This window comes from Pseudovibrio sp. Ad37 (assembly GCF_001623075.1).
Classification (GTDB): Bacteria; Pseudomonadota; Alphaproteobacteria; order Rhizobiales; family Stappiaceae; genus Pseudovibrio.
In genome coordinates this window covers 1-57671 of record NZ_LMCF01000013.1, presented here as the reverse complement: position 1 = coordinate 57671, position 57671 = coordinate 1, and the positions used below count along the sequence as shown (strand labels likewise).

49 protein-coding genes (1 of these 49 running past the window's edge) are annotated in these 57671 nt (G+C 51.2%); 30 read left to right on the top strand and 19 right to left on the bottom strand.

Translation table 11 applies throughout. The features are described from left to right. A protein-coding gene (locus PsAD37_RS03890; RefSeq protein ID WP_063295022.1) for an ABC transporter ATP-binding protein crosses the window boundary here: on the top strand, positions 1 to 226 show its final stretch. It extends 530 nt beyond the left edge of the window; the window shows 226 of its 756 coding nt (coding positions 531-756); its start codon lies beyond the left edge, outside the window; it ends in the stop codon at positions 224 to 226. After that, positions 223 to 1002, top strand: coding sequence for an ABC transporter ATP-binding protein (locus PsAD37_RS03885; RefSeq protein ID WP_063295021.1), 780 nt, complete (start codon positions 223 to 225; stop codon positions 1000 to 1002). The genes PsAD37_RS03890 and PsAD37_RS03885 overlap by 4 nt, the downstream gene beginning before the upstream one ends. A 200-nt stretch (positions 1003 to 1202) precedes the next feature. Here PsAD37_RS03885 and PsAD37_RS03880 read toward each other — a convergent pair whose 3' ends face one another. After that, a complete protein-coding gene (locus PsAD37_RS03880; protein WP_208991674.1) occupies positions 1203 to 2198 on the bottom strand; it encodes a hypothetical protein in 996 nt (331 codons plus the stop codon). A 292-nt stretch (positions 2199 to 2490) separates the two neighbouring features. Here PsAD37_RS03880 and PsAD37_RS03870 point away from each other — a divergent pair, with 292 nt between their 5' ends. After that, positions 2491 to 3741 (top strand): cyclic nucleotide-binding domain-containing protein, encoded by a 1251-nt coding sequence (locus PsAD37_RS03870; RefSeq protein ID WP_063295019.1) that lies wholly within the window; start codon positions 2491 to 2493, stop codon positions 3739 to 3741. Positions 3742 to 3793: 52 nt separating this feature from the next. On the opposite strand, the gene PsAD37_RS03865 is transcribed toward PsAD37_RS03870, so the two are convergent. From PsAD37_RS03865 to PsAD37_RS03855, 3 genes are all read right to left on the bottom strand, one after another. Continuing rightward, positions 3794 to 6979, bottom strand: a complete 3186-nt coding sequence (locus PsAD37_RS03865; RefSeq protein ID WP_063295018.1) for an efflux RND transporter permease subunit — start codon at positions 6977 to 6979, stop codon at positions 3794 to 3796. Positions 6980 to 6982: 3 nt separating this feature from the next. Continuing rightward, positions 6983 to 8137 carry an efflux RND transporter periplasmic adaptor subunit gene (locus PsAD37_RS03860; RefSeq protein ID WP_208991673.1) on the bottom strand — a complete coding sequence of 385 codons (1155 nt, stop codon included), beginning with the start codon at positions 8135 to 8137 and terminating at the stop codon, positions 6983 to 6985. Positions 8138 to 8356: 219 nt separating this feature from the next. After that, on the bottom strand, positions 8357 to 9277 hold the full coding sequence (locus tag PsAD37_RS03855; RefSeq protein ID WP_063295017.1) for an SDR family NAD(P)-dependent oxidoreductase: 921 nt from the start codon (positions 9275 to 9277) through the stop codon (positions 8357 to 8359). A 207-nt stretch (positions 9278 to 9484) separates the two neighbouring features. Between PsAD37_RS03855 and PsAD37_RS03850 the strand changes: the two genes are divergently transcribed. From PsAD37_RS03850 to PsAD37_RS03835, 4 genes are all read left to right on the top strand, one after another. Then, positions 9485 to 10270, top strand: a complete 786-nt coding sequence (locus PsAD37_RS03850; RefSeq protein ID WP_063295016.1) for a potassium channel family protein — start codon at positions 9485 to 9487, stop codon at positions 10268 to 10270. Between the two features lie 160 nt (positions 10271 to 10430). After that, the gene (locus tag PsAD37_RS03845; protein WP_208991672.1) at positions 10431 to 11261 is read left to right on the top strand and encodes a PHB depolymerase family esterase; all 831 of its coding nucleotides are present in this window, start codon (positions 10431 to 10433) and stop codon (positions 11259 to 11261) included. A 197-nt stretch (positions 11262 to 11458) separates the two neighbouring features. Next, positions 11459 to 12742, top strand: a complete 1284-nt coding sequence (locus PsAD37_RS03840; RefSeq protein ID WP_063295014.1) for a CaiB/BaiF CoA-transferase family protein — start codon at positions 11459 to 11461, stop codon at positions 12740 to 12742. Between the two features lie 2 nt (positions 12743 to 12744). Then, positions 12745 to 14382, top strand: coding sequence for a thiamine pyrophosphate-binding protein (locus PsAD37_RS03835; RefSeq protein WP_063295013.1), 1638 nt, complete (start codon positions 12745 to 12747; stop codon positions 14380 to 14382). A 70-nt stretch (positions 14383 to 14452) separates the two neighbouring features. Here the strand turns inward: PsAD37_RS03835 and PsAD37_RS03830 are convergent, their stop codons facing one another. Together PsAD37_RS03830 and PsAD37_RS03825 are read right to left on the bottom strand one after the other, a co-directional pair. Next, entirely contained in the window at positions 14453 to 14977 is a 525-nt protein-coding gene (locus tag PsAD37_RS03830) for a DUF302 domain-containing protein (protein ID WP_063295012.1), read from the bottom strand. Positions 14978 to 15090: 113 nt separating this feature from the next. Continuing rightward, on the bottom strand, positions 15091 to 16296 hold the full coding sequence (locus PsAD37_RS03825; RefSeq protein ID WP_063295011.1) for a YeeE/YedE family protein: 1206 nt from the start codon (positions 16294 to 16296) through the stop codon (positions 15091 to 15093). Positions 16297 to 16762: 466 nt separating this feature from the next. On the opposite strand from PsAD37_RS03825, the gene PsAD37_RS03820 reads away from it, so the two are divergent. Further along, positions 16763 to 18148, top strand: a complete 1386-nt coding sequence (locus tag PsAD37_RS03820) for a tetratricopeptide repeat protein (protein WP_063295010.1) — start codon at positions 16763 to 16765, stop codon at positions 18146 to 18148. A gap of 157 nt (positions 18149 to 18305) precedes the next feature. Next, the gene (locus tag PsAD37_RS03815; RefSeq protein WP_244271714.1) at positions 18306 to 19400 is read left to right on the top strand and encodes an OpgC family protein; all 1095 of its coding nucleotides are present in this window, start codon (positions 18306 to 18308) and stop codon (positions 19398 to 19400) included. Between the two features lie 110 nt (positions 19401 to 19510). Here PsAD37_RS03815 and mdoH read toward each other — a convergent pair whose 3' ends face one another. Beyond that, complete coding sequence (mdoH, locus tag PsAD37_RS03810) at positions 19511 to 21385, bottom strand: glucans biosynthesis glucosyltransferase MdoH (protein WP_063295009.1); 1875 nt, start codon at positions 21383 to 21385, stop codon at positions 19511 to 19513. A gap of 114 nt (positions 21386 to 21499) precedes the next feature. On the opposite strand from mdoH, the gene PsAD37_RS03805 reads away from it, so the two are divergent. From PsAD37_RS03805 to PsAD37_RS03790, 4 genes are read left to right on the top strand one after another with little or no spacing between them, the layout of a single operon-like run. Next, a complete protein-coding gene (locus PsAD37_RS03805; protein ID WP_063295008.1) occupies positions 21500 to 22477 on the top strand; it encodes a zinc-binding alcohol dehydrogenase in 978 nt (325 codons plus the stop codon). Between the two features lie 18 nt (positions 22478 to 22495). Next, positions 22496 to 22915, top strand: coding sequence for a 6-carboxytetrahydropterin synthase (locus PsAD37_RS03800; RefSeq protein WP_057461690.1), 420 nt, complete (start codon positions 22496 to 22498; stop codon positions 22913 to 22915). Continuing rightward, entirely contained in the window at positions 22908 to 24017 is a 1110-nt protein-coding gene (locus tag PsAD37_RS03795) for a glycosyltransferase family 4 protein (protein ID WP_063295007.1), read from the top strand. Before PsAD37_RS03800 ends, PsAD37_RS03795 begins: the two co-directional genes overlap by 8 nt. Further along, a complete protein-coding gene (locus PsAD37_RS03790; protein WP_063295006.1) occupies positions 24014 to 24835 on the top strand; it encodes a hypothetical protein in 822 nt (273 codons plus the stop codon). The genes PsAD37_RS03795 and PsAD37_RS03790 overlap by 4 nt, the downstream gene beginning before the upstream one ends. A gap of 33 nt (positions 24836 to 24868) precedes the next feature. Here PsAD37_RS03790 and PsAD37_RS03785 read toward each other — a convergent pair whose 3' ends face one another. Both PsAD37_RS03785 and PsAD37_RS03780 read right to left on the bottom strand, forming a co-directional pair. Beyond that, complete coding sequence (locus PsAD37_RS03785) at positions 24869 to 25438, bottom strand: NUDIX domain-containing protein (RefSeq protein ID WP_063295005.1); 570 nt, start codon at positions 25436 to 25438, stop codon at positions 24869 to 24871. 84 nt (positions 25439 to 25522) lie between these two features. Continuing rightward, positions 25523 to 26350 carry a RibD family protein gene (locus tag PsAD37_RS03780; protein ID WP_063295004.1) on the bottom strand — a complete coding sequence of 276 codons (828 nt, stop codon included), beginning with the start codon at positions 26348 to 26350 and terminating at the stop codon, positions 25523 to 25525. 137 nt (positions 26351 to 26487) lie between these two features. Here PsAD37_RS03780 and PsAD37_RS03775 point away from each other — a divergent pair, with 137 nt between their 5' ends. Next, the gene (locus PsAD37_RS03775) at positions 26488 to 27045 is read left to right on the top strand and encodes a cytochrome b (RefSeq protein WP_063295003.1); all 558 of its coding nucleotides are present in this window, start codon (positions 26488 to 26490) and stop codon (positions 27043 to 27045) included. Here PsAD37_RS03775 and PsAD37_RS03770 read toward each other — a convergent pair. Together PsAD37_RS03770 and PsAD37_RS03765 are read right to left on the bottom strand one after the other, a co-directional pair. Further along, a complete protein-coding gene (locus PsAD37_RS03770) occupies positions 27035 to 27811 on the bottom strand; it encodes a precorrin-6A/cobalt-precorrin-6A reductase (protein WP_063295002.1) in 777 nt (258 codons plus the stop codon). The two genes, PsAD37_RS03775 and PsAD37_RS03770, sit on opposite strands and share 11 nt — an antisense overlap. Continuing rightward, entirely contained in the window at positions 27811 to 28929 is a 1119-nt protein-coding gene (locus PsAD37_RS03765; protein ID WP_063295001.1) for a cobalt-precorrin-5B (C(1))-methyltransferase, read from the bottom strand. The genes PsAD37_RS03770 and PsAD37_RS03765 overlap by 1 nt, the downstream gene beginning before the upstream one ends. 89 nt (positions 28930 to 29018) lie before the next feature. Here PsAD37_RS03765 and cobA point away from each other — a divergent pair, with 89 nt between their 5' ends. Both cobA and PsAD37_RS03755 read left to right on the top strand, forming a co-directional pair. Continuing rightward, positions 29019 to 29876: a uroporphyrinogen-III C-methyltransferase gene (gene cobA / locus PsAD37_RS03760; RefSeq protein WP_063295000.1), complete on the top strand. Its 858-nt coding sequence runs from the start codon at positions 29019 to 29021 to the stop codon at positions 29874 to 29876. Beyond that, positions 29873 to 31231: a cobyrinate a,c-diamide synthase gene (locus tag PsAD37_RS03755; RefSeq protein WP_063294999.1), complete on the top strand. Its 1359-nt coding sequence runs from the start codon at positions 29873 to 29875 to the stop codon at positions 31229 to 31231. The genes cobA and PsAD37_RS03755 overlap by 4 nt, the downstream gene beginning before the upstream one ends. 9 nt (positions 31232 to 31240) lie before the next feature. Here the strand turns inward: PsAD37_RS03755 and cobM are convergent, their stop codons facing one another. The 7 genes from cobM to PsAD37_RS03720 are packed head-to-tail and all read right to left on the bottom strand — an operon-like array spanning position 31241 to position 37846. Continuing rightward, positions 31241 to 32020 carry a precorrin-4 C(11)-methyltransferase gene (cobM, locus tag PsAD37_RS03750; protein ID WP_063294998.1) on the bottom strand — a complete coding sequence of 260 codons (780 nt, stop codon included), beginning with the start codon at positions 32018 to 32020 and terminating at the stop codon, positions 31241 to 31243. Further along, positions 32017 to 33870, bottom strand: a complete 1854-nt coding sequence (gene cobJ / locus PsAD37_RS03745) for a precorrin-3B C(17)-methyltransferase (protein WP_063294997.1) — start codon at positions 33868 to 33870, stop codon at positions 32017 to 32019. Before cobJ ends, cobM begins: the two co-directional genes overlap by 4 nt. Beyond that, the gene (cobI, locus tag PsAD37_RS03740) at positions 33843 to 34583 is read right to left on the bottom strand and encodes a precorrin-2 C(20)-methyltransferase (RefSeq protein WP_063294996.1); all 741 of its coding nucleotides are present in this window, start codon (positions 34581 to 34583) and stop codon (positions 33843 to 33845) included. The genes cobJ and cobI overlap by 28 nt, the downstream gene beginning before the upstream one ends. Continuing rightward, entirely contained in the window at positions 34562 to 35788 is a 1227-nt protein-coding gene (locus PsAD37_RS03735; RefSeq protein WP_063294995.1) for a bifunctional cobalt-precorrin-7 (C(5))-methyltransferase/cobalt-precorrin-6B (C(15))-methyltransferase, read from the bottom strand. The genes cobI and PsAD37_RS03735 overlap by 22 nt, the downstream gene beginning before the upstream one ends. Beyond that, complete coding sequence (locus PsAD37_RS03730) at positions 35785 to 36471, bottom strand: precorrin-8X methylmutase (RefSeq protein WP_063294994.1); 687 nt, start codon at positions 36469 to 36471, stop codon at positions 35785 to 35787. The genes PsAD37_RS03735 and PsAD37_RS03730 overlap by 4 nt, the downstream gene beginning before the upstream one ends. A gap of 2 nt (positions 36472 to 36473) precedes the next feature. Next, positions 36474 to 37583 (bottom strand): sirohydrochlorin chelatase, encoded by a 1110-nt coding sequence (locus tag PsAD37_RS03725; protein ID WP_063294993.1) that lies wholly within the window; start codon positions 37581 to 37583, stop codon positions 36474 to 36476. After that, positions 37583 to 37846: a DUF6732 family protein gene (locus PsAD37_RS03720; protein WP_063286606.1), complete on the bottom strand. Its 264-nt coding sequence runs from the start codon at positions 37844 to 37846 to the stop codon at positions 37583 to 37585. The genes PsAD37_RS03725 and PsAD37_RS03720 overlap by 1 nt, the downstream gene beginning before the upstream one ends. Positions 37847 to 38282: 436 nt before the next feature. Between PsAD37_RS03720 and PsAD37_RS03715 the strand changes: the two genes are divergently transcribed. Then, the gene (locus PsAD37_RS03715; protein ID WP_057461659.1) at positions 38283 to 38816 is read left to right on the top strand and encodes a glycine cleavage system protein R; all 534 of its coding nucleotides are present in this window, start codon (positions 38283 to 38285) and stop codon (positions 38814 to 38816) included. A 119-nt stretch (positions 38817 to 38935) separates the two neighbouring features. After that, entirely contained in the window at positions 38936 to 40261 is a 1326-nt protein-coding gene (gene guaD / locus PsAD37_RS03710) for a guanine deaminase (protein WP_063294992.1), read from the top strand. 26 nt (positions 40262 to 40287) lie between these two features. On the opposite strand, the gene PsAD37_RS03705 is transcribed toward guaD, so the two are convergent. Further along, a complete protein-coding gene (locus tag PsAD37_RS03705; protein ID WP_208991671.1) occupies positions 40288 to 41142 on the bottom strand; it encodes an MFS transporter in 855 nt (284 codons plus the stop codon). Positions 41143 to 41576: 434 nt separating this feature from the next. Here PsAD37_RS03705 and PsAD37_RS03700 point away from each other — a divergent pair, with 434 nt between their 5' ends. The 12 genes from PsAD37_RS03700 to PsAD37_RS03640 all read left to right on the top strand — a co-directional run bounded on the left by PsAD37_RS03700 (position 41577) and on the right by PsAD37_RS03640 (position 57314). After that, the gene (locus PsAD37_RS03700) at positions 41577 to 42824 is read left to right on the top strand and encodes a site-specific integrase (protein ID WP_063294991.1); all 1248 of its coding nucleotides are present in this window, start codon (positions 41577 to 41579) and stop codon (positions 42822 to 42824) included. A gap of 96 nt (positions 42825 to 42920) precedes the next feature. Further along, positions 42921 to 46313 carry a type I restriction-modification system endonuclease gene (hsdR, locus tag PsAD37_RS03695; protein ID WP_208991670.1) on the top strand — a complete coding sequence of 1131 codons (3393 nt, stop codon included), beginning with the start codon at positions 42921 to 42923 and terminating at the stop codon, positions 46311 to 46313. Between the two features lie 49 nt (positions 46314 to 46362). Continuing rightward, positions 46363 to 48006 carry an N-6 DNA methylase gene (locus tag PsAD37_RS03690; RefSeq protein WP_063294990.1) on the top strand — a complete coding sequence of 548 codons (1644 nt, stop codon included), beginning with the start codon at positions 46363 to 46365 and terminating at the stop codon, positions 48004 to 48006. Further along, complete coding sequence (locus tag PsAD37_RS03685) at positions 48003 to 49541, top strand: restriction endonuclease subunit S (RefSeq protein ID WP_063294989.1); 1539 nt, start codon at positions 48003 to 48005, stop codon at positions 49539 to 49541. The genes PsAD37_RS03690 and PsAD37_RS03685 overlap by 4 nt, the downstream gene beginning before the upstream one ends. Positions 49542 to 49547: 6 nt before the next feature. Further along, a complete protein-coding gene (locus PsAD37_RS03680; protein WP_063294988.1) occupies positions 49548 to 51254 on the top strand; it encodes an AAA family ATPase in 1707 nt (568 codons plus the stop codon). Then, positions 51254 to 52069, top strand: coding sequence for a hypothetical protein (locus tag PsAD37_RS28280; protein ID WP_063294987.1), 816 nt, complete (start codon positions 51254 to 51256; stop codon positions 52067 to 52069). Before PsAD37_RS03680 ends, PsAD37_RS28280 begins: the two co-directional genes overlap by 1 nt. A 6-nt stretch (positions 52070 to 52075) precedes the next feature. Further along, positions 52076 to 52999, top strand: a complete 924-nt coding sequence (locus tag PsAD37_RS03670; protein ID WP_063294986.1) for a restriction endonuclease — start codon at positions 52076 to 52078, stop codon at positions 52997 to 52999. Between the two features lie 45 nt (positions 53000 to 53044). Further along, positions 53045 to 53857, top strand: a complete 813-nt coding sequence (locus PsAD37_RS03665; protein ID WP_063294985.1) for a hypothetical protein — start codon at positions 53045 to 53047, stop codon at positions 53855 to 53857. 74 nt (positions 53858 to 53931) lie between these two features. Next, complete coding sequence (locus PsAD37_RS03660) at positions 53932 to 54165, top strand: helix-turn-helix domain-containing protein (protein ID WP_208991669.1); 234 nt, start codon at positions 53932 to 53934, stop codon at positions 54163 to 54165. Beyond that, positions 54162 to 54479: a hypothetical protein gene (locus tag PsAD37_RS03655; protein WP_063294984.1), complete on the top strand. Its 318-nt coding sequence runs from the start codon at positions 54162 to 54164 to the stop codon at positions 54477 to 54479. The genes PsAD37_RS03660 and PsAD37_RS03655 overlap by 4 nt, the downstream gene beginning before the upstream one ends. Before the next feature lie 70 nt (positions 54480 to 54549). Then, positions 54550 to 56586, top strand: coding sequence for a DUF6371 domain-containing protein (locus PsAD37_RS03650; RefSeq protein ID WP_208991668.1), 2037 nt, complete (start codon positions 54550 to 54552; stop codon positions 56584 to 56586). A 464-nt stretch (positions 56587 to 57050) separates the two neighbouring features. Beyond that, positions 57051 to 57314, top strand: coding sequence for a hypothetical protein (locus PsAD37_RS03640; RefSeq protein WP_063294981.1), 264 nt, complete (start codon positions 57051 to 57053; stop codon positions 57312 to 57314). Positions 57315 to 57671: the final 357 nt, after the last annotated feature.

The window sequence follows — 57671 nt, the reverse complement described above, 5'->3', positions numbered from 1 at the left end:
GGGCATGTCTCGTGCTGACACCAACAACACCATTGATCTGCTGAAGCGTATTGGTGAGCGCGGCATCACCAAGATTGTTATCGAGCATGACATGCATGTGGTGTTCTCTCTTGCCAGCAAGATCAGCGTTTTGGCGCAGGGTACTGTGATTGCTGAAGGGCAGCCGGAAGACATCAAGGGCGATCCACGCGTTCAGGAAGCTTATCTGGGAGGGGCGCACGTATGACCATTCTCGAAGATCAATTCAAAGGCGCGACTGCGCCGGGTGTTACGCCTGTGCGCTCCAAGGGTGGTGCTCCGGCTTACTTTTCAGCTTGGGACCTGCACGCCTACTATGGTGAAAGTTATATTGTTCAGGGTGTTAGCTTTGATATTCGCGAAGGTGAGATCCTTGCGTTGCTGGGACGAAATGGGGCTGGGAAGACGTCCACCCTTCGCGCTATTGCCCGCGCCAGTGACCCGCAGCTGACACATGGTGAGATCTGGCTGGACCATAAGCCTATTCATGCGATGCCAAACTATTTGGCAGCCCAGAACGGGATCCAACTGGTGCAGGAAGATCGCCGGATCATTCCGGGGCTAACCGTGGAGGAAAACCTTCAACTGGCGCAGATTTCGGAACCGCATGGGTGGTCGATTGAGCGTCTCTACGATCACTTCCCACGTCTTGCCGAGCGTGCCAAGCAGGAGGCGGTGACCATGTCTGGTGGTGAACAGCAGATGCTGGCTGTGGCCCGTGCGTTGGCTCGCGACGTGAAGCTGCTGTTGCTGGATGAGCCGTATGAAGGCCTCGCGCCGGTGATCGTTCAGGAGATTGAGCGCATTCTTGAGAACGTGAAAGAACTGGGCATCACGACGATTATCGTGGAGCAGAACGCTGTGGCTGCCCTGCACCTTGCGGATCGTGCGGTTATTCTGGACATGGGCGAAGTGGTGTTTGATGGCACCGCGCAAGAGGTGCTGGACAACGAAGAGCTACGGCAAACCTATCTAGCTATCTGACGATTTTGTTGGAGCGTCAGCTCCGCAAAAGCAGGTTGCGTTATTTCTGAGTCTGCAACTTGCTTTATTTTGCAGGGTGTTTCCGGGCATTTTTCAGCATGCTTGGAGATCCCGATCAAGTTCCCCCAAGGGCTATTGTCCCTTTACCTGAACCAGAGGATTCGTTCCTCTGGTCTTTTTCTTTTTGGGCGCATCTTTTCTCACAGGGTATCCAGGAATTGCTGATAGCTCAGTGGAGCTTGGCGTACAGGTTCATGCCCCTGAAAACGATCTTGCCAGAAACTCAGGTAGAGACTGGAGAAGTCAAAGGTTCCTGCCAGAATTTGTTGTTTCTCCTCAAGCAGACGTTCACTGGTCAGCTCAACCCAATCATCCAGAACCACGACTGGCAAGTTTTTGAACAGCGGGTTCAGGCTGGAGGATTTGACGATGGGAATCGCTCCAAGAAACAAGGCTTCCCATGTGCGGTGGCAGTCCATTCCGTCCCCAAAAGGACTGATCGTGAAGAGGAATTGCGCGTTCTTACGCCATGACTGTTCGCGAGGAAGGTGCTCATTTTCGAAATAGGCGGTGGAATCATCAACCACATCAATCACCTCTGCCCTGTCTCCACGATGGGCTGCATGGTGCCAGTTGCAATAGCCTCGGACTTCTCGAGCCTCCAACGGTGCGGCATCGGTAGCTACGACTCGCAGGCACTCTTCCTGCTCAAGCGGTGTCTGGAAGTCCCCCCAAGCGTGAGAATTGCGGGCTGTCATGGTGTGGTAATCCAAACCGATGGGCAGGTTGAAGACTTTTTCGTGCTCGATTGCCAAGTTCTGCGCATACCACGCAACCAGCAGCGGATGGGAGAGCAGGTTCTTCAGATCGAGTGAGGACAGCGTGTTTGGCAGGGTCGTATCCGGTCCAACGGGCAGATCACTGTCACCGCTGAGCAGGACGAATGGCTGGCGAATGTGCAGCAGTTTGGTTTGGACGAAATGCGGCAGGGCATCAGTGGTGATGTAAAGCGTAGCACCTTCATGGTGATGCTCCAGCAAGTCATCATCGAGATCAGGGACTGAGGACTTCAGCTTCTGGTTCCGGCTTTGGCAAGCTTTGGCGAGGCCTCTGCTGGAGATAAACTTGCAGTGATTTTCCTCTCTGTCTCGCGGCATCCACTGATAGGATTTGTATTGCAGCAATGAAAAGACCAACCAACCCTCCTGCGCTTTCCGATATCTAAGCGTGCACTGTTGTTTAGCGCCACTCTGAAATCTTTCCCACCATTTCCAGAGAACTCCCTAACCCCTTAGAGCTTGGTGCGTATTCTTGCACAGATACCGCGGCCAGTTTTGGGGAATACGTTATAGAGTTGAATGGAATTTGAGAGATCCCATTGGTGCAGGATTACCATGATTTGCCAAAGTGCATGCAGGATGGCACGGGCAGGGTAAAATCCGCGACAAGGCTGATCAGCCGAGGATGTTACTGAAAGAAGGCCCATAGATGCGCTTCCTGTCCCAGCGCGATGAGGAACAGTCTCCTAAAAAAACCAAATCACGGCTTGAGGTGAGCTACGGCAATATCCCACGCCATCGCACGCAATTGCATCAGCGGCTTCTCGATCTTGGTTTGCCAACCCAGCCTGTTATTCGTGAGGTGCTGGATTGTGCGCAGTATTACTCCCTCAAAGCCCACGAGGATTTGCTGGTGCAAGGGCAAAGCGCAGATCGGTTTTTCATCATTCTTGAAGGGGATCTGGAAGTCATCAAAGAAGATCAGGACGGGGCAGATACTGTTCTTGGTCACCTGAAAGCGGGTGATGTGGCGGGAGAACTGGCCTATATTCGTGCCCATGTCGGACCGCAAAGTTACATCGCAAGTGTTCGGGCCAAACGGGATACGGTTGTCGCCTCGCTAAGCTGGAACAGATACGGCACTCTGCCGACCTCGACTGAAACCAACTCCATGCTGTTTCGCTATTTTGCCCGGCAGGCGGCGCATCAACTGGAACAAAGCAGTTCCCGAGTACTGGAAGAGATCAAGATCCGGTCACGACGTTTGCAGGCCTATGCGGTTTTGCTGGTGGCGAACATGATCGCCATGTCGTCATTTGCGTTGTTCATCAGCCTCTACAAAAATACGTTTGATGATTACGGCTACGGCTTTATTGCGATGACGGTTTACAGCTTGAGCCTGAACTTCATTCTTGCGGCAATTCTGTTTTACATCATGAAAAACCTTTATTTGCCGCCACGCATCTTCGGGCTTGAATTCAGCCATCTCCCGAGCCAGTTCGGTTATGGGGTGGTGATGACTGTTCCGATCATTCTCGTGATGGCAGTGACCCGGTACATTGTGCATCCTTCAGAAGAGTCGTTTTCCTTCTACTTTCTCACGCATCAGGTACAAGGACCGTTTATGGGATGGCCTGAGGTTGCCTTTGCGGTTTTCTATGCGCTGGTGATGTGCCCTATTCAGCAGTTCATTGTTCGGTGTGGCATGCAGGTTCCGGTGACTGCGGCCTTGGGGCCGCATAAGCTCTCCTCTGTGTTCTGGGGCAATTTTGCAGCTTCTGTTGCCTTTTCTATCATCCACCTGCCCTATTCCAAACTGGCGGTTTTACTGACGTTTATGGTGAGTTTTTATTGGGGGGTGATGTTCCAGCATCGCCGGTCATGGGTGGCGGTTTCCACCAGCCACGCGATTGCCGGGCTTGCGGCATTTTACTGGTTCGCCTTGCTGCGTGTTGCATAACAAAAAAGGCGCCAGAGGCGCCTTTTTCATTGTCATCAGGATCATTTTCAGATCAATTTTCAGATGGTTTGTCTTCCTTGGCATCAATGGCCAGTTCACCACCAGATCCTCTTGCCGCACGGCCTTCCTCGATGGTCCAACCAGCCTTTTCGCGCATCCATTGGAAGCTGACGTAAAGGGTCGGGATGAGGAAGATACCAATGGTAGCTGAGAACAGCATGCCTGCCAGCACCGGCACACCCACCGCAACCATAGCTCCAGCACCAGGGCCGGATGCGATGACCAACGGTACAAGACCGGCGGAGAAGGCAAGTGATGTCATCATCACCGGGCGGAAGCGCAAACGAGCACCTTCAATTGCGGACTCGTAGATCCCCATGCCATCAATGCGTTTTTCGAGTGAAAACTCGTTCATCAGGATCGCATTTTTACCCGCCAGCGCAATCAGAATGACCATACCAATCTGCGCATACAGATCGAACGCCAGACCGAAGATCCAGAGGCTCAACAAGGCACCTGCCAAGGCAGGAGCGACCGAAAGCAGAACGGGAATGGGTGTGTTCCAACTTTCATAAAGCGCCACAAGGAACAGATAGGCAAACAGGAAGGCTAGCCCCAGTACCAGTGCAGTTTGCCCCGCAGCTTCTTTCTGTTCCAGTGCCAGCCCCGTCCATTCATAGGCGTAGCCTTTTGGCAGTGCTTTGGCCGCTACCCCATCCATCGCCGTCAAAGCTTCACCCAAGCCTGCACCCGGGGCTGCATTGCCGTTGAACGCGACTGCGCGGTAGTTGTTGTAGCGCGTGATGGTGTTTGCCCCACGCGACAGCTCAGTCTGCACGACGGAGGACAGTTCAACCATCTCACCTGTGTCTGAACGGACAAAGATGGAGCCGATGTCTTCAACACCAGAGCGATACTTCTGCTCTGCCTGCAGGCGAACGGTCCATGTGCGACCGTAGAGGTTGAAGTCGTTGATGTAATAACCGCCCAGCGTGGCTTGCAATGCGTTGTAAACACTTGCCACATTCAGGCCAAGCACCTGAGCACGCTCACGATCCAGCTTCACATTCAATTGTGGGGTGTTTGCATTGAAGGTGGTGAAGAAGGAAGCGATATCAGGCGCTTCATTGGCTGCTACAATCAAGGAGCGGGAAATTTGCGCAAGAACCGTTGGATCCTGACCTTCCAGTGCCTCCATGATGAACTCAAAGCCACCTACCGTGCCGAGACCATCGATTGCAGCTGGGTTGACCGGGAAGAAGGTTGCTTCCGGAATGCCTGCCAAAGCTCCGTATGTTCTATAAACGAAGGCGAAAGAAGACAGTTCACGTGATGGACGTTCCTCATAATCCTTGAGTTTGACGAAGAAAACGCCTGCGTTTGGTGATGAGCCGCCACCTGCCAACAGGTCGAGCCCGATGATCATTGTGTTGGAGTTGACTGCCGGGTCTTTGCGGATGATATCGTCGGCTTTGCGCATGACCGCTTCAGTTCGGTTGCGAGACGCACCCGGAGGCAAATTGACCAGCACCATGGCGTAGCCTTTGTCTTCATCCGGGACAAAGCCATCTGGGGTGTTGGAAACAACCAGGAAACCAAAGAGCGCGAAACCCACCACTACAGGCAGCGAAAGCAGCGACATTTTTGCGATGCGCTTAATTAGACCAGCATAACCATGGCCGACGTCATCAATCTTTTTGGAAACCTTGGCCATGACGCCTGTCAGGTCTTCTGATTTCATCAAGATAGCGCAAAGAGCAGGAGACAGTGACAACGCGTTGATTGTGGAGATCACCATTGCCGCGGAAATGGAGACCGCGAACTCTCTAAAGAGCACACCGGATGAGCCTGGCAGGAAGGCCACAGGTACGAACACAGAGAGCAGCACCAGCGTGGTTGCCAGCACAGGGGCAGCGATTTCTCCAACTGCTTTTGACGTTGCCTGAGCAGGTGTGAGATCGGGGTGCTCATGCATAATGCGTTCAACGTTCTCAACCACGATGATCGCATCATCCACTACAATGCCGATGGCAAGCACCAAGGCCAGCAGTGAGATGGTGTTGGCCGTGTACCCCATCATGAAGGCCACCGCGACAGCGCCAATGATGGATACCGGAACAGCAATCAGCGGAATGAGGGTTGCGCGGAATTTGCCAAGGAAGACGTAGACCACAATGGTCACAAGCACGAAAGCTTCCAGCAGTGTGTGGATCACCTTCGAAATCATCTCATTCACGAAGAGTGAGGTATCGAAGATGGAGATGTATGTGAGGTCTTCCGGGAAGCGCTCCGCCAGATACGCGATACGCTCGTTGACCGCTTCTGACACAGCCACAGCGTTTGCGCCCGGGGACAGGTAAATCCCCACCATCGCTGTTGGTTGCTGGTTGTATTCTGCTAATATGTCATAGGAGGCGCTGCTGAGTTCTACGCGGGCGACATTTCTCAGGTGAACAACAGACCCATCAGGATTTGCACGCAGAACGATGTTCTGGAACTCTTCAACCGTGTTCAAACGGCCTTTCGCCGTGACGGTGAGCTGGAGCTGCTGATCAGCGGCCAGAGGAGCTGCACCGATACGACCGACAGCAGCTTGTTTGTTTTGTGATTGGACCGCAGAGATTACGTCTTCTGCTGTCAGGTTGAGGGCTCTGAGTTTGACCGGATCCAGCCAGATGCGCATGGAGTAATCCTGCGCGCCAAACACGCTGGCGTCACCCACACCTGGAATACGCTTCAGTTCGTCTACGATGTTGATGGTGACGTAGTTGGAAATGAAGAGGCCATCATGTGTCTCATCTGGCGAATAGAAGGAAATCGCTTGCAGGAGGTCACCGGCCTTTTTGGTGACGTTGACACCCTGATCCCGGACTTCCTGCGGAAGCTTGCTTTCAATGGTGCTTATTCGGTTCTGAACGTTCACCGCATTGATATCGGGGTCTGTTGTCAGATCGAAGTAGACTGTAAGCGAGTAGGTGCCATCACTGGAAGACGACGACTTCATATAGCGCATGCCGTCTACGCCGTTGACTGCCCCTTCAACAAGCTGGCCAACACTCTCTTCCACCGTCAGCGCATCCGCACCGATGTAAGTGGCGTTGACCTGCACGGTTGGGGGAGCAATGGTCGGGTATTGTGATACCGGAATTGAGTAAATCGAGATCGCACCGACCACGACTATGAGAATCGAAATCACCATCGCCAGCCGAGGCCGGCGAATAAACATGTCATAGATCATGGTTTATTGACCTGCCAGCTGTGCGTTGACTTTAATTCCGGGACGAACTTTCTGGATGCCGGATGTGATCACCAGATCACCTTTTTCAAGGCCACTTCCAACAATAACAAGGCCGTTGATCTGGTCGACAACGGCGATGCGCTGTTGCTCAACCACGTCTTCGTCATTCACCTTCAGCACATACGGGCCTTCCTGATCCAGCAGCAGTGCGGATTGAGAGACAACCAGAACTGGGGTGGCATCTTTGGCGTTGGCAACGACATCAACCAGCTGGTGGTCAAACAGCAAGTGATCAGGATTTTCAAAGATTGCATAAGCGGTGACGGTGTCTGTGCCCGGGTTGGCTTCTGCTTCAAGGAAGTCCAGCTTTCCGTTGTGCTGGTAGAACTTGCCATCTGACAGGCGGATTCGGATGAGTATGTTATTGGTGACGAAGTTGTTGGCGCGCTGAGATTGCAAGATCAGTGCTTGTGGAACCGGGAACGCCACGCGAATGGGGTTCAATGACGTGATGGTTGCCAGAGTTCCGCTGTTGGCATTGACGTAGGCACCTTCTTTAAAGGCAGCAGTTCCGATCTGACCATCCAGTGGAGCGCGGATTTCGGTATAGCTCAGATCCAACTCGGAGAGCTTCAGGTCTGCCTGACGCAGAGCCAGTGCGGCATTGGCCTCTTTCAGGTTCGCGCGGGCTGTGTCGAGTTCGGAAACTGAAATTGTATCCCGGTTGACGAGCTGCTCCTTGCGGTCAAAGTCAACTTTTGCCAAATCGACCTTTGCCTGAGCACTTTCCAGATTGGCTTGTGATTGCTCTACTGAGAACTCATAGGGCTCCTGCTGGATCACAAAGAGCAGGTCGCCTTGTTGAACTGTCTGGCCTTCTTTGAATTCCAGTGGCTCAAGAAAGCCACCGACACGGGCAATGAGCGCGACCTGACTGATTGCCTCGGTACGACCAGAGAAAACACGTTCTTCTTCAATAACTTCTTCGCGTGCAGGCTCAACAATAACACCTGGAGGGGGGGGAGTTTCCTGAGCGAAGACTGCCGAGGACATAATAAATGTGCCAAGAGACGCTCCCAGAAATGCGAGGGCGGCTTTGCGCGTTGATGAAAGCAGATTTCCATTCCGGCCGGCAGGGAATTCCATTTTGTTGTTCATTTTTTACTCTTACACATTGAGAATTGCTGGCAGCACTTGCCTAACATTACCCTAGGGAAGTAACTCAATCCTTGATAGCTTTGGGCACAGCTCGATCCTTCGCTGCCAAGGTCCCCTGGCAACGTGCAAATCAAGTCAGACTGAGAAGTGCATTTGTCCTCCCACTTTCGCGAGGGAAAGCCCGTGACTGGTGTCACAAAAAGCGGTTTCTGGAAATTTTTACCCCTTGTTTGCCTGTGCCAGGTGCACAAGCTGAGAGGTTTCTGTCCAGAATTGCTGGCGGATTTCTTTGCTCAGGATTTGCTTGTCCGGCGGGATTTTTGTTCCGCATTCATAGAACCCTCCGGTCTTGCCTGCAAAATCCGGAGAGAGCAGCATGTGCATAGCTGGTAAGGCCGCATAGGGGGCGGACTTGCCAACCAGCGAGCTTTTCATGCCAAGACAGAACCGTCTCATGGCGCTGTACCCCTGCATTTGTTTGGTCAGCACAAGGCCGGGACCTAACGCGTTGATGCAGATGTCTGTGTTCTTCAACTGTTCAGCCAGTTCCATCAAGAAGAGCAGATTACAGTTGGTGTGTGCTGTTCTGCGATCCCAGCTGTCGAGTGTGCAATCAGGATCATTGAGCGCACTCGTGTCTGGTCGTTCGAACTTCGTGGCCGGACTGGCGAAAGAGACAATCCTTGGCGCATGTTGCTGCTTGAGGAGAGGTGTGAGTTTGTTCAGCAGCTGAAACCTGCTGAGGTAGATGACCGCAAACCCGGCCTCAATCCCCTCTCCTGTGATACCGCGAAACCCCGGCGTTTCGGCAGCGCAGAGGACGATACGGCTGAGGTCCGGCAGCTTTTGCGAGATCTCGTCGGCGAGACGATCCACCTCTGAGATGAGGGAGAGGTCTGCGACAAAGCCACGGTGGGAGCGATGGGGGCCGGCGTCGCCAACATCCTTGAGGACGGCGCTCACTTTCTCCTTAGAACGCCCCACAATGACGAGGGTTTGGCCAGCATCAGCCAGACGGATCGCAAGCGCTCTGCCGATGCCATCCGTCGCGCCCGTTACCAGACAGGTGTTGTTGGTTGCCCGCCATTCCTCCAAATACCCGGGAGGTGGTGGCACCGGAATGGCCTTGGCTTTCTTCATGCCAGAAGTAGAGCAGAAACCCTTTAATCAGTTGCAGAATTTTTCGATAAACTCACTGAGGGAAAGCGTAAGTTTTTTTGCGGGGTCAAGATAGCGCCGCTCACACGAAAGTTTATGCGTGACGAGCTTGAGTGACTTTGCAGAAGTGCCCACATTTGCTAGTAGATTTTATCTGGGCGCGCTATCGGTATTGAGGGATCTAATTTAATGCAGGAAGCAATAACCGATTTCAGGGGCGCTTTGCGACGTCTGTATTTCGGGCAGACCACTGCTGGACGTTCTTGGCGTATCGGCTTGCTGATGTTTGATGTGGTCACGATCCTCTACTTCGTGCTTTCTGCAACGCTTCCCCAGCTGGAAGGCTATCCGCGGCTGGACTGGGCCATCGGGTTCATTCTGCTGATTGATTACGGGTTCCGTCTCACGATTACGCTTCGGCCCTTCAAAGCTGCGTTCGATAGCACGGCCATTGCAGATCTTATTGTGATCCTGTCTTTGTTTGCTGAAGCTCTTATCGAGAACCTTGGCTTCTTGCGCGTGATCCGCATGTTGCGGTTGCTGCGCTCCTACCATGTGGTGAAGGATTTACGAGAGACGTTCTCGTGGTTCAAAGAGCATGAAGAGATCATCAACTCAGCGATGAACCTGCTGGTCTTCGTGTTTATGGTGAGTGCGATTGTTTATGTGATTGAGGCGCACCTGAACCCGGACATCAACTCCTACATGGATGCGCTGTACTTTACCGTCACAACGCTGACGACGACTGGTTATGGCGACATCACCATGACGGATACGATGGGTCGCGGGATTACAATCGTCATCATGGTGTTTGGCGTGGCGCTGTTTTTGCGGCTGATCCAGACCATTTTCCGTCCGTCTAAAGTAAAATATGCCTGTCCTGATTGTGGCCTTAATCGTCACGATAATGACGCCGTTCACTGCAAGCATTGCGGCAATACTTTGCACATTCCCACGGAAGGGGAATGGCAGTAGGCCCTCTCGCGGTAAGCTGTAAATGACGGCATCAATTTTGAGAGTTAGACCGCCCTTGATGGGTATGTTAGCATAAACAAAATTAGTCTCGGTAATTCCTGGATTTATCCATGAATTTCAATAGGTTTAATCCGAGAGAGCAGCAAGAAGTGGAATGGGCATGAGCCTTCTTACAAGTGCGATTACGTTTGCTATCGTGGTTATTTCAGGGTTGGTTCCCCATGCAACAATGGCAGATGAAGCGACCTGTGGTGTGACTGCTCCCTGTGAAGTTGAGAGCGGTGAATACTATATTGCACTTCCGGATTCTCCTGCTAATAATGAACAGATTGGTGCCATAATCTACCTACACGGGTGGAAGGGCGAAGCTGATCGCGCCATCCAGAATAAAGCTCTTCGCAGTCTTGCAAACGAGCTTGGAGTTGCCCTTATTGTCCCGCAGGGCATCGGCGGTTCCTGGTCCTTTCCCGGCTCTCCAAGTCAGGATCGTGACGAGTTTAAATTTTTTGATGAGATGCTGAGTGATGTCTCCGATCGTTTCCCAATCGACCGCAAAAAAATTCTACTCTCAGGCTTTTCAATGGGGGGGTCCATGGTTTGGAATCTGGCCTGTTACAAGGGCGAGAACTATGCCGGTTTCGCACCGATTGCCGGTGCCTTTTGGGATCCGATCCCAGCAACCTGTCCTTCTCCGCTGACCTACTTTTATCACACCCACGGCGTTGAAGATAAAACCGTTCCGATGGTGGGCCGCGCTATTGGCGCGAACTGGCATCAGGCCGATGTGTTTGACAGTCTGGATGTCTGGAAGCGGCAAGCTGGTCTTTATGACACTAAGCCGACATCCATCAGCGCTGGTGAGTTGCAGTGTGATGTGTGGTCTGCCAAAGGCGAGAAGCTGGAGCTTTGCCTGCATGATGGAGGCCACTCCATGAAGGCCAACTGGATCCGGCGTGCATGGCTTGATCTTGCCAACACAAAGCACTGGTAAAACCCACAGGTTTATCACGGTAGAAACTTCAAATTTCACGGGTCATCACGATACTGTGTGATTTTTCAGATTGTTGTGGTGGGCCTTTTCTGAGTGCTCTAACGTCTCTCCAAAATCTGCTGGATTGCTGTACATGACATGGTCAGTCACCCTCCATTTGCGGTCAATCTTGCCTCAAAACCAATGGATTAGACGGTTTGAATTCTCTAGTAGACGGTGAACAGCACCAGTCCTCTACCACTAAAGGACCTTTGGATGGCCTTGTGGTGCTTGACCTTTCGCGCATTCTGGCAGGCCCAACCTGCACCCAGCTGCTGGGTGATATGGGCGCTGAAATCATCAAGATTGAACACCCAACACGCGGGGATGACACCCGCAAATGGGGGCCTCCCTTCCTGAAAGGCAAAGGCGGCGCGGATACTGGCGAAAGCGCGTATTATCTCAGTTCCAACCGCAACAAACATTCTCTCGGCATCGACATGCGTTCTGAAGAAGGCGTGGAGATGCTCAAAGAACTGGCGGCTACCGCTGACATCGTTATCGAGAATTTCAAGGTTGGTGACCTTGCCCGCAAGGGCCTCGGTTATGACGACCTGCGTGCGAAGAATGATCGGCTGATCTACTGCTCCATTACCGGTTTTGGCCAAACTGGCCCTTACTCACATCGGGCTGGCTATGATGCGCTGATTCAGGCCATGGGCGGGATCATGAGCATCACGGGGCATCCTGAGGAGGAAGGCGGCAGCCCAACCAAGATCGGTGTCGGCATTGCTGATGTGATGTGCGGGATGTATGCCTGCAACGCCATTTTGGCAGCTCTGCACCACCGCGAGAAAAGCGGTGAAGGTCAGCACATCGACATCTCCTTACTGGACTGTCAGGTGGCATGGCTGATCAACCAAGGCCTTTCCTATCTAACCGACGGTAACATCCCAAAACGGCTTGGCAATGCGCACCCAACCATCGTGCCTTATGAGACCTTCCCGGCCTCTGACAAGGACTTCATGGTGGCTGTTGGCAACGATGCGCAGTACCAGCGTTTCTGTGAGATTCTGGGGTGTCCTGAATTGAGCACTGATCCTCGCTTTGCAACCAACGCTGACCGCGTGCGCAATCGTGCTGAACTGGTGCCATTGCTGCGTCAGTTCACAATCAAACAGGGTGCGCAGCATTGGACGGATGAGCTTGAGGCTGTTGGTGTTCCCTGTGGTCCGGTGAATGATCTGGCTGGCGTGTTCAGCGATCCGCAGATTCTACATCGTGGTATGAAGATTTCTCTGCCACACAAGCAGTCTGATGATGGTCAAGTGAGCCTGATTGGCAACCCGATCAACTACAGCAAGACGCCAGTTACATACAGGAAAGCTCCGCCGACCCTTGGCGAAGACAGCATTGAAGTGCTGACCAAGTACCTGCAAAAAACCAAAGAAGAAATTGACGATCTCGCTGCTCGCGGTGTCGTGTCACTGGGAGATTCATAAATATGCGCGGCGCTGATCTTATTGCTCAAAAACTGCATCAGGCTGGCAGTCAGTATGCCTTCGGGATTCCGGGTGGCGAAGTGCTGGCCCTTATGGATGCCCTGAACCTTGCTGGTTTTAAATTCAATCTGGTGAAGCACGAGAACGCTGGTGGCTTTATGGCTGAAGGCGCATGGCATGGCCTTGCGCGCCAAGGCACGGATGCTCCTGTTGTTTTGCTGGCGACGCTTGGGCCCGGTGTGACCAACGCCGTCAACGTGATTGCCAATGCCTTTCAGGATCGCGTTCCGCTGATCTTCCTGACCGGCTGCGTAGATACTGCTGAGGCTGAGACCTACACTCACCAGGTGATGGATCATCAGCAACTGCTGCGTCCTATTGTGAAAGCCAGCTTCAAAGCAGCTCCGGGTGCGCTGAATGCCATGATGGATAAGGCGATTTCCATTGCCATGTCTGGTCAACCGGGGCCAGTGCACATTGATGTGCCGATCTCCGTTGCCGAAGGTGAAAGCGACGAAACACAAAAAACGCCGAACTATGGTGTTCGTGCTGCCCAGTTGCCATTTGGCGACGTGCTGGAGCAAGCGCGTGACCTTCTTGGCTCTGCTCAACGCCCAATCGCAATTGCTGGTGTTGATGCCGTCAACGTGGATGCAGGCAATGAGATTGAGGCGTTCTGTGAGGCCTACCAGATTCCGCTGATCACCAGCTACAAGGGCAAGGGGCTCATTCCTGAAGGCCATAAGCTTTCGCTTGGTGGAGCAGGTTTGTCGCCCAAAGCTGACAAGAACCTGATGCCTTTGCTGGCTGATGCGGACCTTGTTGTGCTGATCGGCTATGACCCCATTGAAATGCGCGTGAACTGGCGCAATCCGTGGGGTGAAGAGACTTCGGTGATTGAGCTGACACCGGTGCTGCGCAGCCATGGCATGCACCATGTGAGCCATACACTGGAAGGCGATGTGAAGCCGACCCTGATGGCTCTGACACCAGAAGATGAGGCCGGTATTGTTCCTGAAGAGAGCGATTGGCTTCGTGACCGTATCGCACCAGCCAAGGAAAAGCTGAAGGCCGACTTTACTGCGGAAGAAAGCGGTTGGGGGCCAGCCACTGTGTTCCACGACCTTCGAGAAGCCCTGCCGGATACCACTGTTGCAACTGCGGACAGTGGTGCGCACCGCATTCTGGTCAGCCAAATCTGGGAGAGCCACTACCCGCGCACAATGCTGCAGAGTTCTGCGCTTTGTACGATGGCATGTGCCTTGCCGCTTGGCATCGGGCATAAGATGGCAAAACCGGAAGACCCGGTTGTTGTGTTTGTAGGCGATGCTGGTCTGGAGATGGGTCTTGGTGATCTGGCGGTTCTGCGCGATATGCAAGTGCCGTTTATTGTCTGTGTGTTGGTTGACGAGAGCTTGTCTCTGATTGAGCTGAAGCAGCGCGCGAACCAGAATCCTAATCTGGGCGTGGACTTCTCAGCCACCAACTTCCCAGCGCTGGCTGACGCTTATGGCGGGCATGGCGTTTGGGTGGATGATGCTGAGAGCCTGAAGAAAGAAGCAAAGGCAGCGCTGGAGCGGGATACCTTCACTGTTCTTGCTTGCCGCATTGACCGCAGAGCTTACGACGGAAAATTATAGAGGCATTCGCCTTTTCGAGTGTGTCGCGAGAAAGGCGACACACTCTCTAAATTCGTTATTGAAGAGTGCCTCAGGTGTTGCCTGTGGCACGGTCCGCAATCCGCTGGAAGATCACGTCCAACTCCTCGCTTAGCGAGACCAGGTCCTCAGAAGCTCTGTCGCGATAAGGCTGAAATACGAAGCTCGGCGTCTTCCATGACAGCGTTGCTGTGCCATCTGGATTTTCCGTCAGATAGTAACGAACTGGCGCCTCAATACCTGCCTGCACACTTGCTGCCAACATGCGGCGCGCAAAGTCATTGCGAAACACTCCAATCACGTAGTTGCCCGGAATCTCGAAACCGTTTGCTTTAGCGCCTCGAGAAGCACTTGCCATGCTGACGAGCAACATGTCTTCTTCGCGAATGGCTTTCTTAAGGGAATCCAGCAGTTCATCAATCGCTATGGTGGTTTCGATAACCCGCCAGCCATTGCGTGGAAGCACCTTGCCCTGCTGCGCCTGCTCTGTGGTGATTTGAGCCTGGGATGGCTGAAAAGCGGCCATAACGAACATCAATGTTCCAACAAAGCCGAGCATCCCCGTAAGGAGTTTCATGGTTCAATCCTTTTCGTAATGAAATGAGTTTAAAAGCGGGAGTTGAACAGGCTGTTGTTCAAGCTCCCTTGATTTTAATTGGCCAAGTTTTAGTCGGTTCCGGCAGCTGGCTTTTATTTCGCGGTAATAGGTGCAGGGTCCATTCCGATCAAATGACGGACACGGGTTCCAACCATGGACCCGGCAAAGGCGAAGACGAGCCATAGCCATCCATGTATGGAGCCAGAGGTTATACCCCCGAGATACGCCCCAATATTGCATCCGTAAGCAAGGCGCGCGCCGTACCCGAGCAAGAGGCCTCCGACCACTGCAGTTCCAGCATCTCTAAGATTAATTTTTTTCATCGGATTGAACTTTCCGGCCAGTCCAGCTGCAATCAGAGCCCCGAGCACAATGCCGAAGTTCATGACGGATGTGGAATCGGCGAAGACAGATCTTTTGATCGCACCAACCTGCCATTGCCAGTAAGGCCAGGTCTCTACCGGGATACCAATGGCATAGAAAAACTTTGCGCCCCAGAGTGCGAAGCCGGATGTTACGCCCCACGGGCGCTGCAGCACAACGAACGTAAGAACGCAAACCAACGCCAACATCAACGCACCCAGAACGTAGCCCCATTGGCCCTGGAAAAACCCGGTGGTTTTGCGGGATTTCTCAAGTTCACCCCATTGTTTTTTCTCGATAAACACCGAGAATATCGCAAAGGCGACAAGTGGCAAAATGGTGATCAGCAGCGCAGGGACGACCCCATAGCCACGCACAAGCGAAAATGCCGGTAATCTTGGAAGAGAATTCCAGAATGAAAGGTGCGCTGTTGCAATTACGCTTCCCAAAATGAAGAAGGCAAGTGTGATCACCATGCGTGATGAGCCGCCTCCGACAGTGAACAATGTGCCTGATCCACAGCCTCCGCCGAGCTGCATTCCGACGCCAAAAATGAATGCTCCGACAGCTGCTCCAACACCGAATGGAAACACGAAGCCACCGGTGCGTATTCCGATGTCTGGTCCGTATTGGAGGAGCGGGAAACTTATTAAACAAACCAATGAGATAAGAAGAAATTGAGCACGAAGCCCCTGCCCTCTTCGCTGGGTGACAATACGGCGCCACGCTGCCGTAAATCCAAAGCTCGTATGGTACAGCGCAACACCTGCCAGAGCACCGATCAAGGCACCGCCAAAAACACGCCAGCCGTTGTTCTGGAGTCCCAATAGAGCAACACCGGCCAACGCGACCAGCGCACCGATGACGATTACAGATTGCGGTGATTGAATCTGTTGATCGATTTTTGTTTGTTGATAGCTACTCGTATTCGCCATGAATTCGCCACGTACTTAGTCTCTCTTGGAGTAAGGACATTACACAGTGGGGACTAACTAGAAAATCAAGAAGCAGTGAACACTATTTCATCCAACAAACAGAAGATTATCACAAGGTAATAAATACAAGTATAATAGAACTTAATACCTAAAATCTTACTTATTATCACTATTAATAATAGTCGGTTTTTACAAGTAAGCTTCTATTTGACGCATATTTTTTCTTAGTGAATAGAATAGTGTTTTCTATTTCTTCATGAGGGTGAACTATATTTTCTACATAAACAAAGCTTGCTGATATTAAACACCATTTTGTGTGTTGAACGTCATCGCCAGTTTTGAAAGGGTTCTGATCAACAGATTTCCTGGCAGACCTGTGTCGTTAGTAATGTAAACCCAATGGCTTATCTCATAAGCGATTGCACATTGCACGAAATACCGGTCGCCTCAACCACGGGTCGCATCCATGCGCATTGATGACCAGTTCGAATACACGGTAACACTCTCCGATAAGGGTGCATTAACACACTGGAACAACACTATTCTTGCGTTTCTGGCACATAGTGCTGCAACGCCGGAGCATCTTGCGAAAACACTGGAGGCCGACCCAGACTTCGCTCTGGCTCAAGCCGCGCGTGGACTGTTCTGCTTACTGCTTGGCAGACGCGAAATGACAGCAACTGCCTTTGAAGCTTATGCAATTGCTGATAAATGCCGCAGAGATACACAGATCACAGACCGTGAAGAAGCTGTTATTGAGGCTTTGAATGACTGGCTTCAGGGTACGCCGACCAAGTCTGCTGATCGTCTTGACGAACTGCTTCTTAAATACCCACGCGATGCATTCCTTCTAAAGCTCGTCCACGCTATTCGCTTCGTTCTTGGCCAGCCATCCCGCATGCGCTCCTCGATTGAAGGTGTGATCTCGTCTTATGAAGACGATCATGTTGCAAAGGGCTATGTGCACGGCTGCTACTCCTTTGCTCTGGAAGAGACTGGTGATTTTGAGCGGGCTGAACGGATCGGCAAAGAAGCCGTTGCATTTCAACATGATGATGCCTGGGGCTTGCATGCCGTTGCTCACGTGTTGGACATGACGGGTCAGACCGAAGAAGGCATCAAATGGCTTGATGACCAGCCAAAAGCTTGGGAACACTGCAACAACTTTGGCTATCACGTTTGGTGGCACCTTGCGCTGCTGCACCTTGATCGTGGCAATGTTGAGCGTGTTTTCGAGCTCTATGACCAAAAGTTCCGTAAAGATCACACAGACGATTATCGCGATATCTCCAATGCAGCTTCCATGCTGGTTCGCCTTGAGCTTGAGGGCATCAAGGTTGGTAACCGCTGGGAAGAACTGGCAAGCATCAGCGAAAAGCGCATCGACGATTCCTGTAATGTTTTCGCAGACTTGCACTACATGCTTGCTCTGCTGGGAGACAACCGTCGTCAGTCCTCTGACCGTCTGTTGACTCGAATGCGCACATTTGGTGAACAAGACACCAACGAGATGGGTCTCGTAACCAAAACAACTGGTTCTCCAACAGCATCTGGCTTGATGCAGTTCAAGAACGGCAATTACTTCAGCGCTTACCACCACCTCGCAGAAGCACGCCCGCTGCTGCGTACCGTTGGTGGCAGTCATGCTCAGCGTGATGTATTTGAACGCCTCACAATTGAAGCCGCTTTGCGCGCTGGCCTTTGTCAGGAAGCAAAACGGATGATTGATGAGCGCACACGCTTGAGAGGCGGATCAGACACCTATGGTGAAACCCGCATGGCTCAAGCAACCCGCATGACGGAAGCCACCGACCTCATGCAAAGTGAACACCTACGATTCCGTATGGGATAAATGGAGGTGCAGCTTCGGGGGATTTCGGAGCTGCATTTCATCATCTATAGTTTTTAGTTTCAGAGACATCGTGAACCAGCACAGTATACCGCCGACCCCTATGAAAACGGCCAGCCGACCAAGAGATCCACGCCTCGATTTTTTTCGAGGGATCGCAATGTTCATCATCTTCATAGCCCACCTTCCTGCAAACGGGTGGGCTCTTTGGATTCCGGCGCGTTTCGGGTTCTCCGATGCAACCGAGATATTTGTGTTTTGCTCTGGCATGGCCTCCGCAATTGCCTTCGGGCGCGTCTTTGAACTGCATGGCCTGGTCATGGGCAGCGCGCGTGTTCTTTATCGCGTCTGGCAAGTTTACTGGGCCCATATCTGCCTGTTTCTCGCCGTTGCGGGCATGCTTGCCTTCCTGCAAATCAATGGCTGGACCAGCGACGACTATGTCGGGAAGCTGAACCTTTGGCATTTCTTCGAGGATCCGATCTTCCAACTGCCAGGTCTGCTGACCCTTACCTATGTGCCGAACTACTTCGATATTCTGCCGATGTATCTGGTGATCCTGGCGATGTTGCCAGTGATCATGATTGCGTATTACAAGGCCGGACGAGGTGCAGTTGCAGCAATCATCATCGCGTTCTGGCTGATCGCAACCTTCCGGCTGGTGGATTTCCCTGCTGAGCCATGGTCCGATCGCCGTTGGTTCTTCAATCCGTTTGCATGGCAGTTGCTGTTCTTTACCGGATTTGCCTTCATCAAGGGCTGGATTCCGGCTCCTCCAGTCAAGAAACGTCTCTTGTTCCTGAGCGCCTCGATTATCATTCTTACGATTCCGTTTGCTTACTTCCGCATTCTCAATGAGGTGCCTGAGCTCCGCAGAATTGCAAATGATATCAGCGACCTCACAGTAAAATCCGAGATGGGCCTCCTGCGCTACATCCACTTCCTTGCCCTTGCTTATGTGGCGTGGGTGGCTGTTGGAGAAGGCGGGCAACGCCTGCTCATGGGCGGTTTTGGCGGCAAAGTTGTCCGGGTCATCAAGAAGGTAGGCCAACAGTCTCTCGCTGTTTTCCTTGCTAGCCTCATACTTGCGCAGGGCATTGCAATCTTCCGGGATGAACTCGGTTTGAAAGGCACAGTCACAGGTGGAATCATGGCAAACTTGCTTGGTTTTGCAGGCTTAATTGCCGTCGCCTATACCGTGGCATGGTTTAAAGGTGAGCCATGGAGAAAGCCAAAGGAAAAGCCAGCTTCCTAGCTTGGCCAGTTCAATAGAAACCAAGAAATCAGAAAGCCGGTTGCGTGCCATTTACGCAACCGGCTTTTTCCTGGAAACCTGATGGTTCTCACCACCTTCAGCTCATTCTTTTATCGAGTGGCCGCAGCTCGGTTTGCTTTGGCAAGTTCCAACTCTACACGGCGCTGCTCTTTATTGAGGCCTTGCAGTTCATACGGTGTTTTCTTTTCTTCAGGCAACACCCAAAGCCCGGAGTGTTTAAAGTACATACCGAGCGCTGGTTTTGAGGTGATCATTGCAAACGGGATTGTCAGCAATGGTCCAAGGATTACCGGAAGCAGAAGCCATGTATCTGCAAAAGTATAATCCATCATCCAAATTACACCGCAAAGGCCGAAAAGAGTCTGGGGCCAGAACTTCTTCACTGCCAAAAGGAACGGGATACCATGAGGTTGTCTTTCCTGCCCTCCCCATTGCGTTTTTCGTCCTGCGAACAGTTGTGCAATAAAGATGCTGTGCGCAATTGCCATGACTGGTGCTAGCAGCATGGAATAGACCAGTTCGAAGAATGCGCTGACAAACACCGAGAAAAAGCCGCCATACTCCCGGCGTTCGTTCCGAACTGTAAGGACATGGGCAAGCGTCGCGAGCTTAGGTGCAAAGACCATACTCATGATGACCACGATCAGAATCGTACCGTAAAACGGGTCGAATGCCATCGTCTCGGGCGCTGAAACGGATGCGGTTAAAATCGCCATTGCGATAAAAATGAACCATGCCGGAGAGCCAGCAAACATGAGGATTGCAAGGCCAAGTTGGATTCGTCCCAGCAGCTTAAAACCGGGTTCTCGGAGCAACTTAAAGTACTGAAGATTTCCGTGGCACCAGCGCAGATCTCTGCGGATAAACTCGATCAAATGAGGTGGGTTTTCTTCATAGCTGCCACCTTCTACCGGCCATACGCGTACCTCATAGCCCGCGTCTGCCATCATCACAGCTTCAACCTGGTCATGACTGAGAATCGGGCCGCTCAATGCGTCATTTCCTGGCAGAGGCTCAAGCTTGCAGAATTGCGTGAAGGGCTTTACACGAAAAATCGCATTGTGTCCCCAATACGGACCTGACGAGCCTTGCCACCACGCCGCGCCAAGTGTGTAGGAGCGCATTCCCAAGCGCATGCCCCACTGGAAAACACGGGTGAAGAACGAGTTGGTTGAAAGCCCCAGAACAAGTGTTTGCAAAATACCCAGACGAGGATTTGCATTCATTTTGCTTACAAGGTGGCATAAGGATTCTGCCGAGAGGAAGCTATCAGCATCCAGCGTGATCGCATATTCATGCCGAGTACCCCAGTTGCGGCAGAAATCTTCGACATTTCCTGCTTTGAAACCAGTGTTCTTCTCACGTCTGCGATAAAGCACTTCAATCCGATTTTGCCATCGTGCCCGTAGCAGCGAGAACTCCCGCATTTCTTGCCGGATATGCTCAGGATCATTGCTGTCACTCAGGATGTAGAGAGAGAAGCCGTTGAGCTTTTCCAGACGATCCAGATCTTGAAGCATCGCTTCCAGCTTGGCAGCCACTTCAGGCGAGTCTTCGTTTCGCACGCAGGAAAGCAATGCGGTTTGCTTGTTCTGTAAGGGCTTTTTTAGGTCAAGTGTACCCAGAGGCGTGCCAGCATACACCTGTGCAGTAGAGTTTGAAGAAAATCTCATGAGCATCAAGCCAATGACAGCATGCCAGAAGCCGATAACGAGCCATGGTAAGGTTACCAGAAATGCGAGAAGCATCACGACTTTTGAAAGGGCAAAGCCGTTGAGGAACAGTGTGAGTGACATGATGGTGGTCAACACTGCCAAAGAGGTTAGAACGAGCCCTCCAAAGATCAGTCTGCGCCTGAATAAGCGCTTATTTTCCTGATGCTTGTCGATGATGTTGGTGGAGAGCAGCTGGTCAACAAGACTAGTGCGGGCGTTCTCTTCAGGAACCCGTGATTGTTTTGTCATGTCCTACCCAAATTATTATTGTTTTTAGAGGCACCTACATTTCTGCTAGTTTCCTTTGTTCACGTTTCCCTAGAGTATATTTGTGAAAACTTAGCGATCCGGGGAGCGCGTTTCTTGTCTGAGTTAGCCAGAGCGCTTTGGTACACTGCGCCTCAAACCATTGAAATAAGAGAGGAAAAACTCTCTAAATCATCTGGTAACCGTGTTTACTTAAAAACTCATGCTTCCGCGATCAGCCGAGGTACGGAGGCCATTGTCTATTGTGGTGATGTGCCAGTAAGCGAGCGGGAGCGGATGATAGCTCCGTTTCAGGAAGGGACCTTTCCCTTTCCTGTTAAATACGGCTACGCAAACGTTTCTGAAGTGATTGAAACAAAAGATGATTTAAAAGCGGGCCAACGCGTTTTTTCTCTTTTTCCGCACCAAAGCAACTTTCTGCTCCCCGCAGATGCGCTCTATCTTATCCCTTCTGATTTGCCGAGTACCCGCGCTACTTTGGCAGCAAACATGGAAACAGCGCTGAACATCATGTGGGATGCAGCTATTCTGCCATGTTCCAATGTTGCCGTGGTTGGTGCTGGCACTGTTGGCTCACTGGTTGGCTATCTTTGCGCTCGCATCGCAGGTGCGAACGTGACTATGATTGACGTCAACCCGAAGCGGCAGGACATTGCAGACGAGTTTTCCTGCGCATTTTCCTTGCCGGAAGTTGCTCCCGAAAATCAAGATGTTGTCGTGCATTGCAGCGCCTCTGAAGCTGGTTTGAACACTGCGATCCGAATTGCAGGGAGAGAAGCCAGAATTGTGGAGGCGTCCTGGTATGGCTCGCGCCCTTCCGGTCTTGTTCTTGGTGGGAGTTTTCACAGCCAGCGCCTCAGTCTTATCTCGTCTCAAGTCGGTCAGGTTGCCCCCATCATGAGGCCACGCTGGACACACCGCAGGCGAATGGAGGCGGCAATTTCTCTTCTGAAAGATGACGTGCTCGATACTTTGCTCGCGCCTCCCATCGAATTTGAAAAAGCGCCGAAGGATTTGAAAGACGTTCTTTCAGGCAAGAAAGATACTTTATGCCAACCCATTGTTTACACTTAATTTTATGAGGACTTTGAGATGTATTCAGTCGAAATCAGCAATCACATAATGATCGCGCACAGCCTGAAGGGAGAGGTGTTTGGTCCCGCCTCTCAGCTTCATGGCCTTACTGCACACGTCCACGTCGCTATTTTTGCAGAGGAACTGGATGAGAACGGGATTGTCATCGACATTGGCAATGCGCTTGATGTGCTGGCAGAAATCCTGCATCCGTTCAACTACAAGAATCTTGATGACCTTCCTCAGTTCAAGGGGCGGAACACCACGGTCGATTTTCTCTGTAGCTACATTTACCAGCGCGTGTGCGATGCTGCTTATCTACATAAACTGGGCCGCGAACCGAGCGAACTTAGCAAGGTACGCGTTTCAATTTCCGAGAACCCTAATGCGCGTGCGTCTTATGAGGCGCCGTTGACTGCATCCGAGGCTCATGAGTAACTTACATCCTTCTTTAGGCCAGACAGCAGAAGCACCTGCCAGATCTTGCTATTTTGTCTTTCCCGGTGATCTGAATACGCCCACAGGTGGTTATCGATATGATCGTGAGATCATTCGGGGGCTGCAGAAACACGGCTGGAATGTTTCACTCATTAGCCTTGAAGGCACCTATCCAGTCCCATCTGATGCTGACAAAAAGCTGGCGCTTGAAGTCATTGAAGAGATAGAGCCCTCAGCTTTGATCATCGTGGATGGTTTGGTGCTTGGGGCTTCATCTGATCTGGCGCAGAACATCGCTGATCGTTCCAGTCTCATTGCGCTGGTTCATCACCCACTGTTTCTGGAAAGTGGGATTGCCCCTGAGCTGGCAAAGGTGCTCCGCGCAGCTGAGACGCAAGCTCTCACATTCGCAAAGCATGTGATTGTGACCAGTCCTTCGACACAGAAGACGCTTATCTCTCAAATGGACGTTCCTGCGGAGAAGATCAGTATTGTTCTACCCGGTATTGATCGGCCAACTGTCTCGGAGAGCGCTCCAACCTCGAACGATACTCTGGCAACCCCAAAGTTGCTTTGTGTTGGGTCGTTGGTACCGCGAAAAGGGCAATTGCATTTAGTTGAAGCGCTGGGGCAATTGAAGCACTTGGACTGGCATCTGGATCTCATTGGAGAAACGCGGTTTGATCCAGAATATGCGAGCCAAGTGCGATCTCAGATCAAAAAGCATGACCTCACTGAGCGTATTCGCGTTCATGGAGGCATTCCCAAAGCTGAATTAACAGGTTTCTATCAATCAGCCGACCTCTTTGTGCTCCCAACATACTATGAGGGATACGGGATGGCTTTTGCGGAGGCTATGAGTTTTGGGCTCCCGATTATTGCAAGTGGCGAGGGAGCTGTCGCATCGACGGTTCCGCCTACAGCCGGCTTTCATGTTGGTGCAGGCGATCCTCTAGCTTTGGGCAAGGCGATCAAAACACTTCTTCAAAACAAGGAGTTACGCTCTCAACTTTCAACTGGGGCCCTTGCTGCTGCTCGTGCATTGCCAGATTGGAATGACAGCGCAAAGGCCTTTGCTTGCACACTGGAGGCTCACAGGTGAGTGGTTTTTCCTCTGAATGGCTCTCATTACGTCGTAAAGCGGACCGGCGTGCGCGCAATAAAGACGTCATGAAAAAGTTTTGTAGCTGGTTGGTCGAGCATGCTCCCAAGAGTGGTCCGCTCAGACTCATTGATGTGGGTGCTGGAACGGGGTCCTTTCTGCAGGATCTGGCAGAACACATTGAGTCAAACAGGGAGCAGGTGTGGTTACTGATCGACAACGACCCTGAACTTCTCAAAGTTGCAAAACGCATCTCTCCTCCCTTGCCTCATACTAGAACGAAAACAGACGTTTGCGAGCTGACTGATGTCGGGTCACTGGATATTTTGGAAGGGCATCATGGCGTTGTTACCTCGGCCTTTCTGGATCTTGTGAGTGCAAACTGGCTGGATAGCTTTGTTGCCCGTATGCGTCAGCTGAAACTCCCGTTTCTTGCAGGGCTTTCGTACAACGGTATCCTACTGAGCAAACCACACCACCCGACAGACCGGCTTATTCAGCGGGCATTCAATCAGCATCAGGCAACAGATAAAGGGTTTGGGTCTGCGTTAGGGCCGCTTGGTGGATTTCATGCTCGTGAGCGATTGCTTAAGGCGGGGTATACCTGCTTTACCGGACGCTCTGACTGGGTATGCGCACCTGAAGATGATGCTTTGCAACTGGAGCTGATTAAGGGGTGGGCCCAAGCCGCACGCGAAGTTGGGGTATCAGATGCAATCGTGGATGACTGGCTAGAATTTCGTTTAGCGGCACTTGGCAAAGGCAAATCACAACTGCAGGTCGGACATGTTGATATTGTTGGCCTTCCGCCTCAATGAAGCTATGAAGACCTTTGCTTCCAGCACTCAAAATTAGAGGCCTATGTTCTTTAAGATCAACGCCTGTGTGAGCATGAAGAGACGTGGGCAGCGGATTTCCTGCTTGTCGTAGAGCTTTCGCAGTTCATGGAATGACAACTCGACAACTTCAATATCTTCGTCATCATCCAGGTCACGACCTTCAATATTCAGGTCGCCAGATATGTACTCAGCAAGGAAGAAATGCGCCCGCTCAGCAAGACGTGCGGGATTAATGAAGACATTAGCAACCTTGGTGAGATTGGTAAGCTGACAGCCGAGTTCTTCCTGAGCTTCGCGTACACATGCTTCTTCTATGGACAGATCGCTGATCTCGATTCCGCCAGCGCATGCCTCCAGGATAATCTCTTCCTCCATGATGTAGGGTGCTACACGAAGTTGCTTGACGAGCAGGACTGTTTTCGCTTGAGGGTCATAAGCCAGCACGGCAATTGAATCGCCGTAGACCCATACCGGATCTGTCGTGATGTGCTCGCGTCCATCCTCGTGAACAACACCCACTTCAACTTCCTCAATCCGCCCTTTAGCTTCCAAAAGGGTGGTGCGTCTGATGAGCTCTGGCATGCGTGTGTCCTTATTCGGAAATTCACGCAAGTTTATACGAGTACTTGTTGGCGAAAGGAAATTCTTTTCAACTCCTTGGGAGAGTTAATTGCTCAGGCTCAGATCTGCCAGCATATCAACACCCAAAGGATGCCAAGTGACATCGGGGCGGATAGCCTGTGCGAGGTAATCAATCGCAGGTAACTGAAGACCTCTTGGCCCTGATCCGATGATTAGTGGGGCGATCATCAAGTGAAGACGATCGATCATTTTCAGCTCGATAAAGCGAGACAGCGTCCAAGCACCACCTTCAACGAGGATGCATCGAAATTCTCGCAGTGCATGCCGGATTTCAGCACAGGACAGACGGCCTTTTGCATTCGGCTGTAGCTGAAAGCATTCCACTCCATCAGGATAACGTGCATGGGCATCTGTTCGCGTAATCACAATGCGGCGAGCATTTGTATCCTGCAGGAGTGTACTGTCGCGAGGCATTCGACCATAAGGGTCGATGACAATGCGTGCCGGGTGACGTCCACTGACATGCCTGACAGTGAGCTGAGGGTTGTCCGCAACCGCAGTTCCCACTCCCACCACGACAGCATCACAAAGTGCTCGGAGCCGGTGAAGATGGATCAATGCTTCAGAACAACTCACATAATTGGAGTCTCCGGTGACCGTCGCAATACGACCATCAACTGACTGTCCAAGCTGACCAATAACAAATTGCTTTTGCGCCATGCAAAGGGGTGCAAACACACTACCATAGCCTTGTAGGTCTGGTGCACGCCTCTCCACTGATGCTGCTAAGACCTCCTGCCATTCATCAGGAGACAAATATCCCGAGGACTGTTCTAGTGGCTTTTCGCAGGTCAACTGAGAATTATTCGGATGATCTTGCAGATGTATTGGTGTTGTGTGGCCCCTGTCCATCAAGCCCCCTTGTTTTACCGAGTTCACAGCTCACCTCACCTAAGGTTAGCCTAGTGGTAACGAACCTTGATTAATCTGTCGATCAGGAGATTGCAGGGGCTCTTCAGGATCCTCTGGGATTATCAGGAGAATAGAGCATGGCCTATCAAGTTGCCGGGTATTCAGTCATGGCAAAGACGTATCATTGGATCGTCGCCATTCTGGTCTTAATCATGGTTCCGATGGGACTGGTGATGACGGACCTGGGACCTGGTGCCCTTCAGAATACGCTCTATTTCTACCACAAAAGCATCGGTATCCTGCTCTTCCTGCTTGTGGTTTTGCGCCTTCTCCAACATTGGATCACTCCCGCTCCGCCACCGCCTGCCTCCCTTGCACCAGTGCTTCGGATCGTCTCACGTTCAGTACACGGGTTGCTCTATCTCGTACTGATCGCAAACCCGATCCTTGGCTGGGTAGGGCTCTCTCTATACGGAGCACCTATGCCATTTTTTGGCTTGTTTGATCTGCCGAGTATCGTTCCGCAAAATCGTCCAGTTTCAGAAAGCGTTCTGGATTTCCACGCGACTGTTGGTGTTGTGTTTGCATGGTTGATCACGCTTCACATTTTGGGTGCGCTTTATCACTGGCTTATCGCTAAAGATGGGATTATTGAGCGGATGACAACGGCGCCCTATCAGAAGCCTAAAGAGTAATTTTGCAGTACTGCGCATTTTTCACGCAAGCCTTTAAGGTCTTCAATACCTCGTCAATCGACGCACACAACATGCCGTTGGATAGCTCTGGGCGCTTGAGCATTGCAACAGGTATCTGTAGCTCACGAGCAGCCTTTACTTTACCGTAGGACGCAGATCCACCGCTGTTTTTGCTGATGAGCCAGTCTACTTTCAGCACCTTGAAAAGCTCGGCCTCTTCAAGCCAGCTTTCATTGGGCAGTCCTTCAATGTACTCCGCGTTTGGAAGCACTTCACTATCACTCGGGCCTTTTAAAGTACGGATTACAAAAATCAGATCTGGGCGCTTTTTCAGCGGTGCAGCAATCTTGGTACTGGCAGCAAAAAAGACCTTCGCGTTGGGTGGAATCAAGCTCAATGACTCTTCTACGTTATCTGCCGAATACCAAATATCATCATTGGCTTGCTCCCAAGCAGCTCGTTCAAAACGGAGCAACGGAATCGCAAGAGGTCTTGCTGCTTCGACCGCATTGCAGGATATTTGAGCGGCATAGGGGTGGGTTGCGTCGACGACGGCAGCAATGCCCTGAGTTTGCAAGTAGTTTGAGAGACCATCGGCGCCACCAAAGCCTCCGGTTCGTGTCGTCACTGACAGATCTGCTGGATTTTTGGTTACGCCTGCGAGTGACGCGATGACTTCGTACTCGGTATTTGCAACCAACACACCAATCAGCTTTCTGGCTTCTTGTGTGCCTGCGAGCACGAGGATTTTGGACCTCTCCAACATCAAAACTGCTCCAGTTTTGCAGGTTCTTTCGCTGGGACATGACCCAATACCTGACCTTGCCGATCGACCACGATAATCTCGACACTCACTGGAGCTCCGCGAAGGATGTTTAAGGCCGCACGCTGTGCTCTCTGCGCTATGACCTCTCCCATATGAATGTTTTCAGCAGCAGCTTTCTGAGCAATATGAGAGACTAAATTTGCCCTTCTTGTTTCCTCAAGGAGCTCTTTCGAAGCTCCGGCATGATCCAGCACATCTGCGAGGGCATCAAAATCGACTGCGGAGCGGGCTGAATGCAGGTCCATAGCGCCTTGTGCAAGCTTCGTCAGCTTTGCAATTCCACCGGAAATCGTTAGTTTCCGAACAGGGTGCGCGCGCAGATATTTGAGCAGGCCACCCGCGAAGTCTCCCATATCAAGATAAGCCTGTTCGGATAAATCAGGGTAGTGGGCACGCAGCACATCTTCTGAGGTTGCTCCTGTTGCAGCTGCGACGTGGGTCAAGCCAGTGGCACGGGCAACGTCTACACCGCGATGAATAGATGCTATCCAGGCAGCACAGGAAAACGGGCGGACAATACCTGTTGTACCAAGGACGGAAAGGCCACCGACAATACCCAGGCGCGGGTTCATGGTCTTTTGAGCAAGTTCTTCGCCATTTTGGATGGATATCTCAACATCTACAGCAAGACCTACGCCATGATCATCTGCCACTTGTTGCAGCTCACGGGTCATCATTTGGCGAGGCACGGGGTTGATTGCAGGCTCACCAACCGGGATCGGCAGACCGGGTTTCGTAACCGTTCCAACTCCAGAGCCAGCGATAAAGCGAATTCCGGTGACCGTTGGGTTGGGGGTCACTTTGGCCTGAATGAGCGCTCCGTGGGTTACATCAGGATCATCACCAGCATCCTTGATGATGGTGGCTGAGGCAGAGTTCTCACTCAATTTCTCAAAGGCAAGTGCGAAGGATGGCGTATCACCACGAGGCAAGGTGATGCTGATCGGGTCCGAAAAATCTCCAGACAAAAAAGCTGCATACGCTGCCTTTGCCGCAGCGGTTGCACAGGCGCCTGTTGTCCAGCCTGTTCTCAGTTTTTTTTGCCCAGTTTCAGCCATCCGGCGACTATACAGATTTAGCGGGATATACCAAGTAGAAGGCTTTGGACTTCCAATTGGTTTCCAATTAAATTGCTAGGCAAAATCACATGAATCATGAGACCCACTTGTTTGATATCTCTCTCCCCCACTTTGAATTTCCGGTGCTTGAAGCTGGATGGGTTTGGTTGGCTGGAGCAGGACCTGGTGACCCCGGCCTGCTGAGCTTGCATGCTTTGAATGGCCTGCAGCAAGCGGATGTCATTGTCTATGACGCACTGGTGGATGAGCGAATACTTCAATTTGCGGGAGACGGGGCGGAAATCATCTATGCTGGCAAGCGCGGTGGCAAGCCTTCCCCCAAGCAGTCAAGTATCTCGATTAAGCTGGTGGAACTTGCCAAGTCCGGCAAACGTGTCATGCGCCTCAAGGGTGGAGACCCGTTTGTGTTTGGCCGCGGTGGAGAGGAAGCTCTGGCACTGGTGGATGCAGGTGTTCCCTTCCGTATTATTCCCGGCATCACAGCTGGTATTGGCGGGCTGGCATATGCTGGGATTCCGTCTACCCACCGAGGGATTAATCAAGCGGTTACGTTCCTTACAGGTCATGACCAAAATGGGGTTGCGCCAGACGAGCTCGACTGGGATGCTCTTGCCAAAGGATCACCCGTGATCGTGATGTACATGGCGATGAAGCATATTTCTCTCATTACTCAGAAGCTTATGAATGGTGGCCGACGTGCGACCGAGCCTGTTGCTGTCATCTGCAATGCTACACAGCAGACCCAACAGGTACTGGAAACAACGCTTTCTTCTTGCGCTGAGGATATTGCAAGTAGTGGCCTAAAGCCGCCTGCAATTGTTGTCGTCGGTGAGGTGGTGAATCTGCGTGAGCAACTGAACTGGATTGAGCCTACTCTTGCGCGCACCTCACAACCCTCTCAAATGAAAGAAGAACCAGCCCTATGACTATTGCGAAGGGTTTCGTCATTGCCGCGCCGTCTTCCGGGTCTGGAAAGACAACGATTACACTGGCGCTGTTGCGTGCTCTTCGTGATACCGGGCTTCGTATTGCCTCTGGCAAGTCGGGACCAGATTATATTGATCCGGCTTTCCATAGCGCAGCTTCCGGACGGCCATGCCTTAATTACGACGCCTGGGCAATGTCATTGGCGCAACTTTCGCTCAACGCCACGGAACAGGAAAAACACTCTGACGTTGTGGTTATTGAGGGAGCCATGGGGCTCTTTGACGGTGCTGCCGATGGCTCTGGCTCTGTTGCAGAATTAGCGGTTCATCTGGGTCTGCCAGTTATTCTCGTGGTGGATTGCAAGTCTCAGGCGCAATCGGTTGCTGCCCTTGTCCATGGCTTCCTTACGTATCATGCACACTGTCATATCAAAGGTGTCATTCTTAACCGTGTGGGTTCTCCGCGTCATGAACGCATTTTGCGGCGAGCATTGGAACCGTTGAATGTCATTGTGTTGGGTGCGTTTTATCGCTCAAAGAAACTGGAACTGCCGGAACGCCATTTGGGGCTTGTGCAAGCCAGTGAGCGTGAGGATTTGGAAGAATTTCTAAATGCTGCTGGCGAGGTTGCTACTGAAAGTGTAGATGTGCCGGCTTTGATGCGCCTTGCGAAAGTGCTTGCTATTCCTGCCCGGGAAAACAAAGAGCTTACGGGTATTTCTCATTTACCACCGCTTGGGCAACATATCGCGATTGCTAAGGATATTGCCTTTGCATTCAACTATGAGCACCTGCTTAGTGATTGGCAGAAGCAAGGTGTTACGCTTTCCTTCTTCTCTCCCTTAGCGAACGAAGAGCCTTCAGCAAATGCTGATGCCATATTCCTGAGTGGTGGGTATCCAGAACTTCATGCAGGGCAGTTGTCTCAAGCAGAGACCTTTAAGCGCGGACTAAAATCTGCAGCAGCTGCGGACAAACTCATTTATGGTGAGTGTGGTGGCTACATGGTACTTGGGGAAGCCTTGACCGATAAAAGCGGGCAATCTCATGAGATGCTTGGTTTGCTGCCGATTGAAACCAGCTTTGCGAAGAGAAAACTGCATTTAGGCTATCGTAAGCTGAAAGCAACTGATGCCGCAAAATCTGCTGGTTTCCCTTGGCTGAACCCCTTGGGGGCACATGAGTTCCACTATTCGACATTGACGGTGAAATCAGAGGCGCCGTCGCTTTTTGACGCTCAGGATGCAGAGCATCACGATCTGGACCCATTGGGCCATATCAATGGACGCGTTATGGGATCTTTTGCCCACGTGGTAGCAGAAAGAAGCGAAGAATGGTGGTCCGCTTCTTCCTGATCTGATTGGTTACACGGTCACTTTTGCTTTTTTCTTTGGGCGAAGAACGTGAACGTGGTTGGCGTCATAGAGCGCACTGTCACGAAACTCTTTCCCTGCCTTCAAGGCTGGTCCGACAAAAATGAGCGCCGTTCTTGTGATCTTGGAGGCTTTTGCCTTATCGCGAATGTCCGCTAGTGTTCCATGAATGAATGCCTCATCTGGCCAGCCAACGCGGTAGGCGATAATCACTGGACAATCTTCACCGTAAAGCGGTGTTAGTTTCCGATAGATTTCTCCCAGATTTCTAACACTGAGATGGATTGCCAGTGTGGCGCCAGAGCGGCCAAGCGTTTCCAAATCCTCACCCTCAGGCATACCTGAGGACTTCATCGAGGTTCTGGTGACGATGATGCTCTGTGCGATCTCTGGGATCGTCAGTTCGGTTTTCAAGGCAGCAGCAGCCGCAGCGAATGCGGGTACACCTGGAGTTACATCATACTCAATGCCCAGATCATCCAATCTGCGCATCTGCTCTGCTGTGGCACCATAAATAGATGGATCGCCAGAGTGAACTCTTGCCACATCCAGATCTTTTTCGTGAGCCTTCGCAATTTCGTCGATGATTTCATCCAGCGTCATGGAAGCTGTATCCATCACTAAAGCATCATCTGGCACTGCCTCTACAATAGCGGGCGGCACCAATGAGCCTGCGTATAGGCAGACTTTACATTTTTCGATGAGCTTGAGCCCGCGCACTGTAATGAGTTCAGGATCACCCGGCCCTGCTCCAATGAAATGAACCCTCACGCTGCTGTCTCCGTTTCTTTCTCTGATGCATCAATCCTTTTGGCATATCCGCGTGGCGTGTACACAAAATGCAATGACTGGCCGTTGCCCCCCAAGCGGCTTTGGCTACATCCCACAATGACCGTGGTCAGCATGTCGACATCATCGACTTGCAGTGCCTTCAGCGTTGTTGTGGTGATGAGCTCATTCTCTCGCCCGATGTTGGATCCAAGAATAACAGGAGTATTTTCTGGACGGTATTCCAGCAGCTTCTCCCGTGCCCAAGCCAATTGCGTACGACGGCGCTTAGAGACCGGGTTGTAGAACCCAATCACAAAGTCACCGATTGCTGCACCTTCCAGGCGTTGCTGGATGGTTTCCCATGGAGTGAGGAGATCCGACAGCGAAATCGCGCAGAAATCGTGCCCCAGCGGCGCACCGATACGATTGCTGAGAGCTATCATTGCAGAGATGCCCGGTGCAGATGCGACCTCAACGCGGCGGGCTGCATCGCTGACGCCACCATTGTCCTGCGAACGGTCTAGCAGTTCGAAGACCAGGGCGCCCATTGCGTAGACACCCGAATCTCCTGAGCAGACCAGCGCGACGTTGTGGCCCTGTCCGGCTCTTTCGAGGGCAAAGCGGACGCGCTCTTCTTCTGCACCCAATGGAAAGGCGTGTCGTTGTTTGCCTCTGATCAGAGACGAGACGAGGTCGAGATAGAGGCCGTAGCCGACAACTTCATCAGCCTCTGCCAACCAGCTGGAGGCTTCTGGCGTACGCCATGCCTCTTGCCCCGGCCCAATGCCGATGACGTGAAGGCGGCCTCTTGCTCTGCCAAGTTTCTCGTGTTTCACAGGGACCAACGCTCTGGCGATCGCAACTGTGGCGTTTGCAGTCTTCTGCTTTTCCAGCACGAGTTCGCCAGATGCACCGACACCAGCCAATGCAGAGCCTTCACTTACGCCGTGGCACCCAACCTCGGCAAAGACCACGTCAGACGGATTTTGCAGACGATCTTTTTGTTCGTTGAGTTCGTCAGCAGTGAACAGGCGGAAAGGCTTATTGTAGCGAACCGCAAGCTTGTTCATAGCCACTTCATCGGCCTTCAGGTCGATACTCGCGAAAGCTGCGACAGCTCCCATCGAGATGCCCGCCTCTTCCAAGCCTTTTTGAAGGAGCTCATCCAGCTCCTCAAGAGAGCACCCTCGGGAACAGCCAAGACCGACAACGTGAGTTTGAGGATGGAACACGAGCTTTCCGTTGTGCCCATCATGTGGCTGCTCGGTTGCGACAATTTCCAGTTCTGCATCATCTGCAACAGGAAGGTTGGCTGCCTCCAACCAGTCTGCTTGACCGGAGAGTTTTACGGTGTCACCTGCCAGCATATGCGCCATAACTGACTTGGCATCTGATGGGTTTGCCAGTGTCCAGCCCTCTGGTGGGTCATCCAGTGCAACACCAAATACAGTATCGCCGGCAGTTGTAATCGCGGCATGCCCTTGCAGGGCCTCCGCAATTTGATGAGTGAGAGCATTGGCGCCGCGATGTCCTCCGAGCAGTGGCACGACGCTTGAACCATCTTCTGACACCGCAATAACAGGGGGTTCGTTGCGCTTATCTCCCAAGACGGGCGCGAGTGCGCGGATGAGAATCCCCGCAGCACAAATACCGATGATTGGTGTTCCTGACTGAAACAGGGATCGCAGATGGTCCATCGGCTCTGAGAAGGACAGCTGGTAATCTACGTTCGGCTTTGAACCATGTTTTGCAAAGCCATGAATGAGGCTTTCATCCAGTACAGTGGAGAGCTTCTGAGCGGTTTTCAGAGCGACCGGGCTGATCACAACGATTGCGGGTGCAACGTCCATGCCTCTTCTCCCTTATAAACAATTATCATTGAAAAATACGGTGCCGTTTCATTTGGATAGTCGGCCAGACGGGCCACGACCATTTCCGGCAAGGTCGCCCGTTCGACGTATCCCGCAGCACCAAGTAAACCCAGTTTTTCAAGCAGAGCTTTGACGCGCGGTAGATGGCGTCCAACCTTCATGATGACGAAGGCGTCGGACTGCTCAATACGGCGTTGAAGTTGCTCATCTTCCAGCGGACCAGGAATGATTGTCAGCACTTCATTGCGCGCTGCGAGAGGCCTACCCAATGCAGCTGCACAGGCATTGACTGATGACACACCCGGAACGATTTCGCAGGAGAAGTCACAGCGCAGGCGCTCGTAGAGGTACATGAACGAGCCATAGAGAAATGGATCGCCTTCACACAGGACGACAACATCTTCTCCCGCTTTCAATTTCTCCGAGATCGTCTCTGCAGCTTGGTCGTAGATTTCCTTTGCAGGAAAACGCTCGACCTTCATCGGCATTTCAATCGGGACTTCTGTTGTTTCCTCTTGAATATACGGTGCTGCAATGTGTCGAGCAAAACTGGGCACTCCAACGGCAGCCGGGTATGCGATTGTTTTTGCAGAACAAATGAGCCGGTGAGCTTTTAGCGTCAAAAGCTCAGGATCTCCTGGTCCAAGACCAACGCCATAGAGCGTGCCAGTCATGATTTTACCAAGCTCCATTGTGTTACCGGCATCAATGGACGCCAACCCGTGAGACCGCCAATGGGATCGGCTCTTGATATTGCTATACGGCTTAGATCTCCACCGTACTTCTTCCAGCCTTCCACCAGCACTTGCTCTCCTTCCAGAGTCACAGCATTGGCAACCAGACGACCTCCTGATGGCAGCGCTTCAAAGCATGTTTTTAGTATACCCTTTGACGTCAGGCCACCTCCAACAAAAATCGCATTTGGCTGCGGCAAATTATCAAGTGCTTCCGGTACTTTGCCTTCAATCAGCTGAAGCGTAGGGGTTCCGAGAGCTGCAGCATTGCCACGAATGAACACATGCCGCTTTTCCAGCGGCTCAATGGCAAGTGCCTTGGTGTCCTTTGCAGCCCGCAGCCATTCAATACCGATGGATCCGCTACCTGCGCCAATGTCCCACAGAAGCTGCCCCGGAATAGGTGCAAGCTTGGCAAGCGTAACAGCCCGCACTTCCTGTTTGGTCATTTTTCCATCATGGCGGAACGCAGAATCCGGCAGGCCGGGTGTGCGTGACAAGACAGGCGTGTTTGGGATTGGTTTGGCTTCAATCGCAATCGTGTTCAGCTCGGCAGCTTGATCAGAATACTCTTCAGCTTCACAGCTTATAACGTTTTCCTGCGGACCTCCCAGATGCTCAAGTATCTTCAGGGTACTTGCTCCATACCCTTCATCAGCGAGTAGATCTGCAATCTCCCCCGGAGCTGCGCCGTTGGACGTGAGTGCGATGATGCGGGCGCCGGGATAAAGGAAACCGCGCAGGGTATCTAGTGGACGACCATGCAAACTGAGAGTTTCAACACTTTGCAGAGGCCAACCTAAGCGGCTTGCAGCCAGAGAGAAAGCTGAGAGATGCGGGATGACTTCAATTTCCTCAGCGCTAAACTGACGATGAAGGGTTGCTCCGATACCAAACCACTGCGGATCACCCGTCGCCAACACCACGGTGTTTTGACCACGGTTTGCTGCAAGCTCTTCAATGCCTTTTGAAAGCGGGGATGGCCATGCCTTCATCTCACAACTGATGTTTTTTGCACCATCCTGCAGAAGTTCCAGATGTCGCGCTCCACCATATATGCAGGAGGCAGCGCTCAGTGCTGACTTTGCAGTTTCAGACAGGCCGCTGAATCCGTCCTCACCAATGCCGATGATTGTGAGCCAAGGTGCTGTTTGACCGCTCATTTTGATGTCCCCTGCACCTTTTCTTCAGGCAAGCCCGCTGCCATTGCATTGACTGCAGCTGCTGCAATTGCAGAGCCACCTCTGCGTCCCTGAAGCGTTAGGAACGGTATTCCGAGTGAGCTTGTGGCTAGCGCTTGCTTAGACTCTGCCGCCCCCACGAACCCAACGGGAAAGCCGAGAATAGCAGCTGGCTTTGGTGCTCCATTTGCAACCATCTCAAGAAGATGAAATAGCGCAGTCGGGGCATTGCCAATTGCTATGACTGCACCGTCCAGATGCGGTCTCCAGAGTTCAACAGCAGCTGCTGACCTTGTCGTACCGAGCTGTTTTGCGAGCTCGGGCACTTCTGGTTGGTTCAAAGTACAAATGACCTGATTGCTAACTGGCAGATATTTGCGGATGATGCCATGAGCAACCATCTCGACATCTGTCAGTACAGGAGCATCGTTTCGCAGAGCCTCGTTTGCTTTGGTAACGACATCCTCAGAATATGACAAATCCTGCGGAATATCAGTCATCCCACAGGAATGTATCAAGCGGACTGCAACAGGCCTCAAATTATCTGGCAGGCTCTGTAAGTCAGCCTCTGTCCGTACGATTGAAAAGGACTGCCGATATATTTCGGCAGGATCCTTAATGTAATCGTAGGATGCCAGAACCTCTGGAATCTCGTTCTGGCCCATTCTCAGGCATCGTCCTTCAACATGGATTTCGGTCCAAGCGGGTGATCTGCATGGGGGTACGGATGATGATGGTGGTCATGTCCGTGGTCGTCACCGTGATGGTGGTGATGTCCATGCCCGTGGCTGTGGTCGTGGGAGTGACTATGCGCGTGATCATGAGCATCCGCGTCCTTGCTATCGCACTCTCCAGTACACGTCACATCACACAGCTTGCACTCTGCTTCGTCGCCTAAGCCTTCCACATGGTGATGGTGACTTTCCTGAGGCAGGCCGATCTCAGCCTCAAATCCAAGAACTTGTTCTCTGTATTTACAGAGCTGGCAGTTCATGTTGTTTGAACCCTGAACAATCTCCGTCACACGCTCCTGCATGGTGTCGATGACTTTCGGGTGATCGTTCAGATAGCCAGCTTTGATAAACTCGATATCCGGATGGCGCGCTGCAACTTCATCGGTGAAGTTGTAAATACGCTGCACAAGAACGCCGGTGAACAGGAAGTATGGGAACACAACAATGCGCTTGTAACCAAGCTTAACAGCGTGCTCCAAGCCCGGCTCAACGAGAGGGAATGTTACGCCAGAATAGCAGGTTTCCGCCCAGCCAAAGCCAAAGCCTTCCCACAACATGCGGGTGATTTTGGCAACGTTGGAATTTGCATCCGGGTCTGACGCACCACGGCCAACCACCATAAGCAGGGTTTCTTCTGGCTTTACATCACCACCAGCTTCATCAATGGCTTCCTGAATGCGTACGCCTGCAGCCTGCACCATGCGCGTATCGACGGCCAGTTCACGGCCATATTCAATAGAAACTTCAGGATGTTTGGCCTGATAGGTGTTGAGCACAGATGGAATGTCGTTTTTTGCGTGCCCAGCTGCAAACAGCATACCCGGAACTGCAAGAATGCGCGTGCACCCCTGCTCGCGCAGATTGTCCAAGCCTGAATGGATCACTGGATTTGCGAACTCAAGGTATCCATAGTCCACAGGAAGATCCGGAAATCTTTCACGCATACCTTTTGCAAGGCGAGCAAATTCGGCAACTGCACCTTTGTTTCGGCTGCCATGTCCGCAGATCATGACGCCGAGCTTTTCTTCTGTTTTTATTGTCATTATGCTGGCTCTGCTTCTGTACCATCTGGGGAGAGAGCGCCATCGCTCTCAGCATTTTCAGGCGAGTTCTCTTCAGAGGAAGAGGATCGTTTTTTTGCTTTGGCAGCCAAGCCAGCGATGATTGCAGCGCCGGTGACTGCGGCTACGCCAATCCAATGGCTGTGGCCAGCAAGCTCACCTAAATGTCCCGCATGTGCAAAGGCAGCAGACGAGGAAAGCCCCATCACTCCTGCGAGGAGCGCGGGCTTCAAGAAATAAGACATGTTCTATCTCCAACATGCAGCGGTGCCTTCCATTGCCACTGGCAACAGGGGTTTATCGCTGTCATTTAAGGAGACGTCGCAAAGACAATAGATGGACCAACGAAATAGAACATCGGCCGCGCACCATAAGTCCGCAGCTTCACACATTATTTCGTCAGACAGCTTCGATTCTGGCCCCCGATGTGGGTCGACCGCCCCCGAAATCCATTTCAGTCCGTCACGGGACGCCGTCCATAGTTTTACGAGGAGCAAGTTAGTTGGCGCCCCTAGAGATAGCAAGATGATAATTTGCGCAATTGGTCGATACCAGAGGTTTTCTTAGGTGCAAAAATACGGGTAACTTGATCGAAGTGTTTGACTTACACCTGCATCTGGCATTGCTATTATAGGCAAGGCCCTAGCCTATCACAGGGGTCGCTTTTGTGGAGAATGCGTTATGAAAAAAGAGCTTGTCCTCACCGTCGTTGCTGATGACCGCCCAGGTCTGGTTGGTGAAATCTCCAAGGTGGTTGCTGATCACAAAGCGAACTGGATCGACAGTTCCCTCTCGCGTCTGGGAGGCCAGTTTGCGGGGATTGTTCGTGTACATGTTGAAAAGGCACAGGCAGCAGATCTTTCAGCCGCTCTGACCAAGCTTGAGTCTGTGGGGCTTACCATTGGCATTCACGTTCACAACACGGGTGATGCGCCAGCAGGTGCTCATGCGCTTCTTCATATTCTGGGACAAGATCAACCCGGCATGATCAGCCGTGTCTCCAGCGTGCTGGCAGATCTTCATGTGAGCATTGAAACTCTGGAGTCACTGGTTGAACCGGGTTCCATGAGTGGTGATCTTATGTTCCGCGCAAATGCTCGCATTATTATTCCGCCACATCTGTCGCCAGCAGAAGTCTCTGAGGCATTGGAAGGTATTGCGGCTGATCTGATGATTGACGTTGAACTCAATGAGGCAGCAGTAGAAGAGGACTGATCTCTTACACGCATCACGTTGTTCTCAGATCTCTCCCGAGTAATTACGTATTTACCCTCGATCCCTACCGGGATTTACGCTAGATATGGCTGTTTGGTTCAATTCCCGGGGAAGATCTGATGCAAGACACTGTTCGGACGATTACAGCGCTTCGCGGCCATGTATTCCAATTTAGCGGCGATCCGTTCTGCGATAATCCGGCAGAGGCACTGACAGACTGGTCTGATGGGCTGGTTGTTACCGAAAACGGTAGGATTACCGCAGTTGGCGACGCGGCAGAGCTTATTAAGACGCTGCCAAGTGATGCTGTGGTTCATGATCACAGCGGCAAATTCATTCTGCCGGGCTTTGTGGACTGCCATGTCCATTATCCGCAGACAGAGGTTATTGCTTCCTACGGCGCTCAGCTGATCGAGTGGCTCAACACTTATACCTTCCCAGCTGAAGCCAAATTTGGCGATATTGACTACGCACGCCGTGCTGCCGACATATATTTGCAGCAAAGCTTTTCAAACGGCATCACCAGTGCTTCCGTTTACTGCACAATCCATCATGAGTCCGTAGATGCGCTGTTTGAGCAGGCTGCGCGATACAACATGCGCATCGCTGCCGGTAAAGTCATGATGGACCGCAACGCGCCAGAAAACCTGCGTGATACGGCGCAGACAGGTTATGATCAATCCAAAGCATTGTTGGAGAAATGGCATGGGCAGGGTCGTGCGCTCTACTCCATAACTCCCCGCTTTGCACCAACTTCTACTCCTGAGCAGATGGAAGCGACCGGAGCGCTCTGGAAAGAGCATCCTGAAGCTTTGCTACAGACCCATACTTCTGAGAACCGTCAGGAACTGGAATGGGTCGGAGAACTATATCCTGAGCATCCTGATTACGTTGGCGTTTACGAACACTTTGGCTTGCTGGGAAAGGGCTGTGTGCTTGGGCATGGGATTTATCTGAATGATCGTGAAAAAGCGCTTATTCATGAAACCGGGACATCCATTGCGCATTGTCCAACCTCGAACACCTTTATTGGCTCTGGATTGTTTGATGTACGCGGTTCGCATTTTACACACGAGCCAATCACTGTAGGGCTGGCAACAGATGTGGGTGGTGGCTCCAGCTTCTCCATGCTGACCACAATGCGGACGGCCTATGAGGTTGCCCAGTTACAAGGCTACTCATTGCACCCGGTACAGGCCTATTATCTGGCGACGGTTGGTTCAGCCAAAGCGCTCTATCAGGAAAACCGGATCGGTAACATCAAAGTGGGTATGGAAGCGGATTTCGCTATTATTGACCCACTCTCAACACCACTAATCCGCCACCGCATGGCTTACGCCAATAACGCGATTGAGCAGCTGTTTATTCAGATGATCCTTGGCGATGATCGCGCGATTGCAGCGACTTATGTGGACGGCAAGCGGGTCTATTCTCAAGCAGGATAACGCTACGGTCAGAGCTGGTGATTGCATCAGCTCTGTTTTTCACTGTCGAGAGCACCTGCATCTTTTCCGAAGTACATAAAAGACAGCAGGTAGCAGAGCAGAGTGACAGCTGCTGCGGTGCCGAATACGTACTCATAGCTTTCCGTGAAAAGGAAGATCGAGCTGGAGATAGACATTCCTATTGTGCCACCCAGCATTTGCGATGTGATCATAACACCACTCGCCTGCCCCTTCTTCGTTAGCTCAACTGAGTCCACTGATGACTTCATTGATGGCAAGAACAACAATGGCATTGCCGCTCCCCATGCAAGAAGCGCGGGGAGCAGCAACCAATAGTTATCTTCGGCAATAAAGGCAGTTAGCCAGAGCGTAGAACTAGACAACACCAGCAAGCCCCACATAGCCGGCTTACGAACACCAAACTTGTCAACACAGACACCACTCAAGCCAGCTGTTGCTGCATTCATCACGACTGCCGACATCAATGCCAAGCCTGCGAAGAACGGGGCAAAACCGAGTTTATCCTGAAAGTACAAAGCTCCAAAAATGAACATTGCAATCTTGGAATATTGCGCCTGAAAGACCACAAATGCCGCAACTGCGAAGGAAGGCTTCTTGAAGAAACGCACTTGAATGAGCGGCGCTTTTATATGCAATTCATTCCAGAGGAAGATAGCTAGCGCGGACACCCCAACAACAAATGACAAGACGATATCTCTTGATGTCCAACCCCATTCCGGCGCTTGCATGATGGCCAGAACGAAGAAGAAAAGCCCCACAAGCAATGTGATGATGCCGAGCCAGTTAAAAGAGTAATCCGAAAGGCTTTTATCCTGTCCGTGAGCAATCCGTCCCCTCAACGGCGCAAATGCGATAACCAAGCAGACGATCAAAACAAAGGGTGGGTTGATCCAGAAAATCCATCTCCAAGAGAAATAGCTGGTGAAGTAACCACTCACTAACGGCCCTGAAGACAAGAAGTTGCAATTTGCAACTCACGTCCACTTGCACTCTACTACGATTCAGTACTATGAATCAATGAGTTGTAGAAAATTATTTGCCTCTGCCTACCTTGCATTTCGCTGCGAAACTCGTACATTTGCTTACAATATGCTGACAAGAAACGGTAGGCATAGCGCAAGCGATCTATAAGGGGATGAGGCCGTGTTTTGCACACGGTCATTAGAGAAGCCCAAAAGGTTGTCACAAGCTGTCAGGCCGTCAGAAACAGCAGCATTCGGGGACTAATTTTAACTTTTATTTTCGCACGTGTGGTGGTTCTTGTCATGGGCCGTCAGCGGGAGAGTTTTGTCTGATGCCCAATGTCACAAAACGGACGGTCGATGCAGCCAAGCCAACGGCGAAGAAGTACTTCGTCTGGGATGGTAAGCTCTCGGGGTTTGGGCTGCAGGTGATGCCAACCGGGCGCAAAACCTTCATTGTTCAATATCGCACACTAGAAGGGCGCTCTCGCCGGATGACCCTCGGCAAATACGGTGAGCTGACACCGGATCAGGCGAGGGGGCTGGCCGTCGATATTCTGGCCAAGGTGCGTAATGGGGAAGACCCAACCGTTAATCGCAAGATCATTCGTAATGCACCAACAGTTGATGATTTGCTTGATATGTATTTGAGCGAACATGTTGAGGTGCATAACAAACCAAAGTCGCTTGTTGAGATACGGCGTATTCTTGAACGTTGTGTGAGGAAGCCTTTAGGCAAAGCGAAGCTAGCCTCTGTCACACGGCAGGATATCTCGAAGCTACATCGCTCCATGCGCAGAACTCCGCGACAAGCAAACCATGTGCTAGCGATCATCTCCAAGGCGTTCAATCTGGCTGAAGTGTGGGGGCTGAGACCTGAGCACAGTAATCCTGTGAGGTTGATCAAACGCTATAAGGAAAATGAGCGCGACCGGTTTCTATCTGGTGAGGAGTTACAGCGCTTGGGTAAGACGCTGGAGCTTGCAGAGAAAGAAGGGCTCCCATGGATCATCAAGGCGAAACCGGAACACACAAAGCATCTGCGCAACGATATCGAGAAGCGGCGAACACCAGTTAACCCGATGGCGCTCTTCTGCCTCAAGCTGCTGCTTTATACAGGTGCGCGGCTGATGGAGATCGCTTCTCTTGAATGGAAGCATGTGGACTTTGACGAGGGGGCAATTGCTTTACCTTCGAAGAAAGGGGATGGCCGCAAACCGCATCCGGTCAGCGGGAATGTGCTGGACATCCTTTCCGATATACCGCGCTTGGACGGCTCCCCCTATGTGCTTGCCCGCATCAACGACCCAACACGGCACATTACCAAGGAGCTGGTGGAGAATGCATGGCAGCGCGTTCGCCATCATGCAGACATTCCAGATGTCCGCATTCATGACCTGCGCCATACGGTTGGCACCTTCGCCGCGCAATCAGGTAGCAACGCTTTCCTCATCAGTCACCTTTTACGCCACCGCAACGTGACCATCACCAACCGCTATGTGAACCACGATGCGCACCCTATCCGAGTGCTCTCAGAAACGGTTGGGGAGCGGATTGAGGCGGGGTTGAGGGGACAGTGATTGTGAGTTTACTCAGATTTGCAATAATAGGTTGTGGGTCGAGATTGAGTGTAATAATTTATATTATTGATTCATATTCGTTTTTTGGTGCTCATGATGTCACAATCAAACTTTCTTCACCTAAAAACCCTCAACTCTGATCTTTGCCGCCTTGGCATGGTTGCAGAGCAGGTGTTTGCTCTGGATGCAAATACATGCCTTATCAAAACACGACAGTTTACCGAATTTATGGTCAAGGATGTAGCTGCACGTGCGGCTGCTTATCGATCAGAAGACAAAGAAACCGCTTTTGCGCTCCTTAACCGATTAAGCCGTGATGGGATTCTGCCCAAGCAAGTTGCAGATCTTTTTCATGCTGTTCGAAAGCCGGGGAACGATGCAGCCCATGGTATTGTGGGAACATCTGGCCAAGCGCTCACTTCGCTTAAATTCTGTATGGTGTTAGGTGTCTGGTATCAGCGTAGCTATGGGCCTGAAGCAAATTACGAGCCGCCGCCATTCATCGTGCCCAAGGCTCCAAAGGTTGTTTCTGTCGAGCTTGCTGCAGAGATTTCAGACTATATAGAACAATCGAAAGTGTTCGAGGGTCGCCTAAAAGAATTGGCGAAGAATGAAGAGGAAAGAGCTGCAGAGCTTGATCAGGTTCGTCAGGAGGCTGAGAGAGCGGTAAGTTCTCTTAGTGACCTTGAAAAGCAAAATGCTGAGCTAGAAAAGGCCGTTGCAAAGCTTCAAGCACAAGCAGAAGAGCAAACCGAGCAACAGTTGCAAAAGCTGAAGACGCTTGGACAGAACGCAGCTGCAAAGCTTAAGCTAAACGAGAACGATACGCGTAAGTTGATTGATCGTCAGTTGCAGGATGCTGGCTGGGAAGCTGATACCTCTACTCTTCGCTATTCATCTGGTGCTCAACCTGAGAAAGGGCGGAATCAGGCAATCTCTGAGTGGCCAACTGAGGGTGGTCGTGTTGATTATGCCTTGTTCGTTGGTCTTGAATGCGTTGGGGTCATTGAGGCAAAACGGCAATCTGCAGATGTTCCAAGCGTGTTGCAACAGGCTGATGAATACGCGCACAAGATTAAGCTTGATGTCAAGCAAATGCTCCTAGATGCGCCTTGGCAACATGGGCTTGATGAACCTTACCGAGTGCCCTTCATCTTTGCTAGTAATGGTCGCCCATTCGTCCGACAGTTTAAAACCAAATCTGGTATCTGGTTTAGAGACGTTCGTTTGCACACCAATCATGCGAGTGTTTTGCCTAGCTGGTTTTCACCCAAAGATTTAGCCGGTAAGTTAAAGCAGGATACCGAGCAGGCCAATAATGCGCTTGCTGAAGAGGCTTTTGGGCAGACCAGCCTGCGCCCTTACCAAGAAGAAGCCATTGATGCGGTTGAGAAAGAAATCTCAGCTGGGAAACGCTCTGTGTTGGTTGCAATGGCAACGGGTACTGGCAAAACGCGAACTTGTATCGCTCTTATGTACCGCCTGCTGAAAACCAAGCGTTTCAACCGTGTTCTTTTTCTTGTTGATCGCACCGCCTTGGGAGATCAGGCAACTGATGCTCTCAATACAACCGAGTTTGAGGGCTTTTACAAATTCTCCCAGATTTACAATGTGGCTGGGCTTGATCAGAAACTGCCCGATGATGCAACGCAAATACACGTTGCGACAGTACAATCCCTTGTGGCACGCATTAACAATACAGAAGATCCCAAAGAACGCCTCACACCGGGTATGTATGATTGCATTGTTATTGATGAAGCACACAGAGGCTACACGCTGGATGCAGATCTGCGAGAGGGCGAGGAAGTTTATCGTGACGTGTCTGCCTATGAATCCGCTTATCGCAATGTACTCAGTTATTTTGATGCGGTGAAAATTGGCCTGACTGCAACACCAGCGTTGCACACACTACAGATATTTGACTGTGAAAAACCATCGTATTCCTATGGTTATCGCCAGGCTGTGGTTGAGGGCTTCCTAATTGATCATCTACCACCAAAACGCATCACCACCGCACTTGCAGAAGCTGGCATTACGTTCAACGGTGGCGAAGAGGTCGAGATCGTTGATCGCCACACAGGCGAAGTCACACTTCACAATCTGCCTGATGAAGTTGAGTTGGAATACGAGCTCGCCAAATTCAACCGCCGCGTTTATTCAGAGAATTTCAACCGCATTGTCTGCCAGACTGTCGCTAATGAAATTGCTCCTGATGCACCGGGTAAAACACTGATATTTGCCGCAACGGATACTCATGCCGATGACATTGTGCGGTTGTTGAAGGAAGAATTACGCGAAGAGTACGGCGACCTTCACAATGATATGGTGATGAAAATCACCGGCTCTGTGCGCGATGCAAAAGGACTTATCAAGAAATTCCGCAATGATCCGTTGCCTAAATATGTCGTCACGGTTGATCTTCTCACCACTGGCGTTGATATCCCTGTACTTGCCAATCTGGTGTTTGTGCGCCGGGTGAAAAGCCGCATTTTGTATGATCAGATGATTGGCCGTGCCACACGCCTTTGCCCCGAGATTGGCAAGCAGAACTTCCGCATTTTTGACGCGGTGGATCTTTATGCTGAACTACAGCAAATGAGCGATATGCGTCCGGTTGTTGTAAAGCCGAGCATCCCTCTGGCTGAGCTTATTGCTGATCTTGATCGCGCACCTAATGCGGAGGAGCAGGACTGGGTTGCCGGGCAAGTTGTAGTAAAAATGCGGGGACTTGCAAAACGTACGGATGAAGCAGGGCGAGAGGCGCTGGATAGCGCTATGGGTGGTGAGGCTGATTCTGTCATTAATAGTCTATCGCGCAAATCAGGCGCGGAGGTGAAAGACTGGCTGAACAAGCATCCTCGTGCATTGGAAAACCTCGTTCGTGCTCCGGTGAAGAAAGACCCGCTGAAGAATGGTGTGGCGATTTCTTATCATGAAGATCAGCTGCTTCATATTCGTGAAGTGTTTGGAGACAACGCCACACCGGAAAGCTATATCGAGAGCTTTGAGACCTATGTGCGTGAGAATATGAATAGTATTCCAGCGATGGTAGCTGTCACGCAAAAGCCGCGCAATCTCACCCGCAAGGAACTGACAGACCTAGCAGCTCAATTGGATGAAGCGCATTTTTCTGAGGCTATGCTCAGGGCTGCTTATGGCCGTGCTCGCAATGCTGATATTGCGGCTCATATCATCGGTTATGTGCGACAAGCTGCGCTGGGTGATCCGTTGGTGCCGTATGCAACGCGGGTGGAAAACGCCATTGAGAAGATTATTGGCTCGCGAGATTGGAAATCTAACCAAATTCAGTGGTTGCGCCGTATTGGCCGAGCGCTGAAAGATAAGCCTGTTGCTGACCCATCCTTGCTGAATCAGGGAGTGTTTCAGGATAAAGGCGGGTTTAAACGTATCTCGAAAGAGTTTGACGGGAAACTTGGTGATGTCTTGCAGGAAATCAACGAGGCTATCTGGACTTCTTCAGCTGCATAATCAATCTGCATAGCAAAATAAAATACGCTCCAACTGGAAGCCATAACCTATGAATACCAATAGTATCGTCCAGAAGCTCTGGCGCTTGTGTTCCGTTCTGCGCAAAGACGGCATCACCTATCAGCAATATGTGACGGAGCTGACCTATCTTCTTTTTCTCAAAATGATGGAGGAAAAGAGGAACGAGAATGGGATTTCAAAGGAGGTGGGTGCGATACCGACGGGGATGCGCTGGAGGGATCTGGTGAAGGCGGATAATCTGGATCGGCTGGACCTTTATCGCGATTTGCTTACCGCACTTAGCACAACCTCGTTTCGCCTTGGTGATGAGGATGTGCTCCTACGTAAACCTGTAGAAGTTGCAATCAGCAAAGAACAAGAGGAAGCTTTAGGCGAAGAAAAAGTAAAGGCTATTAAAGAAGCTCACGAGGAAGCAGTAAAGGCCTACAAGGCAGCCAAAAGAATTCCGAGGATGGTGCAGGACATTTTCGAGAATTCTGCCACCTTCTTACGTGACCCGGTCAATCTCGACAAATTGGTAGCCGAGATCGACAAGGTTGACTGGCATGATATTGAGCGTGACCAGTTTGGCGATCTGTATGAAGGGCTCCTACAGAAGAACGCAGAAGAGACCAAAAAAGGAGCGGGCCAGTATTTTACGCCACGTGTGCTGATTGATGTGATTGTAAATCTAATGCAGCCTCAGCCGGGCGAGCGCATTCAAGATCCAGCAACGGGCACAGGCGGATTTTTGATTGCTGCTGACCGCTATATGAAAGCCCGTTCAGATAACTATTTTGATCTGGGTGAAGAGGGCGCGAAGTTTCAAAAGGAGCAGGCCTTCCATGGTATGGAAAACGTGCGAGATACCTATCGCCTTTTGCTCATGAACCTTTATCTGCATGACTTTGATACCGGCCATATTCTGGCAGGTGATACGCTTTCTCCTGACGGAGAGGCTATGTGTAAGAAGAAGGTGGATGTGATCCTCACCAATCCGCCGTTTGGTCCTGCTGGGGGCAAACCGACACGGGACGATCTTTCCGAGACGGCCAATGTTTCCAGTTATCAGCTACCGTTTGTGGAACACTGCATCAGAGGCTTAAAGCCCGGTGGTCGTGCGGCCATCGTTATTCCTGATAATGTGCTGTTTGAAGATGGCAAAGGCAAAGCCCTGCGCCAAAAGATGATGCGGGAATGTAACGTGCACACCATCCTGCGTCTGCCAACGGGTATATTTTATGCCCAAGGGGTGAAGACCAATGTGATCTTCTTGCAAAAGAGCGCAGCGGTTGAGCTTGCCAGCCTGAAAACTGATGAGACGCAGAAGCTCTGGGTTTATGACCTGCGCAGCCAGATGCCCCAGTTTGGCAAAACTAGCCCGTTGACTGAAGACCATTTTGCCGAGTTTGTGAAAGCTTATGGAGCTGATGCGAATGGCGGAACAAAGCGTACGGATGAAGGCGAGGAAGGTCGTTTCCGTTGTTTCACTCGTGATGCAATTGCAGCGCGTGGTGATAATCTGGATATTAAATGGCTTCAGGATGATGAGGAAGAACAGGAAGAAGGCCTGAGTGAGCCGGAAGACATCGCTGCTGCTATCCTTGGGCATTTGACCGCTGCTATGAGCGAGATTGAAGCACTCTCCGCTGAGTTGGAAGACGGCGCTGACGCTGTGGGGGCAGAGCTATGAGTGGGCTTCCTGAAGGGTGGATTGGAACGACTTTAGGCGAAATAGTTAGCGAATCTAAGGTAAAGCTCAATCCGCAAAATTCAGATACAATGCCTTTCCTCGGCATGGATGACGTCGAAGCTCAAACCGGCCGAGTAATCAACGTAGCTGATACAGGTCAACTAAAGAGTAGCGTAATAACTTTCAATCGCGGAGATCTTTTGTTTGGTCGGCTTCGACCATACTTGCGAAAGATATTTATTGCGAATTTTGATGGCACTGCCTCTGCTGAATTTATCGTGATGCGAGAAAACGGAGCTAGTGAACTAACTTTTACACGAAATCAGTTATTTAGCTCTGAGTTTCTTGAATACTGCAACCGTGTAAGTACTGGGGATAGGCCTAGGGTTAGTTTTAAGTCCATTTCAGGGTTTCCGCTCAATCTTCCACCGCTTCCTGAGCAGAAGCGGATTGTGGCGAAGATCGAGAGCCTGACGGCAAAATCTCGTATAGCGCGGGAGAGCCTTGCCCGCATCGACACCCTCACCAAACGCTACAAACAGGCCATCCTCAAAAAGGCATTCAGCGGGGAACTGACGGCTGATTGGCGGAAAAACGCTAAATGGCCAGACTCAGCACAGCTCTTGGATTTTGCCGATAGTTTTTCCTATGGCTCTTCCTCAAAATCAGCAAAAGAAGGCTCTGTCCCTGTTCTACGGATGGGTAATATACAAGATGGAAAATTAGTATGGGATAGCCTCGTTTATGCGACCTCTGACAATGAAGTGGCTAAGTACCGCCTCCACAAAGGAGACGTGCTCTTCAATAGAACAAACAGTCCTGAATTGGTTGGTAAGACTGCTCTTTTTAAAGGTGAGCGTGAAGCAATATACGCCGGATACTTAATAAAGGTTCGTTGTAGTGAAAAATTGCTACCTGAATATCTGACCTATGCTCTGAATAGTCCGGAAGGGCGAGCTTATAGTTGGAGAGTAAAGTCAGATGGCGTTAGCCAGTCGAATATCAACGCAAAGAAGCTTAGAGAGTTTTCGTTTTCAATCCCTTCTATCCCAGAACAAAAAGAAATTGTCACCCGTATTGAGGTGGCATTTGGCAATATCGACCGACTGGCAGTGGAAGCCGAGCGCGCACTGCATCTCGTGGACAGGTTAGATGAAAAAATCCTCGCCAAAGCGTTTCGCGGTGAGTTGGTGCAGCAAGATCCTAATGACGAACCTGCCTCCGTGCTCTTAGAGCGCATCAAAGCAGAACGGGCAGCACAGCCGAAGGTGGTACGTAAAAAAGTTTCTCGCAAGAAAACAGAGATTTCCAAAATGGCAAAAACAGTTCTCGACGCCCTGAAAGAGGCAGATGAATGGCTTGAATCTCAGCGGTTGTTCCAGCTTTGTGGGGTCAAAGATGGAACGAGCACGGGAGAGATAGAGCTTATCTACCAACAGTTGTTGGATCTTGAAAGACAAAATAAAATTGAAATCAAAGCCGTTCGGAATAAAGATGATATCAAGCAAACAGATATGGTTAGATTCGTGGCATAGGATTTTATGCGGCTAGATAAATTTAAGATTGGGAGTGCGAAGGATAGTCCGGCGCACTCCTATAAAAACCTAAAAGATATTAGCATTGATTTTGATGAGAAGCATTGGGTTACTGTTGTCATCGGCTGGAACGGCACCGGTAAATCCAACGTACTCGAAGCACTATCGATTATATTTCGAGAGCTGATTAGCCCAAGCAAGACGAACAAACCCCAGATCGACTTTGCCTTCGAACTTTCCTATGAGATCGGGAAGGGCGAAAGAGCTCGAAAAGTGTTTCTGGAAAATGATCCAGACCGCAAGTCTGAACAGCTGAAAGCTCGGGTTTCTTACAGTGAAAATGCGGTACCCGGTATACTGGACGATCTTTTTGCGGATGAGAACGGAGCCGCTCTGAGGTTACCAGCGTTTCTCAAAGATCCAGATAACCTTCCACGTTTCGTTTTTAGCTATTACTCAGGTGAAAGTGATCGTCTGCAAAACGTCTACACGCCATATCTGACGAAATACGACAAGAAACTGCGTGCCGGAGACGATCCTGGCCTCAAGCGCTTATTTTTTGCCCTGCCTGAGCACAGTCAATTTGTTCTGCTGGCCTTTTTGATTGGTCAGAGCGACGTTGTGAGTGAGTTTCTGGAAAAGCAATTGAGCTTGGAACCGGAAAGCGGGCTCGACTCAGTCCTGTTTGTTTTGCGCCAACCTCCATGGACTTCGAAAGAGGGGGATGAGCGTTTCTGGAATGCGAAAGGTGTTGTGCAGGGGTTCCTTAACCGACTGATGGACATCGCCATTTGCCCTGTCGATATCAAGCGAACCGAAGTCGTCTCTCAGTGGGGAAACAAAAAATCTCTCGAGTTTAAATATCTCCTCGTAAAGGACCTTGGTGCCCTGAAGGAGCTTGTTGGCGAGCAAGAGCCAGCCGAGTTCTTCCGCGATCTTGAAAGCACACATGTTTCACAGCTGATTGAAGATGTTCGCATCAATGTACGTGTAAAGAAGAACAAGACGCCGGTTACGTTTAGCGAGTTAAGCGAGGGAGAGCGGCAGCTTCTCACAGTATTGGGCCTTATGCGTTTCACCGCAGGGGAAGAAAGCCTGTTCTTGCTAGATGAACCTGATACTCACCTCAATCCAAGGTGGAGTGTTGATTATCTCAATTACATCCAAAAGTTCATTGCAAGTACCGATGATGAGCAAGAAGACACCAGCCATATTGTTCTCACTACACATAATCCTATGGCGATTGCTGAACTTGAGCGCGAACAGGTCCAGATCCTAAGCGTTGATGAAAGTGAGAAGCATAGGCGTGTTGTTGCAAGCTACCCAGAAGAGAGCCCTAAGGGGATGGGGTATGCGTCGATTGTGACGAGTGAGATGTTTGGGATTGCATCTACACTCGATCAAGACACTCAGGATTTACTTGAAGAACAACGTGAGTTGGGCAGTAAGGACAAACTTTCTTTAGACGATGCTGAGCGGCTCACCAAAATCAACAAGGATCTGGACCGCCTAGGTTTTAGGTTCTTTCATCCAGACGACGAATATTCACGTTACTTGCGCCTGCGTAGTAGTGCTCTCCAGCAGCGTTTCAAAGAACAAGAGCGCACAGATGTTGCTGAAGGGGTGTCTCGCTTATCCCGAGAGGAGCGCGAGGCGATTGCGAGTGATGTTATTGCAGACTTGTTGGCTCAGGGTGATGAGGATAACGAGTGATGCGGTGGATTGATCAAGATAAAATTCAGTTACCAGAAGGTTGGATAGACCGAGCCGCGCGAGCAAAACAGCGTGTCATGGTAGATGGTGCTAAGCCCGACGGCTCCTCAGAAATCTGGAGGTGCTTAAAAGATCCCTTCGCAGCTGTTTCCGATAAACGGTGTTGGATTTGTGAAGCTCCTGCTGCTAGATCTGATAATGCAATTGATCACTTTCGTCCCAAAAACCGCGTGGCTGAGGCTTTGGAGGAGCACTCAGGTTATAAATGGCTGGCGTTTGAGTTGAGTAATTTCCGGTACATCTGCACGTTCTGTAATAGTAAGCGTAAAGATAGGAGTGGGGGCACCGAAGGCGGCAAGGCAGATCATTTTCCACTTGAGGACGAAGATTCACGCGCATATTGCGAAGATGATGATATTGATGATGAAGCACCATTACTCCTTGATCCTTGTGAAGAAGGAGAATGGAAACTTTTAGGATGCTCAGTAGAGTCTGGAAGCCCTGTGGCGGCGACTGATGACCCCAACGAATGCGCGCGCGTTAGCGTTTCTATTTTGCTATATCATTTGCATCAAGATGCTTTGAACAAAATGCGGCTGAGCCAAATTAGGGATTTAGATCAGAAAATTGTAGCTGCGAAAGATCGATACTATGAGTTGGATGGTTCCGCTAAGAGGCAAAAAAAATATAGAGATGCTTTGAAGCCAATTCTTCGTATGATTTCCCCTGGCTCTGATTTTAGCGGTGAAATGTACAACCATCTGAAAAAGCGACGCGTTACTGAGCATCCTTGGTTGCAGACATTGTTAGGCTAGTATCCTATGACCATTCCCGACTATCAAACCCTGATGCTTCCTGTTTTGCGACTTGCTGAAAATGGGGCTGTTCGTGTGACTGATTTGGTCATGCCGATTGCTGCTGAATTTTCGCTCACCGCAGAAGACCTTGAAGAACTGTTGCCAAGTGGACAAACGCGACGCTTAAACAATCGTATCCATTGGGCGAAGACTTACCTTTCCAAAGCAGGCTTGTTGGAAAGCCCTAGCCGAGGGTATTTTGTGGCGACGCAAGAGGGGCGAAAAGTACTTGAGAGTTCGCCTGATCGCATTAGCAATGAGTTTTTGACACGTTACGAGAAGTTTCAGGATTTTCGCGCTCGTGGGAAAGAAACTGGTTCCACTAAGAATGGTGTAGATCTTTCGTTGTCTGACGATCCAGCTACGCCAGAAGAGCAAATTGATAATGCCTATGCAACGCTTCGCTCATCGCTTGGTACTGATCTTCTTGAACGAATACTGCAAAATTCTCCAAGTTTTTTTGAGGGACTAATCATCGAGCTGATGATTTCCATGGGGTATGGCGGTTCTCATGCAAGGGCCGCTCGCCAGCTTGGCCGATCTGGTGACGGCGGTGTTGATGGGGTGATCGATGAAGATCGCCTTGGTCTTGATCGTGTTTATCTGCAAGCCAAACGCTATAAAGCCGATAACGTGGTAGGTCGTCCAGATGTTCAGGGGTTTGTGGGTTCTCTTGTTGGGCTGGGTGCTAACAAGGGGATTTTTGTCACAACATCCAGCTTCAGCAAGCAAGCGCAAGAATATGCAGAAGGACTGGTTCAGCGGATCATCCTGATTGATGGTGCTTCGCTAACCAAGCTCATGGTTGAGCATGGCGTTGGCGTACGTACCAGCCGGACCATTTCCATTCAGCGGATGGATGAGGATTTCTTTGCTGAAGAGCTGTGAGATATGCGCTAGCCTTCCATAAAGCTCTTAGGAGAAGGTAAGCTGATGGATGAAGAGTGTCAGGAACTTCTGGGGCTGCACGACTTGTCTTTTAGACAGGCGTTTGTGAGAACTGTTTGCCAAGCACCTGAAGTTTTGGAAGCTATCAATTCCGTTCAAGCTGAAACGCCAAGCTTTGGGCCAAGTTCTGAAGCAATCATTCGGTATTGGACCTTTAACAAGCACCCAAGATGGCCAGTCATTGTGGAGCCTCGAAAATGGGCATTCGATTTAACGCGGGAAATCAAAGCCAAATATACTCGTGTGAGGGGGAAGACACGGGTTGTTCGAAAAGCGCGGAAGGCATCCTCTCCAGAGGTTCGAGAATATTTTTTGGCAGTGTTCGGGCGCTATGAAACGCTTATATCTCAACTCGCTACGGGCAAACTGGTTGCGAAAGGTCGGGATAGGCCAATTGCTGAAGAGACACTCATTCCCCCAGAGCTTTGGACTTATACCCATACGCGGGTTGGAATTGAGAGTTGTACCTTAGGCCGCACAAATACGCGTAAGTGGGTGCAGGTCGCAGAAGGTTTGAAGATCTACCATCCGAGTAAACTGAAAGATGAGGCATGCTTGCCAAAGCAGGCAAGCTCAGGGCGTCCCAAAAAGTATCTATGGGACGAGGCCTATGATGCTCTTGTTCTCAAACTTGGACAAGAAGGCTTTCCAGAAAATGGCGCTCAACTTGTTTCCATGTTCCTTGACTGCTTTCAGGTTATGCGAGGTGCAAGTGTCCCAGATGCAGAGCAAGTCAGAAACTGGCTAAAAACGAAGAAGATTCAGCTTTGGCGTAGGGTTGTTGATGGGGATGGGTAAAATGGTTTTATCCCCTTTTGACTGCTAGGACTGCTGACACCTCGTCATGATCCCATCATCGCAAATGAGCGGAGATGATGGTTATGAGGACGGAACTGAACAGCGTTGAGAACGCCTTGATTACAGAGGCGGCGGCGGCGGATTATCTTGGAATTTCTATACGGACCATACAGGCGTGGCGGGTGCGCGGCGGCGGGCCTAAATATGTGAAGTTGGGCAAGTCGGTTCGCTATCGGCCTTCTGACATACAGGTATGGATTGAATCTCATTTGACAAGCTCCACAAGTGAAGTGGGGGCGAGGTCATGAGACGGCGGCACAATCCCCGCGTTGCTTTCCAGCGAATCGCCAGAGCTGCTTTATTGCATGGTGATACGATCTGCAGGCAGTGGCTCCCCGGTGGGCGGCTTTGTGGCTGCGAGTATACCGTGAAGAACCCGCGCCGGATGGATCGCCGTGCCGGGTCATTCAAAGTCAACGTTGCTTCTGGCTTGTGGTGTGATTTTGCCACTGGTGAAGGTGGGCGGGATTTTATCAGCCTTGGAGCCTATCTGTTTTCGCTCTCGCAAAAACAAGCTGCTTGTAATCTGGCGGACATGATTGGTGTGGATGCTTATGAGTAATCCGTTTGCTCCAATTAAACCAACTCAAGCATCAAAGCCGAAGCGGGAACAACCTCAGAAGGTGATTGTAATGCCGGTGTCAGATGGGGCACCGGAGCCACATGCCTTTCATCCTAAGCTTGGGGTTCCTTCACAGTGCTGGACATACCGCGATGCAGCGGGTGAAGTGCTTGGGTATGTGTGCCGGTTTGATGAGGCCGAGGCGGGGAAGAGCTATCGCCCTTTGTGTTTGTTCCAAGTCGCAGGGCAATTGAAATGGCGGTGGGAGACGTGGCCGCATCCAAGGCCTCTATATGGTTTAGACCTACTTGCCAAAACTTCGGATATGCCTGTTGTCATTGTTGAGGGAGAAAAGGCTGCAGATGCTGCCAAGCAATTGTTATTGAGACATGTTTGTATCAGCTCACCTAGTGGCTCCAATGCAGCTAAGAAAGCGGATTGGTCTGTGCTTCAAGGGCGAGAGGTCGCCATCTGGCCTGATGCGGATGAGGCTGGGCTGAAATTTGCTGATGATGTTGCGGGTTGCCTTGAGAAGGTTGGGGTTGCAACTGTATCGGTTCTTGTGCCACCGGATGATGTTGCCAAAGGCTGGGATGCGGCGGATGCTTTGGCAGATGGATGGACGTCAGAACAAGCTGAGGCCTTCGTATTGTCTTCTCAGGCAAAGGATGCGGAAGAGCGAGAAGCTAAGCCACGTGTGCGTGGTGTGAGTTTGTTATCAGTCGCGCAGGATCTGGAGCTTTGGCACTCACCGCAGAAAGATGCCTTTGCCACTGTGCTGGTGAATGATCACTATGAGCATTGGTCGGTTGAGAGCCAGAGTTTCAAACGTTGGTTGGTGGGGCGGTATTATGAGAAGACCGGGCTTGCACCTTCAACGCAGAATCTAGGTGATGCCTTGCGCGTGTTTGAGGTGCGGGCGTTGGAGCAAGGTGCCTGCCATGTGCCGTTTATGCGGACTGGCTGGCAGGATGGGGAAAGTTGGCTGGATCTGACAGATGAGAACTGGCGAGCGGTCCGTATCAACCGCAACGGTTGGAGGGTAGTACAAAATCCAGCCATCAAGTTCATCCGCAAGCAGACTATGTCGCCGTTACCCGTGCCTGAAAAAGGATATGGCATTGAAGAGATGCACCATATTATCAATGCGGAGGAAGAGGACTGCAAGCTTATTCTTGGATGGATGGTGGCGTCTCTTTGGGGGCGTAGCCGTAGCTATCCGGTATTGGCGCTTGGAGGAGAGCAAGGCAGCGGCAAGAGTACTATGGCGCGGCTGTTGCGGTCGATTACAGATCCTTGTGCGGTTTCTGCGTCTTCACTTCCCAAAGATGAGCGTGATCTTATGGTGATGGCGCAAAACGGGCATGTGCTTAATTTCGATAATGTCTCGAAAATGGAAGGCTGGCTCTCTGATGCAATTTGCCGGATGGCGACGGGGAGTGGGTTTATTTCTCGCAAATTGCACACGGATGGAGATGCCTATTGGTTTCAAGGGGCGCGGCCTGTGCTGCTTAATGGCATTCCCGCGCTGACTGAGCGGGCTGATCTGGCAGAGCGAGCGCTTTCTGTTCGTCTCAAGCGGATTGATGAGGTGGGCCGTCAGCCGGAAGAGCTGTTCTGGCAAGAATGGGAGCAGCTCAAACCGCGTATGCTTGGCGCATTGCTGGATGCGTTGAGCGCAGCTATTCGCAGTATTGAGAGTGTGCGTTTGGAGCGCCATCCACGCATGGCGGACTTTGCGCGGTTGATGGTGGCTGCGTCTTCTGGCCTTGGTTGGGAAGAGGGTGAGTTTCTGGAGGCTTATGAGAGCAACCGGCGTGGTACAGCAGAGGCCGTCTTTGAAGGTGATCCGGTTGCTGTGGCGCTTCATGAGTTTCTCATGGTTCGGCAAGGTGGTGAGAGTTGGGTGGGCACGGCAACTGAGCTGCTGGCTGAACTCAATATGATTGTGTGTGACCAGATCAGATCCTCACGTTTCTGGCCGACAAAGGTGAATGCGTTTGGCAGTGCGGTGGATCGGGCAGCGCCACTGCTGAGGCAGAAGCGTATTCAGGTGCTGAAGAAGGCGACGGGTTCAAAGCGGCTGATCTATCTGGATGTGATTTAGCCGTTTTCCCTTCAAGACATCATGGGTCCTTCCTGGGCTTTCCCTTGACTGCGGGTAGTTCGAGACCACGGCGCAAGCGGCTATGTGGTTTTCGCGAGGGCTTGGTGTTGATGTTCTTGTTGTTGTTCTCCCTTTTTGGCCCCGCTAATCCTATGGGTTTGTGGAGGAATTCAGTTTCATTGCATTGACACCTTGCGCCAATCATCGCATGCTCATCTTGAGGCATCAGAACCTCTTTTCAAGTAGCGGTCACCGCAGCCGTTAATCCGCGGTCTTTTTGTGTCTGGAGTTCGTTCTCCAAACGCAAACTCTCGCTTATGGGCGGGAGGGCGGTGAATATAATACCCTTCGCGGGGGAATAAACCCGCCTGTCTACTTGCAGGTTCTGAACCTCCCGCTCACCAGTGGGTTGTCAGAAGCCTTCTGCTGAGTGGTTGTTCAACACCCAAAGTAGAGGGCTTGAAATGACAGAAACTGGTAAAGAGAAATGTGCCCATACGTCCCTTCGCAATGAAGTGGATCAGCTTAGCTTAGCAACTAACCACCTCAAAAATTTAGTTTATTCCATGAGTGTGGTTTTGAGCGAACGCATGGAGCATACACAGGAATATGAAGCGTTGTTGACGCTGTTTGATACTGTGCGCAATCACATTGAGGATGTGCAGGGAAGTAGCGAGAAGATTTCCGAGCTGCTCGAACCTTGCGCGCTGGAAGTCTCCAAAGACTAAAAATACGGAATGAAGAGGGGCCTTGCCTCTCACGGAATATTCTGGCTTGGGAAGCGTGATGCTTCTCAGGCCTTTTTTGATTGGTGACTAGCAGACAGGTCCTAGTTGTATTGCCTTTGCTGCAGCGCGTTTGTGATCGATGCCGCCTAGGAAACGTTGTGCTCGTTTGACTGGATCACCCCAGTATTGGTCTGGACCGAGATGTTTTTGGCGATTTAGCTCAATGGTGTCTAGAGCTTGTCGCGTTTAATCGGTCATGTATCCAGCTGTTTTGAAGAAGTTGTTGCACTCTTGCTTTGTGAAGAGGTCGCAGACTTGGCCTACGGCCTGCCACAGTGCTTGATAACTTCTTGCTGC

Bases quoted from the DNA above. Each gene is read 5' to 3' on its own strand.
- PsAD37_RS03885 (WP_063295021.1), top strand. From the start codon at position 223: ATGACCATTCTCGAAGATCAATTCAAAGGCGCGACTGCGCCGGGTGTT.
- PsAD37_RS03870 (WP_063295019.1), top strand. From the start codon at position 2,491: ATGCGCTTCCTGTCCCAGCGCGATGAGGAACAGTCTCCTAAAAAAACC.
- PsAD37_RS03865 (WP_063295018.1), bottom strand. From the start codon at position 6,979: ATGATCTATGACATGTTTATTCGCCGGCCTCGGCTGGCGATGGTGATT.
- PsAD37_RS03860 (WP_208991673.1), bottom strand. From the start codon at position 8,137: ATGAACAACAAAATGGAATTCCCTGCCGGCCGGAATGGAAATCTGCTT.
- PsAD37_RS03855 (WP_063295017.1), bottom strand. From the start codon at position 9,277: ATGAAGAAAGCCAAGGCCATTCCGGTGCCACCACCTCCCGGGTATTTG.
- PsAD37_RS03850 (WP_063295016.1), top strand. From the start codon at position 9,485: ATGCAGGAAGCAATAACCGATTTCAGGGGCGCTTTGCGACGTCTGTAT.
- PsAD37_RS03845 (WP_208991672.1), top strand. From the start codon at position 10,431: ATGAGCCTTCTTACAAGTGCGATTACGTTTGCTATCGTGGTTATTTCA.
- PsAD37_RS03835 (WP_063295013.1), top strand. From the start codon at position 12,745: ATGCGCGGCGCTGATCTTATTGCTCAAAAACTGCATCAGGCTGGCAGT.
- PsAD37_RS03830 (WP_063295012.1), bottom strand. From the start codon at position 14,977: ATGAAACTCCTTACGGGGATGCTCGGCTTTGTTGGAACATTGATGTTC.
- PsAD37_RS03825 (WP_063295011.1), bottom strand. From the start codon at position 16,296: ATGGCGAATACGAGTAGCTATCAACAAACAAAAATCGATCAACAGATT.
- PsAD37_RS03820 (WP_063295010.1), top strand. From the start codon at position 16,763: ATGCGCATTGATGACCAGTTCGAATACACGGTAACACTCTCCGATAAG.
- PsAD37_RS03815 (WP_244271714.1), top strand. From the start codon at position 18,306: ATGTTCATCATCTTCATAGCCCACCTTCCTGCAAACGGGTGGGCTCTT.
- mdoH (WP_063295009.1), bottom strand. From the start codon at position 21,385: ATGACAAAACAATCACGGGTTCCTGAAGAGAACGCCCGCACTAGTCTT.
- PsAD37_RS03800 (WP_057461690.1), top strand. From the start codon at position 22,496: ATGTATTCAGTCGAAATCAGCAATCACATAATGATCGCGCACAGCCTG.
- PsAD37_RS03795 (WP_063295007.1), top strand. From the start codon at position 22,908: ATGAGTAACTTACATCCTTCTTTAGGCCAGACAGCAGAAGCACCTGCC.
- PsAD37_RS03785 (WP_063295005.1), bottom strand. From the start codon at position 25,438: ATGCCAGAGCTCATCAGACGCACCACCCTTTTGGAAGCTAAAGGGCGG.
- PsAD37_RS03780 (WP_063295004.1), bottom strand. From the start codon at position 26,350: ATGGACAGGGGCCACACAACACCAATACATCTGCAAGATCATCCGAAT.
- PsAD37_RS03775 (WP_063295003.1), top strand. From the start codon at position 26,488: ATGGCCTATCAAGTTGCCGGGTATTCAGTCATGGCAAAGACGTATCAT.
- PsAD37_RS03770 (WP_063295002.1), bottom strand. From the start codon at position 27,811: ATGTTGGAGAGGTCCAAAATCCTCGTGCTCGCAGGCACACAAGAAGCC.
- PsAD37_RS03765 (WP_063295001.1), bottom strand. From the start codon at position 28,929: ATGGCTGAAACTGGGCAAAAAAAACTGAGAACAGGCTGGACAACAGGC.
- cobA (WP_063295000.1), top strand. From the start codon at position 29,019: ATGAATCATGAGACCCACTTGTTTGATATCTCTCTCCCCCACTTTGAA.
- PsAD37_RS03755 (WP_063294999.1), top strand. From the start codon at position 29,873: ATGACTATTGCGAAGGGTTTCGTCATTGCCGCGCCGTCTTCCGGGTCT.
- cobJ (WP_063294997.1), bottom strand. From the start codon at position 33,870: ATGGACGTTGCACCCGCAATCGTTGTGATCAGCCCGGTCGCTCTGAAA.
- cobI (WP_063294996.1), bottom strand. From the start codon at position 34,583: ATGGAGCTTGGTAAAATCATGACTGGCACGCTCTATGGCGTTGGTCTT.
- PsAD37_RS03735 (WP_063294995.1), bottom strand. From the start codon at position 35,788: ATGAGCGGTCAAACAGCACCTTGGCTCACAATCATCGGCATTGGTGAG.
- PsAD37_RS03730 (WP_063294994.1), bottom strand. From the start codon at position 36,471: ATGGGCCAGAACGAGATTCCAGAGGTTCTGGCATCCTACGATTACATT.
- PsAD37_RS03725 (WP_063294993.1), bottom strand. From the start codon at position 37,583: ATGACAATAAAAACAGAAGAAAAGCTCGGCGTCATGATCTGCGGACAT.
- PsAD37_RS03720 (WP_063286606.1), bottom strand. From the start codon at position 37,846: ATGTCTTATTTCTTGAAGCCCGCGCTCCTCGCAGGAGTGATGGGGCTT.
- PsAD37_RS03715 (WP_057461659.1), top strand. From the start codon at position 38,283: ATGAAAAAAGAGCTTGTCCTCACCGTCGTTGCTGATGACCGCCCAGGT.
- guaD (WP_063294992.1), top strand. From the start codon at position 38,936: ATGCAAGACACTGTTCGGACGATTACAGCGCTTCGCGGCCATGTATTC.
- PsAD37_RS03700 (WP_063294991.1), top strand. From the start codon at position 41,577: ATGCCCAATGTCACAAAACGGACGGTCGATGCAGCCAAGCCAACGGCG.
- hsdR (WP_208991670.1), top strand. From the start codon at position 42,921: ATGTCACAATCAAACTTTCTTCACCTAAAAACCCTCAACTCTGATCTT.
- PsAD37_RS03690 (WP_063294990.1), top strand. From the start codon at position 46,363: ATGAATACCAATAGTATCGTCCAGAAGCTCTGGCGCTTGTGTTCCGTT.
- PsAD37_RS03685 (WP_063294989.1), top strand. From the start codon at position 48,003: ATGAGTGGGCTTCCTGAAGGGTGGATTGGAACGACTTTAGGCGAAATA.
- PsAD37_RS03680 (WP_063294988.1), top strand. From the start codon at position 49,548: ATGCGGCTAGATAAATTTAAGATTGGGAGTGCGAAGGATAGTCCGGCG.
- PsAD37_RS28280 (WP_063294987.1), top strand. From the start codon at position 51,254: ATGCGGTGGATTGATCAAGATAAAATTCAGTTACCAGAAGGTTGGATA.
- PsAD37_RS03670 (WP_063294986.1), top strand. From the start codon at position 52,076: ATGACCATTCCCGACTATCAAACCCTGATGCTTCCTGTTTTGCGACTT.
- PsAD37_RS03665 (WP_063294985.1), top strand. From the start codon at position 53,045: ATGGATGAAGAGTGTCAGGAACTTCTGGGGCTGCACGACTTGTCTTTT.
- PsAD37_RS03660 (WP_208991669.1), top strand. From the start codon at position 53,932: ATGATGGTTATGAGGACGGAACTGAACAGCGTTGAGAACGCCTTGATT.
- PsAD37_RS03655 (WP_063294984.1), top strand. From the start codon at position 54,162: ATGAGACGGCGGCACAATCCCCGCGTTGCTTTCCAGCGAATCGCCAGA.
- PsAD37_RS03650 (WP_208991668.1), top strand. From the start codon at position 54,550: ATGCCGGTGTCAGATGGGGCACCGGAGCCACATGCCTTTCATCCTAAG.
- PsAD37_RS03640 (WP_063294981.1), top strand. From the start codon at position 57,051: ATGACAGAAACTGGTAAAGAGAAATGTGCCCATACGTCCCTTCGCAAT.